Annotated in this window: 56 protein-coding genes (1 of these 56 cut by a window edge); 29 read left to right on the forward strand and 27 right to left on the reverse strand. The window is 64.1% G+C overall.

Going from position 1 to position 55122, the window contains the following annotated elements:
- A protein-coding gene (locus CAF92_RS02805) for a TonB-dependent siderophore receptor (RefSeq protein WP_178081759.1) crosses the window boundary here: on the forward strand, positions 1-451 show its end. It extends 1682 nt beyond the left edge of the window; only the last 451 of its 2133 coding nucleotides appear in the window; its start codon lies off the left edge, out of view; it ends in the stop codon at positions 449-451.
- A gap of 47 nt (positions 452-498) precedes the next feature.
- Here the strand turns inward: CAF92_RS02805 and CAF92_RS02810 are convergent, their stop codons facing one another.
- Both CAF92_RS02810 and CAF92_RS02815 read right to left on the reverse strand, forming a co-directional pair.
- Complete coding sequence (locus CAF92_RS02810; RefSeq protein ID WP_085599074.1) at positions 499-1791, reverse strand: sorbosone dehydrogenase family protein; 1293 nt, start codon at positions 1789-1791, stop codon at positions 499-501.
- Positions 1788-2216, reverse strand: coding sequence for a DUF2231 domain-containing protein (locus CAF92_RS02815; protein WP_085599076.1), 429 nt, complete (start codon positions 2214-2216; stop codon positions 1788-1790). Before CAF92_RS02815 ends, CAF92_RS02810 begins: the two co-directional genes overlap by 4 nt.
- Before the next feature lie 164 nt (positions 2217-2380).
- Between CAF92_RS02815 and CAF92_RS02820 the strand changes: the two genes are divergently transcribed.
- Complete coding sequence (locus CAF92_RS02820) at positions 2381-2680, forward strand: hypothetical protein (protein WP_085599078.1); 300 nt, start codon at positions 2381-2383, stop codon at positions 2678-2680.
- Positions 2681-2739: 59 nt separating this feature from the next.
- Here the strand turns inward: CAF92_RS02820 and CAF92_RS02825 are convergent, their stop codons facing one another.
- Together CAF92_RS02825 and CAF92_RS02830 are read right to left on the reverse strand one after the other, a co-directional pair.
- Positions 2740-3552, reverse strand: a complete 813-nt coding sequence (locus CAF92_RS02825) for a class I SAM-dependent methyltransferase (protein WP_046615451.1) — start codon at positions 3550-3552, stop codon at positions 2740-2742.
- Positions 3553-3840: 288 nt separating this feature from the next.
- Positions 3841-6030, reverse strand: a complete 2190-nt coding sequence (locus tag CAF92_RS02830; protein WP_085599080.1) for an OsmC domain/YcaO domain-containing protein — start codon at positions 6028-6030, stop codon at positions 3841-3843.
- A gap of 384 nt (positions 6031-6414) precedes the next feature.
- Here CAF92_RS02830 and CAF92_RS02835 point away from each other — a divergent pair, with 384 nt between their 5' ends.
- From CAF92_RS02835 to CAF92_RS02850, 4 genes are all read left to right on the forward strand, one after another.
- Positions 6415-6870 (forward strand): (2Fe-2S)-binding protein, encoded by a 456-nt coding sequence (locus CAF92_RS02835; protein ID WP_046615453.1) that lies wholly within the window; start codon positions 6415-6417, stop codon positions 6868-6870.
- Positions 6870-9119, forward strand: coding sequence for a molybdopterin cofactor-binding domain-containing protein (locus tag CAF92_RS02840; protein WP_046615454.1), 2250 nt, complete (start codon positions 6870-6872; stop codon positions 9117-9119). Before CAF92_RS02835 ends, CAF92_RS02840 begins: the two co-directional genes overlap by 1 nt.
- 17 nt (positions 9120-9136) lie before the next feature.
- Positions 9137-10480: a cytochrome c gene (locus tag CAF92_RS02845; protein WP_085599082.1), complete on the forward strand. Its 1344-nt coding sequence runs from the start codon at positions 9137-9139 to the stop codon at positions 10478-10480.
- 146 nt (positions 10481-10626) lie between these two features.
- The gene (locus CAF92_RS02850) at positions 10627-11646 is read left to right on the forward strand and encodes an XdhC family protein (RefSeq protein WP_085599084.1); all 1020 of its coding nucleotides are present in this window, start codon (positions 10627-10629) and stop codon (positions 11644-11646) included.
- Between the two features lie 21 nt (positions 11647-11667).
- Here CAF92_RS02850 and CAF92_RS02855 read toward each other — a convergent pair whose 3' ends face one another.
- From CAF92_RS02855 to CAF92_RS02870, 4 genes are all read right to left on the reverse strand, one after another.
- Positions 11668-12456: an ABC transporter substrate-binding protein gene (locus CAF92_RS02855; protein WP_085599086.1), complete on the reverse strand. Its 789-nt coding sequence runs from the start codon at positions 12454-12456 to the stop codon at positions 11668-11670.
- Between the two features lie 167 nt (positions 12457-12623).
- Entirely contained in the window at positions 12624-13265 is a 642-nt protein-coding gene (locus CAF92_RS02860; RefSeq protein WP_025338811.1) for a LysE family translocator, read from the reverse strand.
- Between the two features lie 50 nt (positions 13266-13315).
- Positions 13316-13516, reverse strand: coding sequence for a DUF1289 domain-containing protein (locus tag CAF92_RS02865; protein ID WP_012271937.1), 201 nt, complete (start codon positions 13514-13516; stop codon positions 13316-13318).
- Between the two features lie 8 nt (positions 13517-13524).
- Positions 13525-13842: a hypothetical protein gene (locus CAF92_RS02870; RefSeq protein ID WP_085599088.1), complete on the reverse strand. Its 318-nt coding sequence runs from the start codon at positions 13840-13842 to the stop codon at positions 13525-13527.
- 317 nt (positions 13843-14159) lie between these two features.
- Between CAF92_RS02870 and CAF92_RS02875 the strand changes: the two genes are divergently transcribed.
- A complete protein-coding gene (locus CAF92_RS02875) occupies positions 14160-15908 on the forward strand; it encodes a BCCT family transporter (RefSeq protein ID WP_046615459.1) in 1749 nt (582 codons plus the stop codon).
- 66 nt (positions 15909-15974) lie between these two features.
- Here CAF92_RS02875 and CAF92_RS02880 read toward each other — a convergent pair whose 3' ends face one another.
- Positions 15975-16454, reverse strand: coding sequence for a VOC family protein (locus tag CAF92_RS02880; protein ID WP_015270715.1), 480 nt, complete (start codon positions 16452-16454; stop codon positions 15975-15977).
- A 205-nt stretch (positions 16455-16659) separates the two neighbouring features.
- On the opposite strand from CAF92_RS02880, the gene CAF92_RS02885 reads away from it, so the two are divergent.
- Positions 16660-17310, forward strand: a complete 651-nt coding sequence (locus CAF92_RS02885) for a TIGR04211 family SH3 domain-containing protein (RefSeq protein ID WP_046615460.1) — start codon at positions 16660-16662, stop codon at positions 17308-17310.
- Positions 17311-17436: 126 nt separating this feature from the next.
- On the opposite strand, the gene CAF92_RS02890 is transcribed toward CAF92_RS02885, so the two are convergent.
- Positions 17437-17709, reverse strand: coding sequence for a hypothetical protein (locus CAF92_RS02890; RefSeq protein ID WP_085599090.1), 273 nt, complete (start codon positions 17707-17709; stop codon positions 17437-17439).
- Between the two features lie 106 nt (positions 17710-17815).
- Positions 17816-18724: a LysR family transcriptional regulator gene (locus tag CAF92_RS02895; RefSeq protein ID WP_085599092.1), complete on the reverse strand. Its 909-nt coding sequence runs from the start codon at positions 18722-18724 to the stop codon at positions 17816-17818.
- Between the two features lie 124 nt (positions 18725-18848).
- On the opposite strand from CAF92_RS02895, the gene CAF92_RS02900 reads away from it, so the two are divergent.
- Together CAF92_RS02900 and CAF92_RS02905 are read left to right on the forward strand one after the other, a co-directional pair.
- On the forward strand, positions 18849-19583 hold the full coding sequence (locus CAF92_RS02900) for an SDR family NAD(P)-dependent oxidoreductase (RefSeq protein WP_085599095.1): 735 nt from the start codon (positions 18849-18851) through the stop codon (positions 19581-19583).
- A 16-nt stretch (positions 19584-19599) separates the two neighbouring features.
- Entirely contained in the window at positions 19600-19806 is a 207-nt protein-coding gene (locus CAF92_RS02905; protein ID WP_061551649.1) for a 4-oxalocrotonate tautomerase family protein, read from the forward strand.
- Between the two features lie 23 nt (positions 19807-19829).
- Here CAF92_RS02905 and CAF92_RS02910 read toward each other — a convergent pair whose 3' ends face one another.
- Positions 19830-20711, reverse strand: coding sequence for a LysR family transcriptional regulator (locus CAF92_RS02910; protein WP_085599097.1), 882 nt, complete (start codon positions 20709-20711; stop codon positions 19830-19832).
- 107 nt (positions 20712-20818) lie between these two features.
- On the opposite strand from CAF92_RS02910, the gene argC reads away from it, so the two are divergent.
- Together argC and CAF92_RS02920 are read left to right on the forward strand one after the other, a co-directional pair.
- The gene (argC, locus tag CAF92_RS02915; protein WP_085599099.1) at positions 20819-21760 is read left to right on the forward strand and encodes an N-acetyl-gamma-glutamyl-phosphate reductase; all 942 of its coding nucleotides are present in this window, start codon (positions 20819-20821) and stop codon (positions 21758-21760) included.
- Positions 21761-21839: 79 nt separating this feature from the next.
- Positions 21840-22526, forward strand: coding sequence for a GNAT family N-acetyltransferase (locus tag CAF92_RS02920; RefSeq protein ID WP_085599101.1), 687 nt, complete (start codon positions 21840-21842; stop codon positions 22524-22526).
- A gap of 96 nt (positions 22527-22622) precedes the next feature.
- Here CAF92_RS02920 and CAF92_RS02925 read toward each other — a convergent pair whose 3' ends face one another.
- The 5 genes from CAF92_RS02925 to CAF92_RS02945 form a co-directional block, all read right to left on the reverse strand.
- Positions 22623-23378, reverse strand: a complete 756-nt coding sequence (locus CAF92_RS02925) for an ABC transporter permease (RefSeq protein WP_085599103.1) — start codon at positions 23376-23378, stop codon at positions 22623-22625.
- Positions 23378-24583, reverse strand: coding sequence for an ABC transporter substrate-binding protein (locus CAF92_RS02930; RefSeq protein ID WP_085599105.1), 1206 nt, complete (start codon positions 24581-24583; stop codon positions 23378-23380). Before CAF92_RS02930 ends, CAF92_RS02925 begins: the two co-directional genes overlap by 1 nt.
- Positions 24570-25391 (reverse strand): ABC transporter ATP-binding protein, encoded by an 822-nt coding sequence (locus CAF92_RS02935; RefSeq protein WP_085599107.1) that lies wholly within the window; start codon positions 25389-25391, stop codon positions 24570-24572. The genes CAF92_RS02930 and CAF92_RS02935 overlap by 14 nt, the downstream gene beginning before the upstream one ends.
- Positions 25388-26452: an acyl-CoA dehydrogenase family protein gene (locus CAF92_RS02940; protein ID WP_085599109.1), complete on the reverse strand. Its 1065-nt coding sequence runs from the start codon at positions 26450-26452 to the stop codon at positions 25388-25390. The genes CAF92_RS02935 and CAF92_RS02940 overlap by 4 nt, the downstream gene beginning before the upstream one ends.
- A gap of 99 nt (positions 26453-26551) precedes the next feature.
- The gene (locus tag CAF92_RS02945) at positions 26552-27112 is read right to left on the reverse strand and encodes a carboxymuconolactone decarboxylase family protein (RefSeq protein WP_085599111.1); all 561 of its coding nucleotides are present in this window, start codon (positions 27110-27112) and stop codon (positions 26552-26554) included.
- Positions 27113-27215: 103 nt separating this feature from the next.
- On the opposite strand from CAF92_RS02945, the gene CAF92_RS02950 reads away from it, so the two are divergent.
- Entirely contained in the window at positions 27216-28127 is a 912-nt protein-coding gene (locus CAF92_RS02950; RefSeq protein WP_085599113.1) for an AraC family transcriptional regulator, read from the forward strand.
- A 128-nt stretch (positions 28128-28255) separates the two neighbouring features.
- Here CAF92_RS02950 and CAF92_RS02955 read toward each other — a convergent pair whose 3' ends face one another.
- Complete coding sequence (locus CAF92_RS02955; protein WP_085599115.1) at positions 28256-28795, reverse strand: Rrf2 family transcriptional regulator; 540 nt, start codon at positions 28793-28795, stop codon at positions 28256-28258.
- Positions 28796-29053: 258 nt separating this feature from the next.
- Between CAF92_RS02955 and CAF92_RS02960 the strand changes: the two genes are divergently transcribed.
- Complete coding sequence (locus tag CAF92_RS02960; RefSeq protein ID WP_085599117.1) at positions 29054-30256, forward strand: NAD(P)/FAD-dependent oxidoreductase; 1203 nt, start codon at positions 29054-29056, stop codon at positions 30254-30256.
- Positions 30257-30409: 153 nt separating this feature from the next.
- Here CAF92_RS02960 and CAF92_RS02965 read toward each other — a convergent pair whose 3' ends face one another.
- Complete coding sequence (locus CAF92_RS02965; protein WP_085599119.1) at positions 30410-31816, reverse strand: cytosine permease; 1407 nt, start codon at positions 31814-31816, stop codon at positions 30410-30412.
- 317 nt (positions 31817-32133) lie between these two features.
- Between CAF92_RS02965 and CAF92_RS02970 the strand changes: the two genes are divergently transcribed.
- From CAF92_RS02970 to CAF92_RS03015, 10 genes are all read left to right on the forward strand, one after another.
- A complete protein-coding gene (locus CAF92_RS02970) occupies positions 32134-32619 on the forward strand; it encodes a flavin reductase family protein (protein ID WP_003259250.1) in 486 nt (161 codons plus the stop codon).
- 75 nt (positions 32620-32694) lie between these two features.
- A complete protein-coding gene (locus CAF92_RS02975; protein ID WP_046615473.1) occupies positions 32695-33735 on the forward strand; it encodes an LLM class flavin-dependent oxidoreductase in 1041 nt (346 codons plus the stop codon).
- 322 nt (positions 33736-34057) lie between these two features.
- A complete protein-coding gene (locus CAF92_RS02980) occupies positions 34058-34654 on the forward strand; it encodes an amino acid synthesis family protein (RefSeq protein ID WP_003258678.1) in 597 nt (198 codons plus the stop codon).
- A gap of 68 nt (positions 34655-34722) precedes the next feature.
- A complete protein-coding gene (locus CAF92_RS02985; protein ID WP_085599121.1) occupies positions 34723-35556 on the forward strand; it encodes an alpha/beta fold hydrolase in 834 nt (277 codons plus the stop codon).
- Positions 35553-37034 carry an aldehyde dehydrogenase gene (locus tag CAF92_RS02990; protein WP_085599123.1) on the forward strand — a complete coding sequence of 494 codons (1482 nt, stop codon included), beginning with the start codon at positions 35553-35555 and terminating at the stop codon, positions 37032-37034. The genes CAF92_RS02985 and CAF92_RS02990 overlap by 4 nt, the downstream gene beginning before the upstream one ends.
- Positions 37035-37047: 13 nt before the next feature.
- Positions 37048-37533: a flavin reductase family protein gene (locus CAF92_RS02995; protein WP_003258675.1), complete on the forward strand. Its 486-nt coding sequence runs from the start codon at positions 37048-37050 to the stop codon at positions 37531-37533.
- A gap of 187 nt (positions 37534-37720) precedes the next feature.
- The gene (locus CAF92_RS03000; RefSeq protein WP_085599125.1) at positions 37721-38110 is read left to right on the forward strand and encodes a carboxymuconolactone decarboxylase family protein; all 390 of its coding nucleotides are present in this window, start codon (positions 37721-37723) and stop codon (positions 38108-38110) included.
- A 90-nt stretch (positions 38111-38200) separates the two neighbouring features.
- Positions 38201-38947, forward strand: coding sequence for a GntR family transcriptional regulator (locus tag CAF92_RS03005; protein WP_013973031.1), 747 nt, complete (start codon positions 38201-38203; stop codon positions 38945-38947).
- 21 nt (positions 38948-38968) lie between these two features.
- Positions 38969-39532 carry an NUDIX hydrolase gene (locus tag CAF92_RS03010; protein WP_024087306.1) on the forward strand — a complete coding sequence of 188 codons (564 nt, stop codon included), beginning with the start codon at positions 38969-38971 and terminating at the stop codon, positions 39530-39532.
- Positions 39533-39715: 183 nt separating this feature from the next.
- Positions 39716-41497: an ATP-binding protein gene (locus CAF92_RS03015; RefSeq protein ID WP_085599127.1), complete on the forward strand. Its 1782-nt coding sequence runs from the start codon at positions 39716-39718 to the stop codon at positions 41495-41497.
- Positions 41498-41577: 80 nt separating this feature from the next.
- Here the strand turns inward: CAF92_RS03015 and CAF92_RS03020 are convergent, their stop codons facing one another.
- Complete coding sequence (locus CAF92_RS03020) at positions 41578-42192, reverse strand: LysE family translocator (RefSeq protein ID WP_085599129.1); 615 nt, start codon at positions 42190-42192, stop codon at positions 41578-41580.
- Positions 42193-42303: 111 nt separating this feature from the next.
- On the opposite strand from CAF92_RS03020, the gene CAF92_RS03025 reads away from it, so the two are divergent.
- Positions 42304-42756 (forward strand): Lrp/AsnC family transcriptional regulator, encoded by a 453-nt coding sequence (locus CAF92_RS03025; protein ID WP_015270735.1) that lies wholly within the window; start codon positions 42304-42306, stop codon positions 42754-42756.
- A 414-nt stretch (positions 42757-43170) separates the two neighbouring features.
- Entirely contained in the window at positions 43171-44583 is a 1413-nt protein-coding gene (locus CAF92_RS03030) for a cytosine permease (protein WP_085599131.1), read from the forward strand.
- A gap of 122 nt (positions 44584-44705) precedes the next feature.
- Here the strand turns inward: CAF92_RS03030 and CAF92_RS03035 are convergent, their stop codons facing one another.
- The 5 genes from CAF92_RS03035 to glnT all read right to left on the reverse strand — a co-directional run bounded on the left by CAF92_RS03035 (position 44706) and on the right by glnT (position 50525).
- Positions 44706-46010, reverse strand: coding sequence for an ammonium transporter (locus tag CAF92_RS03035; protein ID WP_085599133.1), 1305 nt, complete (start codon positions 46008-46010; stop codon positions 44706-44708).
- Positions 46011-46175: 165 nt separating this feature from the next.
- Positions 46176-47501 (reverse strand): FMN-binding glutamate synthase family protein, encoded by a 1326-nt coding sequence (locus CAF92_RS03040; protein WP_085599135.1) that lies wholly within the window; start codon positions 47499-47501, stop codon positions 46176-46178.
- Between the two features lie 15 nt (positions 47502-47516).
- Complete coding sequence (locus CAF92_RS03045; protein ID WP_085599137.1) at positions 47517-48191, reverse strand: protein glxC; 675 nt, start codon at positions 48189-48191, stop codon at positions 47517-47519.
- Between the two features lie 27 nt (positions 48192-48218).
- A complete protein-coding gene (locus CAF92_RS03050) occupies positions 48219-49124 on the reverse strand; it encodes a glutamine amidotransferase family protein (protein ID WP_085599139.1) in 906 nt (301 codons plus the stop codon).
- A 66-nt stretch (positions 49125-49190) separates the two neighbouring features.
- Entirely contained in the window at positions 49191-50525 is a 1335-nt protein-coding gene (gene glnT / locus CAF92_RS03055; RefSeq protein ID WP_085599141.1) for a type III glutamate--ammonia ligase, read from the reverse strand.
- 314 nt (positions 50526-50839) lie between these two features.
- Here glnT and CAF92_RS03060 point away from each other — a divergent pair, with 314 nt between their 5' ends.
- A complete protein-coding gene (locus CAF92_RS03060; RefSeq protein WP_046615250.1) occupies positions 50840-51433 on the forward strand; it encodes a helix-turn-helix domain-containing protein in 594 nt (197 codons plus the stop codon).
- A gap of 65 nt (positions 51434-51498) precedes the next feature.
- Here the strand turns inward: CAF92_RS03060 and CAF92_RS03065 are convergent, their stop codons facing one another.
- The gene (locus CAF92_RS03065) at positions 51499-52203 is read right to left on the reverse strand and encodes an NUDIX domain-containing protein (protein ID WP_046615249.1); all 705 of its coding nucleotides are present in this window, start codon (positions 52201-52203) and stop codon (positions 51499-51501) included.
- Positions 52204-52341: 138 nt separating this feature from the next.
- Here CAF92_RS03065 and CAF92_RS03070 point away from each other — a divergent pair, with 138 nt between their 5' ends.
- Both CAF92_RS03070 and pncB read left to right on the forward strand, forming a co-directional pair.
- On the forward strand, positions 52342-52992 hold the full coding sequence (locus CAF92_RS03070; RefSeq protein ID WP_046615248.1) for an isochorismatase family protein: 651 nt from the start codon (positions 52342-52344) through the stop codon (positions 52990-52992).
- Positions 52989-54188, forward strand: a complete 1200-nt coding sequence (pncB, locus tag CAF92_RS03075) for a nicotinate phosphoribosyltransferase (RefSeq protein WP_085599143.1) — start codon at positions 52989-52991, stop codon at positions 54186-54188. The genes CAF92_RS03070 and pncB overlap by 4 nt, the downstream gene beginning before the upstream one ends.
- 11 nt (positions 54189-54199) lie before the next feature.
- Here the strand turns inward: pncB and CAF92_RS03080 are convergent, their stop codons facing one another.
- Positions 54200-55087 (reverse strand): LysR family transcriptional regulator, encoded by an 888-nt coding sequence (locus CAF92_RS03080; protein ID WP_046615246.1) that lies wholly within the window; start codon positions 55085-55087, stop codon positions 54200-54202.
- Positions 55088-55122 lie beyond the last annotated feature (35 nt).

The following is a 55122-nucleotide window of genomic DNA, read 5'->3' on the forward strand; positions in this document are numbered from 1 at the left end:
CGAGCAGCGTACCGACGGCTTCGAAGCCACCGTGAGCGGGCAGCTCACGGACAAGTGGCAGATCTACGCTGGCTACGCCTACCTGGATGCCGAGATCACCAAGTCCAACAGCAAGACCAACGGCGTTGCCAACGAAGGCCAGACCCCTACCCTGACGCCGCGTAACAGCGCCAACGTCTGGCTGGTGCGTACCCTGACCCCGCAATGGCGCGTGGCCGCCGGCGCCAACTACGTCGACGAGCGCTACACCGCACTCGACAACGTGGTGGTGATGCCGGGCTACACCACCTTCGACGCCGCGCTGCTGTACAGCGTGCCGCAATGGGATGCCGCGCTGCGCCTGAAGAACGTGTTCGACCGTGACTACTATGCCTCCGCGCATGGTTCAGTGGACCTGATCACTCCGGGCGCACCGCGTACGCTGGAAGCCAGCTTCAACTACCGCTTCTGAAGCCCTGCGCGCCCCCTCGGCAGGAGCGCGCAAGCCAGGTGGATCACTCAGCGATCACGCGTCACCCGCCACACTGTGTTGGCCAGGTCGTCGGCGATGATCAATGCACCACGGGGATCCACCGTCACCCCCACCGGCCGCCCTCGGGTCTTGCCATCCTCGCCACGGAAGCCTGTAGCGAAGTCGATTGGTTGCCCGGCCGGCTTGCCATTGCTGAAGGGTACGAAGACCACCTTGTAGCCCACCGGGTCGGGACGGTTCCAGCTGCCATGCTCGCCCACGAAGACACCATCAGCGAAACGCTCGCCCATGGCCGGTATCGAGAAAGCGACACCCAATGCAGCCACATGCGAGCCCAGGCTGTAGTCCGGTTTGATTGCCGTCGCCACCTTGTCCGGGTTCTGCGGCCGCACCCGTTCATCCACGTTCTGCCCCCAGTAGCTGTAGGGCCAGCCATAGAAGCCTCCATCACGTACCGAGGTGAGATAGTCCGGCACCAGGTCTGGGCCCAGTTCGTCGCGCTCGTTGACCACCGTCCATAACTGCCCGGTCTGCGGCTGGATTGTCAGCGCGGTAGGGTTGCGCAAGCCCGTGGCATAGGGGCGGTGCGCACCGGTTTCGGCATCGACCTGCCAGACCATTGCCCGATCGATTTCCACTTCCATGCCACGCTCGGTGATATTGCTGTTCGAGCCGATACCCACGTACAGGTAACGCCCGTCCGGGCTGATCGTCAGTGACTTGGTCCAGTGATGGTTGATCTCGGCCGGCAAATCGGTGACCTTCGTGGGTACGCCGCCTGCCTGGGTCTGGCCCTCCTCGTAGTCGAAGCGCACCAGCGCATCCTGGTTGGCCACATACAACTTACCGTTGGCAAAGGCCAGCCCATAAGGCGCATTGAGGTTTTCCGCAAATACGGTCTGCACCTCGTAGGTGCCATCCCCGTCGGCATCGCGCAGAAGGGTCAGGCGGTTACCACCCTTGACCTGGGTGTTGCCCTTGGCCTTGATCTGGCTGGCGATCACATCCTTGGGTTTGAGCTTGGCCGCGCTGCCACCCCTGCCCTCGGCTACCAGAATGTCACCATTGGGCAACACCAGGCTCTGCCGCGGAATACGCAGGTCAGTGGCAATGGCCGTGACGCTGAATCCCTCGGGCACGGTCGGTTTCTGCTCGCCCCAGGCAACCGGCTGGGCGATCTTCATGCTCGGCAGCAAACCGCGCTGGGGTTCGGGCAGTTTCGGGTCCGGGCCATGGGCCTGGGTCGGCTCTCCATCACCACCGCAGGCACTCAACAGCAGCGCCACGCTCAACAGGCTCAATGCATGCAATGCCTTCATGCAGCACCTCCCGAGCGCAGGTTGCTCAAGCCGGTCCAGGCGGCGACTACCGCGAGCACGGTCACGATCACCGACAATACCAGCCCTGACGGCATCACCGCCCAGGCGTCCTTGGAATGCTCGAAGGCATTTATCAGCCCAAGCACCCAGGCCGCCAACAGCAGCATGAAGTACAGTGCAGGGCGCCCGCCCTTGCGCTCGGCGCGGATCAGGTTGGCCAGCGCAAACAGCAGTGCCAGCCCGCAGAACACCAGGCCACCGGCGATCAACCAGGCGGCGAAGTTGCTCCATTGGATCTGGTAGCTTTTGAAGTAGGCGATATCGCTCAGCAGCGCGCCAAGAAACAACGGCACACTGCCCGCAAGCAACAGGGCATGCAACGGGCTGGGCGTACAGCGGTAGAGGGTATGGTCAGAAGCGGTCACGGTGCCTCCTTTTCATTCAGTGACCCAAGGCTGATGGGCTTGTGCCATCAGGTGAGCGCAGGGTGCGCTTAGCAAATGAGCCCCTTGACGGCGCGATAGTTCACCGCTTCGCTGGTATGAAATATCCTGCAAGGCATTCGTCGCCCAGTGCAGAAGGTGATCACATGTGCAGAAAACCGATTCGTCCGGACATGTCCTGGGCTCTGCCTACCCTGCTCGCTCTGTGCCTGGCGCTCACCGCTGGCTGCTCCAGCAAAACCGGCAAGGCCCGATACGCTACGTCAGCCATCGGTTCCAATTGCTTCGCCAAGGCCGTGCCCACGGCTGGCGAGGGCGGCCTGGCCTGGGGCAATACCCTGAGCGTTGCCCGGCAGAAGTCAATGAACAACTGCATGCGTTATGCCAGCCGCTCGGGAGGTACGCCCAGGACATGCCAGGTGGTGATGGCCAAGTGCAAGAACTGAAAGAACCTGAACAGCCTTGTCACCGCCGCCACCTGCACAGGCCTTCCAGGGAGCGCCTGCTAACCCCGGATGATCACCACCTCCAGATATTCACTGGGCACCACCAATGACCTAGGTCCGCCCACATTGCGTTCATCCAGCAGCTGAGTCAGATCCCGTTCCAGCGCACCGGCCGCCTCCCGTTCCAGCGAGGCAAACGCCTTGTGCACCGGCCCGTACCAGGTGCGGAACACCTCGATGAAATGCGCTGCCGAGCGATAGCGGAAGTTGAAGTGCTGGCGGCTGACCTTCAATTCGCCCAGCGCCCCTTCGAACATCTCGCGCAGCTGTTCTTCATCACCCCAGCGTGAAGGCGGCAGAGCACCGGCTGGTGGCGGTACATGCCGCCCGAGGGTCTTGAACATCTGGCCGACGAACCCTTGCGGGGTCCAGTTGGCCAGGCCGATCCGGCCACCGGGCCGGCACACCCGGCTCAATTCACGCGCGGCCTGGGCCTGGTCGGGGGCGAACATCACGCCGAAAGTGGACAGCACCGCATCGAAAGTGCCATCGGCAAACGGCAGCGCTTCGGCATCGGCGGTCTGGAACAGCACATTGAGGTGCTCGGCCCGCGCGCGTTCTTCACCGCGCTTGAGCAGCTCGGGCACATAGTCGGTGGAGGTGACACGGCAGCCGCGCCGGGCAGCAGCAAGGGTGGCATTGCCGTTGCCGGCGGCGACATCCAGCACCTGCTCGTCCCAGCGCAGGTCACAGGCTTCGGCCAGGCGCTCGCCAACCAGTTGCAGGGTGGTGCCGATTACCGCGTAGTCGCCACTGGCCCACGCGGCTTGCTGGCGGGCTTTGAGGGCATTGGTATCCAAAGGAGTGCTCATGGTCTGCGCCTTCTTGTTGTGCGCGGCCGAGGTCCTTCTGGCGGTCAACGCGCCATGGATCGAGGGGATGGGAGCAAAACGCTACGCGCCTGGCAGGCGAAGCGGCAAGACAGATTGGGGATAGCGACAAGAACAAAGCGCTATATGAAGGCTACCGGCCCAATCGCCGGCAAGCCAGCTCCCACTTCGACAGCACTGGCCTCAAGGGCTGTGCTATCCCTGTGGGAGCTGGCTTGCCGGCGATGAGGCCAGAACGGACAGTACAAGATTGCGGTTGGAGCGCTGCGGCTATCCGGCGAACTTGGCCCGCGCTGCATGCAGCTTCTTGTAGCTTTCGATCAGGCGCAGGTGGCGATCGAGGCCTTCGAGCTTCATGCTGGTCGGGGTCAGGCCATGGAAGCGCACGCTGCCGTTCACCGAGCCCAACACCGCGTCCATGCGCGGGTTGCCGAACATGCGCCGGAAATTGGCTTCGTAATCGTCCATTTCCAGTTCGTCGTCCAGCAGCACTTCCAGCACCACGTTCAGCGCCTGGTAGAACAGGCCGCGCTCGACGGTGTTGTCGTTGAACTGCAGGAACGCCTCGACCAGCTCCTTGGCGTCCTCGAAGCGCTGTACCGCCAGGCAGATGAGCAGCTTCAGCTCCAGAATGGTCAGCTGGCCCCACACCGTGTTCTCGTCGAACTCCACGCCGATCAGCGTGGTGATGGTGGTGTAGTCATCTACATCGCAGTTGTCCAAGCGCTTGAGCAGCAGCTTGAGGGAACGGTTGTCCAGGCTGTGCAGGTTGAGGATGTCGGCGCGGAACGACAGGGCGCGGTTGGTGTTGTCCCAGATCAGGTCCTCGACCGGGTAGATCTCCGAATAACCCGGTACCAGGATGCGGCAGGCGGTGGCGCCAAGGTTGTCGTACACGGCCATGTACACTTCCTTGCCCAGGTCCTCGAGGATGCCGAACAGGGTCGCGGCTTCCTGCACGTTGGAATCCTCGCCGTGGCCGGAGAAGTCCCACTCGACGAACTCGAAGTCGGCCTTGGCGCTGAAGAAGCGCCACGACACCACGCCACTGGAATCGATGAAGTGCTCGACGAAGTTGTTCGGTTCGGTCAGCGCGTGGCTTTCGAAGGTCGGTTGCGGCAGGTCGTTCAAACCTTCGAAGCTGCGGCCCTGAAGCAGTTCGGTGAGGCTGCGCTCCAGCGCCACTTCCAGGCTCGGGTGGGCGCCGAAAGAAGCGAACACGCCGCCGGTGCGCGGGTTCATCAAGGTCACGCACATTACCGGGAACTCGCCACCCAGCGACGCATCCTTGACCAGCACCGGGAAGCCCTGCTCTTCCAGGCCCTGGATGCCGGCGACGATGGCCGGGTACTTGGCCAGCACCTCCTGCGGCACATCTGGCAGGCACAGCTCGCCTTCGAGGATTTCGCGCTTCACGGCGCGCTCGAAGATTTCCGACAGGCACTGCACCTGCGCCTCGGCCAGGGTGTTGCCGGCACTCATGCCGTTGCTGAGGAACAGGTTCTCGATCAGGTTGGACGGGAAGTACACCACCTGCTGGTCGGACTGGCGCACGAATGGCAACGAGCAGATGCCGCGCGCGGTGTTGCCCGAGTTGGTGTCGTACAGGTGCGAGCCACGCAGCTCGCCGTCCGGGTTGTAGATTGCCAGGCAGTGCTCATCGAGGATCTCGGCCGGCAGCGCATCGCGCGGGCCGGGTTTGAACCACTGCTCGTTCGGGTAGTGCACGAACGACGCGTTGGCCAGGTCCTCGCCCCAGAACTGATCGTTGTAGAAGAAGTTGCAGTTCAGCCGCTCGATGAACTCGCCCAGCGCCGAGGCCAGCGCGGCCTCCTTGGTCGCGCCCTTGCCGTTGGTGAAGCACATCGGCGACTGGGCGTCGCGCACATGCAGCGACCACACGTTGGGCACGATGTTGCGCCACGAGGCGATCTCGATCTTCATCCCCAGCCCGGCGAGGATGCCCGACATGTTGGCGATGGTCTGCTCCAGCGGCAGGTCCTTGCCGGGGATATAGGTGCTGGTGTCCGCCACCGGCATCAGCAGGCCCTGGGCATCGGCATCGAGGTTGTCGACCACTTCGATCACGAACTCGGGGCCGGTCTGCACCACCTTCTTCACCGTGCAGCGGTCGATGGAGCGCAGGATGCCTTGGCGGTCCTTCTCGGAAATGTCCTCGGGCAACTCGACCTGGATCTTGAAGACCTGGTTGTAGCGGTTTTCCGGGTCGACGATGTTGTTCTGCGACAGGCGGATGTTTTCGGTAGGGATGTCGCGGGTCTGGCAGTACAGCTTGACGAAGTAAGCCGCGCACAAGGCCGAAGACGCCAGGAAATAGTCGAACGGCCCCGGGGCCGAGCCATCACCCTTGTAGCGAATCGGTTGGTCGGCGATCACCGTGAAGTCGTCGAACTTGGCTTCGAGACGGAGATTGTCGAGAAAATTGACCTTGATTTCCATGCGGGGATTACCGTGATTTAAGCGTGCAAAACGAAATTGGCCGGCATTATCCGGGTTTTCGCTGCGGAAGTCCTCTTCACCTCCAAATGCGCTTTCTTGTAGGAGCGGCCTTGTGTCGCGATGGGCCGCAAAGCGGCCCCTTACAATACTGCATGCTGCCCTGGGGCCGCTGCGCGCCCCATCGCGACACAAGGCCGCTCCTACAGGCGATAGCGCACATCGCTGCTTGCGCATTTCACCGAATTGCTTGCCTGATCCTCTGAACCTGCGCCCGCCAACAGACCAGCGGTCACCCCGCTGTGCTAGCGTTTCTGCACTGGGGAGCACCGTATTCCCCGATCAGAAGAATCCAAGCGACAGCAACCGTTGACGGGCAGGTGAACCATGGAACTACGCATCAACCAGAAGACCTACCAGGTCGAGGCAGACGCCGATACGCCCCTGCTGTGGGTGATCCGCGACGACCTGGGGCTGACCGGCACCAAGTATGGCTGCGGCCTGGCCCAGTGCGGCGCCTGTTCGGTGCTGGTGGACGGCAACGTGGTGCGCGCCTGCGTCACCCCGGTGGCCGGCGTGGTCGGGCGCGAAGTGACCACCATCGAGGCGATCGAGGCCGATGCCGTCGGCAAACGCGTGGTCGCAGCCTGGGTCGAGCACCAGGTGGCCCAGTGCGGCTACTGCCAGTCCGGCCAGGTAATGGCGGCCACGGCGCTGCTCAAGCACACGCCCAAGCCCAGTGACGCCCAGATCGAGGCCGCCATGGTCAACCTGTGCCGCTGCGGCACCTACAACGCCATCCATGCCGCCATGCATGAGCTGGCCCAAGGGGAGAAGGCCTGATGAACACACCAGTCGATACCCCCGCCGAACTGCTCAGGCTGCAACTGGGCGAAACGGTCAACCTGTCACGTCGGCGCTTTCTTGCCGGCACGGCTGTCGGTGCCCTGGTGCTGGGTTTCGGCCTGCCCATGGGGTCGGCCCGCGTGCAGGCAGCCGCCGCCGCAACCCCGGAGCGCGGCACGCAGGTGCCGGCGTTTCTGGAGATCCGACCGGACGGCAAAGTGCGCCTGCTCAGCCCGTTCATGGAAGGTGGCCAAGGCCCCTTCACCGCCATGGCGCAGATCGTGGGTGAAGAGCTGGACGTCGACCCGGCCAATTTTGTGGTCGACAGCGCGCCGCCCGGCGAAGCCTATGTAGTGATGGAGAACGGCATGCGCATCACCGGCGGCAGCATGTCGGTGCGCATGAGCTACCCGACCATGCGCCGCCTGGGCGCCCTCGCCCGGGCCATGCTGCTGCAGGCGGGCGCCGAGCAGCTGGGCGTGCCGGTCGAAGAACTCTCCACCACGCCGGGCCATGTGGTACATACCACGACTGGCCGCTCCATTCCCTACGGTGAACTGGCCGGGCGCGCCATGGACCTGCCAGTACCGGACCCAGCCAGCGTCAAGCTGCGCGACCCCAGCCAGTTTCGCTGGATCGGCAAACCGGTACGTCGCCTGGATGCCTACGACAAGTCCACCGGCAAGGCCGTATACAGCATCGACATCAAGGTCGACGGCATGCTCCACGCCGCCGTGCAGCACGCACCACGCCTGGGCATGACCGTCGGCAGCCTGCGCAACGAAGACCAGGTCAAGGCCATGAAAGGCGTGCATTCGGTGCATCAGCTGCCGGGTGCCGTGGCGGTGGTTGCCGAACGCTGGTGGCACGCCAAGCGCGCGGTCGAAGCCATCCAGGTGGACTGGAAGGAGCCCGCGGCCGACAGCCCGGTACGGCCGATGCCGGCCGATTTCTCCAGCGATGGTTGGCGCGAGCACCTGGCCACGGTCACGGGCCCGGCGCGCGACGACGAAAACCAGGGCGACGTGGCCGGCATGCTGGCCAGTGCCAAGACCCGGGTCGAAGCAACCTACCACAACCAGTACCTCAACCACGCACAGCTGGAGCCGCCGTCGGCACTGGCGCGCTTCAACCCGGACGGCAGCCTGGAAGTGTGGCTGCCCAACCAGGCGCCGGACATGTTCCGTGACGACATTGCCAAACGCACCGGCCTGGCCCCGGCGCAGATCACCCTGCATTCGCCGTTGCTGGGCGGTTTCTTTGGCCGCCACTTCCTGTACGACTCGGCCAATCCCTATCCACAGGCCATTGCCTTGGCCAAGGCGGTCGGCCGGCCGGTGAAACTCATCTGGAGCCGCGAAGAGGAATTCCTCCGCGATGTGTTGCGCCCGGTCGCCGTGGTCAAGTTCCGCGCCGGGCTGGATGCCGATGGCCTGCCGGTGGCCCTCGAAGCAGTGAGCGCCACCGAAGGCCCGACCGAAGCCATCGCTGGCAAGCAAGGCGAAAAACTCGACCCTACCGCGCTCGAAGGGCTGTCGGGCAAGTCCTACGCCATCGCCAACAAGCGCATCGCGCAGATCTATGTAAAAGGCCCGGCCATGCTCGGCTACTGGCGCTCGGTGGGCAACTCGCTGAACGACTTCTTCTATGAATCGTTCCTCGACGAGCTGGCCGACAAAGGCGGCAAGGACCCGTTCGAACTGCGCCTGCACCTGCTGCGCGACAACCAGCGCCTGACCAACCTGTTGCAGGCCGTCGCAGAGCTTTCCGGCGGCTGGAAGCGTGGGCCGTTCACCGCCGAGGATGGCAGCAAACGGGCGCGTGGCGTGGCCATGGCCTCGCCGTTCGGCTCGGAGGCAGCGGTCATTGCCGAGGTGTCGATCGAGAATGGCCAGGTCAAGGTGCACGACATCTGGCAGGCCATCGACCCGGGCAGCATCGTCAACCCGGCGATCATCGAGCATCAGGTCAACGGCGCCGTCGCCCTGGGCCTGTCGCAGACACTGCTGGAAGAAGCGGTGTACGTGGATGGCAAGCCGCGCGCGCGCAACTACGACCTGTACCCGATCCTGCCGCCGTCGCGCATGGCCAGGGTACACGTGCGCATTGTCGAAAGCGGGGCGAAGATGGGCGGCATCGGCGAGCCACCGTTGCCCGCAGTGGCACCGGCGGTGGCCAACGCAGTCGCGCAGCTCACCGGCCAGCGCGTGCGCAGCCTGCCATTGAGCCGCCATACCTTCAGCTGAGCAGACAAGGACGCCCCATGACCCATCGTTTCGCAAGAACTGCTGGCTGGCTGGCGCTGCCGTGCCTGGTCGCGGCAGGCCTGCTGGCCTGGTACGTCACCCGCGAGCCCGCCTCGCCATTTGCCGATGTGCAGGCCACCACTGCCGACCCGGCGCTGGTCAGCCGTGGCGAGTACGTGGCCCGCCTCAGCGACTGCGTGGCCTGCCACAGCCTGCCGGACGGCAAACCGTTCGCTGGCGGGCTGGAAATGGCCACCCCGCTGGGGGCGATTCACGCCACCAATATCACCCCCGACCGCAGCACCGGCATCGGTGGCTACAGCCTGGCCGACTTCGACCGTGCCGTGCGCCAAGGCGTCGCGCCCGGTGGCCGGCGGCTGTACCCGGCCATGCCCTACCCGTCCTACGCCAAGCTCAGCGATGACGATGTAAAGGCGCTGTATGCCTTCTTCATGCACGGCGTGCAACCCGTGCAGCAAGCCAACCTTGCCAGCGACATTCCCTGGCCGCTGAACTGGCGCTGGCCCATTGCGATGTGGAACGGCCTGTTCGCCGCCACCGCTCCGTACGCCGATCAGGCCGGGCAGGATGCGCAGTGGAACCGCGGCGCCTACATCGTCCAGGGCCCTGGCCACTGTGGCAGCTGCCATACGCCGCGCGGCCTGGCCTTCAACGAAAAGGCCCTGGATGACAGCGGCAAGCCATTCCTCGCTGGTGCCCTGCTCGATGGCTGGTATGCACCGAGCCTGCGTGCCGACCCCAACACCGGGCTGGGTCGCTGGAGCGAGGCCGAGATCGCGCAGTTCCTCAAGGCCGGCCGCAATCGGCATGCGGTGGTATTCGGCTCGATGACCGAGGCATTCAACAACTCCACGCAATTCATGAGTGACGACGACCTGGCCGCCATCGCCCGCTACCTGAAGTCGCTGCCCGGCGACCCGCAACGCGACGGTGCGCCGTGGCAGTACCAGGCCGAAACGACGGCCGCGCTGCTCGACAGCCCTGGGGGGCATACCTATGTAACCCGCTGTGCGTCGTGCCACGGCCTGGATGGCAAGGGCCAGGCCGAATGGATGCCACCTTTGGCTGGCGCTACTTCGGCACTGGCCAAGGAAGACGCCTCGGCGATCAATATCACCCTCAATGGTTCGCAGCGGGTGGTGACGGCCGGGTTGCCCGATGCGTATCGCATGCCAGCCTTCCGTGAGCAATTGAGTGACCAGGAAATTGCCGATGTGCTGGGTTTCGTGCGCAGTGCCTGGGGGAACCATGGTGGCGCGGTGAATGCGCAGGCGGTGGGCAAGTTGCGTGGGCATACCGACCCGGCCAGCAGTAGCCCGATCATTTTGCACATGCGCTGAAATGGGTAGTGCCTGTACCGGCCTCTTCGCGGGCATGCCCGCTCCCACAGGTATGGCGCCGCCCTTCAGGACTGTGGGGTCCCTGTGGGAGCGGGCAAGCCCGCGAAGAAGCCGGCCCAGCCAACATCAGGTTTAATGGAGTACCCATGGAAAGCATCGACCTGCTGGTCCTGCGCACCACCCGAGACTGGCTCGCCGCCGGCCACCGCACCTTGCTGGCTACAGTCGCCCGCACCTGGGGCTCCTCCCCACGCCCGGTCGGCTCGATGATGGCCCTGCGCAGCGACGGCCGTGTGGTCGGCAGTGTCTCTGGCGGCTGCATCGAGGACGACCTCATTCACCGCTACACCAATGCCTATGGCGGCCCCGGCATGCCCGGCGGCCTGCCCCAGGTGGTGCGCTATGGCGTCAGTGCCGACGAGGCACACCGCTTCGGCCTGCCCTGTGGCGGCACCCTCGAACTGGTGCTGGAATTCGCCCCGTCGCTGCCACACCTGGAGCAACTGCTCGCCGACCTCGACGGCGGCAATCTGGTACGCCGTGGGCTTGACCTGCGCAGCGGGGAGACCAACCTTATCGCCACCACCACGCCCGAACTGTTCAGTTTCGATGGCCGGCACATGCTCAGCACCCTGGGCCCCGGCTATCGCCTGCTGCTGATCGGTGCCGGCGCGCTGGCCGAATACCTGGCGACCATGGCCCTGTTCAATGGCTTCAGCGTTTCACTGTGCGACCCGCGCCCCGAGTACACGGCAGGCTGGAACGTTGCCGGCGTCAACCACCTGGCTGGCATGCCGGACGACGTGGTCCGCGCCTTCACCCCGGACCTGCGCAGCGCAATCGTTGCCGTCAGCCACGACCCCAAGCTGGACGACCTGGCCCTGCTCGAAGCCCTGCACAGCCCGGCGTTCTATATCGGTGCCATCGGCTCACGGCGCAACAGCCAGCTGCGCCGGGAGCGGCTGATCGAACACTTTGGCGAAAGCGAAGCGTCGTTGCAGCGCCTGCACGGTCCTATCGGCATCTATATCGGTAGCAAGACCCCGGCCGAGATTGCCGTCAGCGTCATGGCCGAGATCCTCGCTGCGAAGAACGATGTCACCCTGCCCGGCGCAGTCAGTGTGACCCGGGCCAAGGAAGCCGAACAGCTGGCCCGGTCCCTGTAGGAGCGCATACCAGGCTGCTATTTATTGCCAACGCTCCAGGTTTTGCTGCAGCAGTTGCTCCGGCAACGCACCGGCAACGATCTTTTCCATCTCCTTCGCCAGTGCCTCACGCAGCTGCGGCTGGTTGCAGGGCGAATCATGCGACAGCGCCAGGTACAACCCTTCGCTGGATATCGGTGGTTCCAGCACCTGCAAAGTGTCGGCAATCCCCAATGTGCGCGCCAGCGCCAAGCCGGGATACTGCTCGTACACCACGTAATCGCTGCGCTTGTGCATCAACTTCTCGAATGCCTGCCTGGCACCAGGTACCGCTTCGAGGGTGAGGTTGGTCCTGGCGTAATCGTCGAACTGCTGGCCGTGGCTGTTGTTGACCAGCGTGCCGCCTTTGCGGCCCTTCAGGTCGGCCCATTGCCGGTAGGCAAAGGCATTGTCCTGGCGCACCCAGATAACGCTGGGTGTATGCAGAAATGCCGGGGTGATGAAGTCCATCTGTTGCTGGCGGACCTTGGTCAGGAAATACCCGGCCATCAGGTCGATCCGGCCCGTGCGTACCTCTTCCTGGGCGCGCGACCACGGCCCGCCGTAGACCACCTCGATTTCCAACCCCAATTGCTCGCCCAGATACTTGAGCAGGTCGGCATTGGCACCGATCAGTTGCTGGGGGTTTTGCGGATCGCGCCACAGGTAGGGGGGGTATTCCGGGTTACCGGTGGCAGTCAGCCGCCGGCATTCCTCGTGCGCTACCGCCACCAGCGGCAGCAGCAGGCACGGCAATAACAGCAAAGCGTGGCGAAAGCAGCGCTCGATCATCGACAACCCTCGGCACATGTGACCTCCGCAGACCTGGAGCGGTGGCCAAAGGCTGCCACATCCTGTGGTCGACTGCAGCACCCCTCTGTGCGTGCTGTAGACAGTCTGGACCATGCATGACCATCAGGTTGGCCATTTATCGGCCAGCGGGGAGCGCCCCTCGTACTTCAGGCCCCCTGCCGGCGCATCGCCAGGATCGCCGCACCAAAACCGATAAAGGTGGTGCCCACCACCCGGCTCACCCAGCGCGACAACGACGGCCGGGTCAGCACGCCCTTGGCCCGCGCCGCCAATGCGGCATACAGGCTCAGCGAAACCAGCGACAACGCAACGAATATTCCGGTCAGGATCAGGAACTGCGGCAGCAACGCCGCACCTTGGTCGATGAACTGCGGGAACAGTGCGGTGAAGAACATGGTCGCCTTGGGGTTGGTCACTGCCGTGAGGAAGGCCGACTTGTAGAGCTTCAGCGGCGTGGGCCGGACCTTGGCCACACCCTCTGCGGCGCCCTGCGCCAGCATCGGGCTCTTTTTCAGCAATTGCCGCGCCCCCAGGTAGAACAGGTAGCCCGCCCCCAGGATCTTCACGGCGTTGAACAGCATTTCGGAACTGGCCAACAGCGCGCCAAGCCCCAGCATGGCAGCTGCCGAAAGGCAGAACAGGCCCGAGCCATTGCCCAGCGACGACCAGATCGCGCTGCGCTGGCCATGGGCCAGGCTGTTGTTGATGGCCATGAGGGTGGCAGGGCCGGGGCTGGCGATCGCGATGGCAGCGACCAGGGTAAAGGCAAACAGCGAGTGAGAATCCATTTTCAGGCTCGTCAGACAATCAGGAAAGGCCGCGCGCAGGGTGCGCAGGTTCAGTCGGCATTCTGCCGCTTGGCCGCCTTCTTGGCGATAGCCTTCATCCGCGTTGCCGCCCGCTGCACGGTGGCCATCTTCTCGGGGCGCTTCATGCCCCGCCATTTGCGGATTTCGTCACGGGTGCGACCGCAGCTCACGCACAACTCGCTGTTGAGCTGGCACAGCGAGACGCAGGGGTTGTCGATGTCTTTGGCCATGCCGCCACTCAGCCAGGCATTTCTGCCTGCGCGCGCTCAGCGGCGCGGTGGAACACCTGGCACACTTCTTCGGCCTTGACCTTGCTGACCGACCTGGCAGCCAGCAGCTCGTCGACCACGCGCACGCCCTGTTCCAGGGCGGTGGCCAGTTGCTCGGGGTCGGAGGCGTCAGCGATGTCACCCAGATAAGGAGCGATGAGATACACGTAACGGTCCTGTAGCTTGAGCGCTTCCAGCGCGTCGAGGGCTTTCTGGAACCGATCGGCAGCGGCAGGGCTCATGCTCAATTTATCGAAATGAATCAGGCTCACACGGTCAGTGGCCATTTGGACGAATCTCCGTTTCCTGGTACGGCCAGGCCCACAAGCAGCAACGCTTCTACGGTGCTCGGATGTGCAGGCCCGGGGAATGCCCATCAGGTTACCAGAACGCGAAGCAGAAAGGGCCATCGCCCCCAGAACTAAAAGTAGTTGGCAGGTCGCGTAATGGACGCCCCGGGGCGTAATCGGGACAGGAGCCGCCGTTTCGCGCGCAGGATAATCCAGCCAGCAATCTCCCCGCCGAGGCAGTCATCGAACTCGGTAGCCCACACAAAACTACAAGCCTGCACCAGCAGGTAAGCCAGAAAGGGGCCTCATCATTCATGGCAAAGGAACACATCACCGAAACGCTCGACCTTGGCGTGACGGACCCCTCGAAAACCGCAGAAGCACGCCAGGACCGGCGTTTCGAGGGCAAGCTCGACTGGATCGTCTTTGGTTTCACCAGCCTCCTGGCTATCGCTTTCGTCCTCTGGGGCTTCCTCAACCAGGCCAGCCTCGCCACCAGCGCCTCCAGCGCGCAATCCTGGGTCATTCTCAACTTCGGCTGGTTCTTCGTGCTTACCTCCACGCTGTTCGTGGTGTTCGTGTTGTGGCTGGCCGCCAGCCGTTACGGCCGGGTCCCGCTGGGCCGTGATGGCGAACAGCCGGAATTCCGTACGGTGTCGTGGGTGGCGATGATGTTCAGCGCCGGCATGGGCATCGGCCTGATGTTCTTCGGCGTTGCCGAACCGCTTTCGCACTATGTGTCGCCACCGCCAGGGACGGCCACCGGGCAGTCCAGTGAAGCGATGCAGGTGGCCATGGCCACCACGCTGTTCCACTGGACGCTGCACCCCTGGGCCATGTACGCCATCGTCGGCCTGGTGATTGCCTATGGCACCTTCCGTCGCGGCCGCTCGCAGCTGATTTCCGCCGCCTTCCGGCCGTTGATCGGCAAGCATGCCAACGGCCCGCTCGGCCGCCTGATAGACATGATGGCGATCTTCGCCACGCTGTTCGGCTCGGCAGCCTCGCTGGGCCTGGGCGCGCTGCAGATCGCCGGTGGCCTGGAATACAACGGCTGGATCGAAAGCCCCGGCAAGCTGTTCTACATATCGATAATCACCCTGCTGACCATTGCCTTCGTCACCTCGGCGGTGTCGGGCATCGGCAAGGGCATCCAGTGGCTGTCCAACACCAACATGGTACTGGCGCTGGTGCTGGCGTTGTTCGTGTTCATCGTCGGCCCGACCCTGCTGATGCTCAACCTGCTGCCAACCTCGATCGGCATCTACGTCAAGATGCTGCCGGAAATGATGGCCCGCACCAACGCCAGCGGCGGCGAGCAGATGAACAGCTGGCTGGCCGGCTGGACCGTGTTCTACTGGGCCTGGTGGATTTCCTGGACGCCGTTCGTGGGCATGTTCATCGCCCGCATCAGCCGCGGCCGCACCATCCGCCAGTTCGTTACCGGGGTGCTGCTGGTACCGAGCCTGGTCAGCCTGGTGTGGTTCACCATCTTTGGCGGCGCGAGTATCGACGCCCTGCGTGAAGGCGCCTTCCAGCTGGCCAACGGTGCGGTCAACAGCAATCACGCGCTGTACCAGTTGCTGGAAAGCTACCCGCTGGCCTCGGTGACATCGGTGCTGGTGATGGTGCTGGTGGGCATCTTCTTCGTCTCCGGTGCCGATGCGGCCTCGCTGGTGATGGGCACGCTGTCGGAGCATGGCACCACCACGCCATCGCGACGTACAGTGATCTTCTGGGGCGCACTGACCGGTACTGTTGCGGCAATCATGCTGGCGATTGGCGACCCGCGCGACCCCGGCGAGGCGCTGACCGGCCTGCAGAACCTGACCATCGTCGTGGCCCTGCCGTTCGTGGTGGTGATGGTGCTGCTGTGCCTGGCGCTGTACCGCGACCTGCGCAAGGACCCGATGATGCTGCGCCACCTGCGCGGCAACGAACTGATCGAGAAGGCCGTGCTGTATGGCGCGGTGAAGCATGGCGAAGAGTTCTACATCGTGGTGCAGGAGAAGAAGACTTCGACCAAGCCGGCGTCGGCAGAGGCCGAAGTGACCGGCAACTGACCTGGCAAGTTTGTGGAATCGGGGGCTGCTGCGCAGCCCCCGATCAAGATGCCTTCACTGCCGTGGTCAGCCCTTCAACGCCGCCTCTATCCTGGCCACATCGATCTTGCCCATCTGCATCATGGCGTCGAACGCCCGCTTGGCCGCCGCCCGGTCGGGGTGGCCGATGGCTTCGATGAGGATGCGCGGGGTGATCTGCCACGAAATCCCCCATTTATCCTTGCACCAGCCGCAGACGCTGGCCTCCCCGCCGTTGCCGACAATGGCATCCCACAAGCGGTCGGTCTCGGCCTGGTCCTCGGTGCTGACCTGGAATGAAAACGCCTCGCAATGCGTGAAGGCCTTGCCTCCGTTGAGGCCCACGCAGGGAATACCCATGACGCTGAACTCCACGGTAATCACGTCACCCTGTTTCCCGGATGGATAATCAGCAGGTGCCTGATGCACCGCTATCACTGTCGTGTCAGGGAAGACGCTGGCGTAAAAGTTCGCGGCCTCCTCGGCGTCGTTGTCGTACCAGAGGCAGATTGTGTTCTTGGCTGTCATGGTCTTGTTCCATGAAAGGGTGTGAGCCTTTGAGTCTAGTCTCACAGTCGCCGGTTGAAGCCTTGCAACATCCTGCAGACATTTCCGACATTAGGTAGTGAACCTGCTTACAAAAAAACGGTCTTTCGCTGACGGTCAACCCACCGACCGGTTCATCGGCCCAGTCACCGGGCCTACTTTTGTCCTGTTTCAGCGAAGACCCAACATGCCCGATTCCCGCCCGAATGCTTCCGCCCTCACTGCCCTGCGCGGCGGCCTGATCGCCACCTTGGTGGCCCTTGCCGCACCGGTGCACGCCGAAGAGCCTGCCAGCGATGCACGCTGGGTCAGCGACAGCCTGAGCACCTACGTGCGCAGCGGCCCCACCGATGGCCACCGCATTGTCGGCACGCTCAAGTCCGGGCAGAAGCTGACCCTGATCGGCAGCCAAGGCAACTACAGCCAGGTGCGCGGGCAGAACGGCGATGTGGTGTGGATCCTCAGCAACGATCTGCAGTCGGTGCCAGGCCAGAGCGAGCGCCTGCCGCAGCTCGATGCCCAGGTCGCGGACCTGACCGGGCAGTTGAAGAACATCGACGACAGCTGGAAAAACCGCGTACAGGGCATGCAGGAAACCCTGGACTCACGCAAGAAACTGATCGACGAACTGGAGGCGCGCAACAAGGCGCTGAATGAACAGCTCGACCAGAGCCAGTCGCAGCTGCGCGATACCCAGGCCCGCCTGGGGGACGAGAACAAGCAGGTGATGATGCGCTACATGGTGTATGGCGGCAGCATCGCCGGCGCGGGCTTGCTGGCGGGGCTGATCCTGCCGGCGCTGACCCGTGGGCGCCGGAAGAACGATCGCTGGTTCTGACTGGGCCCTCCTGCACTGGCCTCTTCGCGGGCTTGCCCGCTCCCACAGGATTTCCAACAGGCTCAAGGCCTGTGCAATACCTGTGGGAGCGGGCGAGCCCGCGAAGAGGCCAGTGCAGGACTGCAGCTACTTCCCGCGCGCCTTGTTGTAGATGGTCTTGGCCCGGTCAGCGGAGGCCTGGCACTTCTTCATGTCATTCGCAGCCTGCCCCTCCTTGGCCTGCTTCAACAACTCGTGATAGTCGTGCGCCATGCCACCGTGCAGTGCCTGGCCATCAGTCTTCTGAATTTCTTCAAGCTCCTTGATCTTGGCCGCACAGTTGCTCGCCGGGTCTGCGTGTGCGGCAAAACTGAGGACCGAGGCAATCACCAGCAAAGGTATGCATTTCGTGGATTTCATGGAGCGTTCTCCTGGAAAACCTGAAGGGTCGTCGAGATGACATTGGCTCGACGCAGCAAACAGCATAGTCGGCCATACGCCCCGGCGCCTCGCTTCAGCCCGGGGGCTACGCCCCCTCGGCAAACAGGAAATCGATGAACACCCGCACCCGCAGCGGCATGTGCCGGGCCTGGGGGTAGATCAGCATGAACGGCCGCGAGGTGCCGCCAAACTCGGCGAGCACTTCCACCAGTTCGCCACTGGCCAGTGCGTCCTGCACGGTAAAGCGGTAAGCCTGCATCAGCCCGCCGCCATGGCGCACCAGCGTGGCGGTGGCGAGGAAGTCGCCCAGGCAGGTGAACCCACCCTGGGTTTCGATCTCCACCTGCTGGCCATCCTGGCGGAAGCTCCACGGCGGGCGTCGGCCACTGCTGGGCAATTCGAACTGGATGCACTCATGTTGCAGCAAATCGTGCGGTGTCCGTGGCGTGCCGGCACGGGCCAGGTAGCCCGGCGTGGCCACCACCACCAGTTCGGCATCTTCCAGGCGACGCGCCACCAGCCGCGAATCGGCCGGCTCGCGACCACGAATGGCCAGGTCGAACGGCTCCTCGGCAAAGTCGACATTGCGGTTGCTGACATGCACATCCACCTGCACCTTCGGGTAGCGCTGGCGAAACCTCGGCAGCAGCGGCAACAGCCGGTGATGAGCATAGGGCGTGGGTGCACTGATACGCAGGCGGCCGCTCGGCTCGACCTGCCCGCCCGTGACCTGGCGCTCGGCCTCGACCAGTTGCCCCAGTGCTTGCCGGCATTGCTGGTAATAGGCCTGGCCGGCTGCGGACAGGCGCATCTGCCGGGTGGTGCGGACGAACAGGCGCACGCCCAGACGCTCTTCCAGGCGCGCCACGCTGCGGCTGACTGCCGCCGGCGTAAGACCGGCCTCCGTGGCCGCAGCAGTGAAGCTGCCGCTGTCGGCGGCCAGGCAGAAGAGCTCCAGGCTGCCCAGTTGCAGGTCATCGAAATGGCGGGTCATGACGGCTCGATTGATTACATGATGTATCGATTGAAATGCCGAGCTCCTCATTTTTCAAGTGCTGATTGCAACCTACAGTGGCTTCACACCGAGCCCCTGGCTCACTTCACTGGAGATCATGCACATGAACACGCCACGCACCGTCATCATTACCGGGGCCTCGAGCGGCCTGGGTTTCGCCCTGGCCGAGGCCTTCCTCGAACGCGGCGACAACGTGGTCGGCAACGCCCGTAGCCAGGCCCGCCTGGAGCAAGCCGCAGCCCGCCTCGGCAACCCTTCGCGCTTCATCGGCGTGGCTGGCGACATCGCCGAGCCAGACACGGCGCAGCAACTGTTCACCAGCGCCGAGCAAACCTTTGGCGGGGTCGACCTGCTGATCAACAACGCCGGCATCTTCATTGCCAAGCCGTTTGCCGAGTACAGCGAAGCGGATGTCGACGCTCTGGTCGGCACCAACCTCAAGGGGTTCTTCTACCCAGCCCAGGAAGCGGCGCGGGTCATGACCAGGCAAGGGCATGGGCAGATCATCGCCATCACCGCCTCCATCGCCTTGCAACCGGATACTCGCGTGCCAGCCCTGCTGCCGGTACTGGTCAAGGGCGGCCTGAACCAGGCGGTGAAAGGCCTGGCGCTGGAACTGGCAGCCAGCGGCGTGCAGGTGAATGCGGTGGCACCTGGGATCATCGACACACCACTGCATGGCGGCAACACACAAGGCATGGGCGTGCTGTCACCCAGTGGCCGCACCGGCTCGCCGCAGGATGTCGTGGATGCAGTGTTGTACCTGGCCGACTCACGCTTCGTCAGTGGCGTGATCCTGCCGGTGGATGGCGGTAGCACCGCTGGCACCTGGCACTGACAGAGGAGCGAGAACCATGCCCTATGTTCACATCCGCGTGACCGATGAAGGCGTGAGCGCTGAGCACAAGCGCCAGCTGATCGAACAGACGACCCGCATGCTGCAGCAGGTGCTGGGCAAGCCGCCGGCCAGTACCTTCGTGGTGATCGAAGAGGTGCCGACCGATAACTGGGGGGTTGGTGGAGAGACAGTGACCGCAGTGCGGGCCCGAGAGCGAGGGTGACCCCAGGGGCTGCTGTGCAGCCCCTACTGCCGCAACCGCTCCAGCGCCTGCAACACATACCCCGTGGCCAGCTCCACCTGCCCTTCCCGGCAGGCAATGCCCAGTTGCCGCCACAACCCCGGCCGCAGCGGCCGGCGGGCAATGCGCCGGTCCAGCTCGGCCGACTCCCCCTCCTGCGGCAGCAACGTCGCCCCATACCCGGCCCCGACCAGGCTCTTGATCGCATCGTTGTAGTTCAGCTCGATTCGCGGCTCGGGGTACAACCCTGCTGCCGCGAACCACTCGCCGGTCACCCGCGAAAGCTGGGTGCTGCTGTCGTTGAGGATCAACGCCCGCTGCGCCAGCCAGGCCGGCGTGACCCTGGCCGGTGGCTGCCAGTCGGCCGGCACGTAGGCCAGGATCGGGTCACGCCGCCAGGGCGTAACCGCAAGCCCTTTGCCGGCCACCTGCGGCAAGGCCACCAGGCCGATATCCAGCGTGCCCTCGCGCAAGCGCGCCAACGAGGCCTGGGAGGTCAGCACCTGTACCTGCACATCGATCCCCGGGTGCACCGTGCGCAGGTGCTCCAGCGCCTGGGGCAGCAGGTGGGCGATGGCGCCGGTGGAGGCACCCAGGCGCACCCGGCCCGTCAGGCCCTCGACCTGCCGGCGCACTTCATCCAGCGCCAGGTCGGCGTCGGCCAGCAGGCGGCGGGCACGGGCCAGCAGGGTTTCGCCAATGACCGTGGGCCGCACCTGGCCGCGGGTGCGGGTAAGCAACGAGGCGCCGATGCGCGCCTCCAGCTCGGCCACGTGCAGGCTGATGGTGGGCGGTGCCAGGTTGAGCTGGCGGGCGGCTTCGGCAAAGGAGCCCAGGTCTGAAATGACCACCAGGGTGCGGAGGCGATCGAGGCTGATTTCGCGCATGGGCCAACTCGTTCAGGAAAGATGAATATCTCGATCATCATATTCAAATTTTCTTTACCAGAGCCACAAGCGAGCATAGGCCATCCCTCCCCGATCGGATTTTGACCATGCACACCCCTGTTGTCTTCATCGACGGTGACCAAGGCACCACCGGCCTGCAGATCCATGCCCGCCTGCAAGGCCGCAGCGATCTGCGCCTGCTGACCCTGCCCGAAGCCGAGCGCAAGGACCCGCACCGCCGCCGCGAGGCAATCAACAATGCCGACATCGCCCTGCTGTGCCTGCCCGACGATGCTGCCCGCGAGGCCGTGGCGGCGATCCAAAACCCGCAGGTGCGGGTGATCGACGCAAGCTCCGCGCACCGTACCAGCCCAGGCTGGGTCTATGGCCTGCCGGAGCTTGACGAGCAGCAAGCCGAGCGCATCGCGCACAGCAAGCGCGTCAGCAACCCCGGCTGCTATCCCACCGGCGCCATCGCCCTGCTGCGCCCACTGGTCAAGGCCGGCCTGCTGCCAGCGGATTACCCGCTGAACATCCACGCCATCTCCGGCTATTCCGGCGGTGGCCGCGCCGCAGTCGAACGGCATGAACAGCCCGCCGCCGGCAAAACCCCGGCCCTGCAACTTTACGGCCTGGAGCTGGCACACAAGCACGTGCCGGAAATCCAGCAGCACGCCGGGCTGTCGGCGCGGCCGATGTTCATGCCCGGCTACGGTGCCTACCGTCAAGGCATCGTGCTGAGCATCCCGCTGCAGTTGCGCCTGCTGCCCGGCCAGGTCAGTGCCGAACAGCTGCAGGCCTGCCTGCAGCAGCACTACCAGGGTGCCCGCCATGTCCAGCTGATGCCCCTGCACCAGCACGGCGCAGCGCCGAACCTCGACCCCGAGGCGTTGAACGACAGCAACGACCTGCGCCTGGCGCTTTACGCCAACCCCGAGCATGGCCAGGTGCTGCTGACCGCAGTGTTCGACAACCTTGGCAAAGGTGCCTCCGGTGCGGCGGTGCAGAACCTCGACCTGATGCTCGGTGCATTGCAGGTACAAGGCTGATCGGCAAAACCGGTTAGACTGTGCAGCCCGCGCCCGCACGGCGCGGGCCGTCCATCCACCCGCCGGAGCCCGCACCCCGATGTTCATCCTGAGCCGCCTCGACAGCGTGCCGCCTGAATCTTTCCAGAACCAGATCCGCGAACTGGTGATCCACAATGTCGGCGAACTGAGCAGTGTCGCCATCAGCGCCGACAACCCGCTGTACCCGCTGTACCAGTATGGCGTCGGCATGGAGGTGCACCAGTACCTGCAAGCACTGGACGGCACCCGCGGCCTGGCCGTGGCGCTGACCCTGGCGCTGGATGCCGAGGCACCGGACCAACTGCTGGGGTTCGCCCTGTCACTGCCGGCCGAGGACGATGACCAGGCGTGCGCCCTGGCGTTCCTCGCCGTGCGCGCCAGCCATCGTCGCCAGGGCATCGCCCGCGCCTTGCTGGGCGACCTGCAGGCACGCCATGCCTGCGTCGAGCTGAATGCCTTTGCCAGCCAGGTACCGTGGTTCGAGGCGATGGGCATGCAGGTAGTGGCCGCCAATGGGCCGCAGGTACTGATGAGCAGTACCGGGCGGGCTAGCGGCGCGCTGATCGGGCGGCTGGATATTGCGCCGATCTACCAGACGGCGGAAGTGATGCAGATCCATACCTACCTGCTCAACCAGCAGGGTGAGGATGCGATGATCGAAGCGGAACAGATGCGGGATGAGCGGCTGGACGAACTGACCGCTCAAGCCCAAGAGTGTGTACGGCAGCGCAAGACCGTGCATTGATCCAAGAGCCTGTTCGCGGGCTCGCCCGCTCCCACAGGATTTCACAAAGCCAAACTGTGGGAGCGGGCAAGCCCGCGAAGAAGCCCCACCGGCCCTTCAGCCATGCACCCAACGCCGATGCAGCCCACGCGCCAGGGCATCCAGCACAAACCCCAGTACCCCGATCAGCAGCACCATCGCCATCAGCTCGGAATACGCCAGCCGGTCGCGGGTATCGAGAATGAAATACCCAAGCCCCGCACTCACCCCGAGCATTTCGCACGGCACCAGCACGATCCACAGGATGCCGATGGCCAGGCGCACGCCAGTCAGCACATGGCCGATCACGCCGGGCACAATCACCTTGCACAAGGTCTCCCGGCGCGTGGCACTCAAACTGCGGCTCAACTGCAACCAGCGTGGGTCCAGCTGCCTTACCCCGGCCGCCGTGTTCAACAGGATCGGCCACAACGCGGCAAACGCCAGCAGGAAGTAGATAGGCTGGTCCCCCACGCCCATCAGCATCACCACCACCGGCATCCACGACAGCGGCGAGATCATGCGCAGGAACTGGAACGCCGGCGTGGTCGCAGCCTCCAGGTGCCGGTAGCTGCCCACCAGCAAGCCCAGCGGCACGCCGATCAGCAGCGCCAGCAGCAGCCCTACCAGGATACGTTTGAGGCTGACCCAGATATGCCCGTACACCTCGCCCTGCCCCAGCAACTCGACCAGGCTGGCCAGGGTCGCTGCCGGCGAAAAGCGCGCCGACAGGCCATCGGCCTGGCCAAACAACGCGACACCGGCCCACCACAACAGCAACAAACCCAGCAACCCGGCCAGCCCCAGGCTGGCATGAACGAAATGCGTGCGCATCAGACCGCGAACTCCTCGCTACGCTCGAAGTTATCGGCGATGCCGAACACCGACGGCCCGCCAACGCTGGCGATGGCGTTGCGCACGAAGCGGTCGTCGACCAGGTCGCGGGCGGTCTGTGCCGGGTCCAGGCCGGCCAGGAACGCGCTGTCACCCTCGATCAGGGTGGTTTTCAGGCGCTTGACCAGCTCTTCGGTGTAGCTGGGGAACGGGTAAGGCTGGAAATCGATGCGCTTTTCATCCCACTGCTGGTGGCGAATGGCGCCACTGGCAATGTAACCGGCACGGTCCTCGGCGGCCGGTGCCAGCACTTTGCCGAGCACCGCAGGTTCATGCGGGGTGTACTTGTTGGGGCCGGCCTTGGACAACAATGCGGCGGCCTCGGCGCGGTGATCACGGGTCCATTGCTGCGCCTTGACGATGGCGTTGACCACCTTCTGCGACCACTCCGGGCGGTTGTTAAGGTCGTGCTCGTGCATGAACACCACGCAGCAGGCGTGGTTGCGCCACACATCGCCGGTAAAGCGTTGCACGCGGCCAACCTTGAGGTTCTCGGCCAGGGCGTTGAATGGCTCGGCGACGATATAGCCAGCGATGCGCTTGCTGGCCAGCGCTGGTGGCATGTCGGACGGCGGCAATACCAGCAGGTTGACTTCATTGCCAGCCAGCGGCGCATTGGCAGGCTTCGACACCGGGGTCAGGCCATTGTCGTTGAGCATCTGTTGCAGCACCACGTTGTGGATCGAGTACCAGAACGGGATGGCCACGGTCTTGCCACCGAGCTGTTTCATGTCGCTGATATCCGGGGCCACGGTCAGGCCTGAACCGCCCACGTGGTTCCAGGCCACCACCTTGGCCGGCACCTTGCTGCCGTAGCGGGCCCATACGGTCATCGGCGACAGCAAGTGGATGACGTTGACCTGGCCAGAGATGAACGCCTCGATCACCTGCGCCCAGCTGCGCAGCAGCACCGGGCGCTCGGCCTTGATGCCTTCGGCCTCGAACAGGCCGTTGTTGTGCGCCACCAGCAGCGGCGTGGCGTCAGTGATCGGCAGGTAGCCGATACGCACCGGCGCGTCCGGCTCGGTGGCGGCACGGGCTTGCAGGCTCGACAGCAGCGGCAGTGCACCGGCAGCCGTGAGCATGGCGCCGAGCTTGAGGAAATCGCGACGCGAAGAAGAGGAACAGCAGTCATCCATGCACATGGACAGCCTCCGAGGGCAACGGGGTTGGGGTAGGTTCGACTGTGCGGCTTGCCCGCCGAAGGGTTTTGAGGATTTCGATGCGCAAGGCGCCCAGTTCCTCGACCCGCTGCGTCCGTGGTTGCGGCAGGTCGATGTGCCACTGGCCGAGGGTGTGCGCTGGGTGGTTGCCCAGTAGCAGAACCCGGTCGGACAGCAGCAGGGCTTCGTCGATATCGTGGGTGATCAGCACCGCCGCCGTGTTGTGGGTGGCGATCAGTTGCAGCAGCAGTTGCTGCATGTCGGCCCGGGTCACTTCATCCAGCGCGCCGAACGGCTCGTCGAGCAACAGCACTTCGGGCTGACGGGCCAGGCAGCGGGCCAGCGCGGTGCGCTGGGCCATGCCGCCGGACAACTGCGCCGGGTACTGGCCGCGAGCATGGGCCAGGCCCACGGCGGCAATCGCATGGTCGATGCGTGCGCGCCGTTCGGCGGCGGCAAGTTTTGGCTGACGGGCGAAGTCCAGGCCGAAGGCGACGTTCTTCTCCAGGCTCAACCAGGGCAACAGGCTCGGGTCCTGGAAGGCCACCGCCAGGCGTGGGTGCGGGCCTTGCAGCGGCTGGCCGTGCAGGGTCACGCTGCCACCGCGGGGCTGCTGCAGGCCGGCCAGTACCCGCAACAGGCTGGACTTGCCGACCCCGCTCGGGCCGAGGATGGTCACCACTTCGCCGGGGGCCAGCTGCAGGTCGAACTGCGCCAGCACCGCCTGCCAGCCCCCCTCGCGCGGGTAGCCCAGGCTGATGTCGCGGGCTTCGAGCAACACTTGGCTCATGCCGCGCCCGCCTGGCGTTGCAGTTCGGCGCGCAGTTGCACCAGGCTGGGCGTGACGATCGGCACGAAGGCCGACTCGCGCCAGCGGCGGGCAAAGCCTTCGCCATACTCGCTGAGGTAGGCCTTGCCACCACTGGCCTGCAACTCCAGTTGCACGGCGTCGGCCGCGCTTTCGGCCAGGGTGATGCGCAGCTTGAACAAGGCTGCTGGCTGCTGCTGGAAGCGCCCATCGAGCAGGCCCTGCTTGAGCTCGCTCACGGTATTTTCCAGGCGCTCGCCGAGCACCTGGCGTGCTTCGTCGAGGAACGAGGCACGGCCATGCAGGTGTGCCTGCACTTCCGCCAACGCCCGCCGCGCAAGGCCAATGGCCATGCCGCACTGCAGCGCCAGGAACGCCGGGCGTACCCGGGGCAGGAACTCGCGGGCATTTTCGTGCAGCAACCAGCCACGCTGCAATTGCACCTGGTGGAAGGCCAGTGCAGCGGTGTTGCTCGACTGCAGGCCCATCAGTTGCAGGTCGTCGGAACGCTCCAGGCCCTGTGCGTCGGACGGAATGGCCAGCACGAACGGTGCGCCACCGGCTTCGTCTTCGATAGCCGCAGCCACCACGAAGCCGCTTTTGCGCAGGTTGGTCACCCAGTGCAGGCGCCCTTCCAACTGCCAGCCATCGGCTTGCGGGCGCCCGCGCACCTGCAGTGCTTCGATGCCGGACAGGAACTTCATGGCATTGGACAGCCCGGTGGCACCAGCCAGTTCGCCAGTCAGCAGGCGCGGTAACAGCTGCTCGCGCAGGGGCTGGTTGGGGCTGTGCAACAGGTATTCGATGAAGGCGCGCTGGCCCCAGCAGACGAACGCCGCTGCCAGCGAGCGGCTGGCGATTGCGGCGATGGCCTCGACCGCGTCGGTTACCTGCCCACCCGTGCCGCCCAAGGCCGGGTCGACACCGACACGCAGCAGTTGCGATTCGGCGATTTGCGCCAGCACCAGCTGCGGCTCGCACTGGCCCCGGTCAATGGCCTCGGCATTGGCATCCAGCCAGTGTCGAAATGCACAATCTTGCATGGTCTTGCTCCTTTGAAAACGCCGGGGCCGCTTGGCGGCCCATTCGCGGCACAAGGCCGCTCCTACAACGATCGCGCTACGACCGGTATCGCACGCGGATCATGCAGAAGGTTGCCAGCGGTACTTGCCGAGCTCGTCATTGAGCGGCGTCTGGGCGAACACATTAGCAAAGTTGCACAGGGTTGCGAGGCTCACACCCAGAATCACCTCAAGGGCATTGCCCTCGCTGAAACCGGCTGCGCGGAAGGCCTGGTAAGTGGGTTCGCTGACATTGCCACGGGTGGCGATCACTTCGCGGGCGAACGCAGCCAGGGTTTCATAACGGGCATCGGGCAGCTCGCCACGGGCACGCAGGGCATCGACCACCTCCTGCGGCAGCTTGGCCTTGTTCAGGGCCACAGCCGTGTGGCCGGCCACGCAGAAGTCACAGCCATGCTGGGTGGCTGCAATCAACTGCACCACTTCACGCTCGGCCAGGCTCAGTTCGGATTTGCCGTTGAGTGCCGAAACGGTCACGTAGGTTTCCAGCGCCGCCGGGGCATTGGCCAGCACGCCCAGCAGGTTGGGGATGAAGCCGGAATTCTTCTGGGCGTTCTCGAGGAACGGACGAGCCGCTTCCGGGGCGCTCTGCAGCGTGTGTAAAGTAATGCGCGAGGACATGGAGTGGTCTCCTTTTGATGGGTGTCGCTACAGTCTGTTGGTTATAAGAACTACCCTCCATATTCATCAGTCGCCTTTCTTTGCTCTTGAGTCTTTGCATTAGATGATTTCGTCCAGCCATCTTGTCGATTGGTTATTAGAGGGCCTGGAGCTCGATGCCAGCCTGTTCCATGTTGGCCGCTATTGCGGCGGCTGGCACGCCAGCACCGAAGGCATGGGCCGGGCCAGCTTCCACCTGGTGGTGCAAGGGCATTGCTGGCTGCACATCGATGGCCAGCCCGAGGCGCTGCGTCTGGAGGCCGGCGATGCGGTGTTCCTGCTGCGCGATCTCGGCTATCGCCTGGCCAGCGACCAGGACCCGGCCAGTGCTTGCGCCCAGCCGCGCCAACACATGCAGGCCATGGACGCCGACGCGGTCGATGGCGTGGGGTTGGTATGTGGTTTCTTCCATTTCAGGCCGGGCTTGTCGGCGCTGATCGTCGAGGGCTTGGCTGACTGGATATTGCTGCGCGCCGATGAACCGGCCGGGCATGCGGCGCGGGCGTTGTTCGAGCTGATCCTGGAGGAATGCCGGCGCGCCGCCGGGCCGTCACAGACGCTGCTGGAGCGGCTGACGCACTTGTTGTTCCTGTATGTGCTGCGCCAGCAGGTGCATGCCGGGCAATCGCTGGGCGGGCTGGTCGCCCTCGCCCGGCAACCGGCGTTTGCCGGGTTGCTGGAGCAGTTGATCGAGCAACCAGGGCAAGCATGGACACTGGAAAGCATGGCCGCCTGCACCGGGTTGTCGCGGTCGGCATTTTTCAAGCGTTTCAATGAGCTTGCGGGGCAGTCGCCGGGGCAAGTACTGCTGGCGTTGCGCATGCGCCATGCCAGCCAGTTGCTGCGGGCGGGGCATACCGTGGAGCAGGTAGGGGCGCAGGCGGGGTATCAATCGGTGGCGGCGTTTACCCGGGCGTTTGCCAAGGCGATGGGGGTACAGCCGGGGGCGTATCGGCGGCAGCATGAGGGGCGCTGAACGCGTTATTTCTGTACGGGCCTCTTCGCGGGCTCGCCCGCTCCCACAGATACCCCACAGATTTCAGCAATTGTGCGATTCCTGTGGGAGCGGGCAAGCCCGCGAAGAGGCCGGCACTGGCAGCAGATTCAGACCTGACTGACCGGAATATCCCCTGCCCCTTTGCCCTCCCGCCGCTCACCCATCCAGGCATTGACCTTCTGCCCGAATTCGGCCGGCGCCTTGCGCCCGAACCGCCGCGCCAGATCAAGGATGGTCTGCTGTGCCAGGGCCTCTTCCATGCGCTTCTGCGCACCCAGCATCACCGCGTGGATCGCGCAGGTGCCCTCGGTTGCCCAACCTGGGGGCGAACCCTCGAACAGGCTGCAACGCTCGCGAACTTCGCGGCAGTCGAAGATCTTCTTCGGCCCGTCGATGGCATTGACGATATCCAGCACGGTGATTTCATCCGACGGCCGCGCCAGCCTGAAGCCACCACGCACGCCTTCGGTGGCGGCCACCAGACCGGCACGGGCCAGCTTGGTGAATACCTTGGCCAGGTACTCCTGAGGTACACCCTGCAGCTCCGCCAGGTCGCGCACGCTGGACTCACGCGAGTCGCCCAGCTCGTCCACCAGGAACAGCAGGCAATGGATACCGTATTCGACGCCAGCACTGTAGAGCGACATATCTATCTCCGACCAATCTTGTCGCAAATGATACGCCTGTAGTACCTACGCCGCAAAGCTCGCAGCTGCCGCCGGTCGGCCTGCTTTTTTCATTCGTCCCAGTAAATACGGCCATTTCGGCCAGGAAACGGTGGTGCGCAATGTCGCCTGCGTGCAAAAAAAACTTGCACCCAATAACTACGACAAATACAGTCGTAGTTATTCGAGTGGCACACAACTCGCCCTCGAAGCCCTCTTCGAACCTTGCGGAGCACCCTCATGAAATCGAACATCCTCATCATCGGTGCCGGCTTTGCCGGTGTATGGAGCGCCCTGAGCGCCGCGCGCCTGCTCGACCAGGCCCAACGTGCCGACATCAGCATCAGTGTCCTCGCTCCGCAGCCTGAACTGCGCATTCGCCCGCGCTTCTACGAGGCCGATGTGCACGGCATGAAGGCCCCGCTGGGCGAGCTGTTCGAAGCCGTGGGCATTCACTTCATCCCAGGCAACGCCGACAGCATCGATACCGAAGGGCGCAGCGTCAGCTACACCGACACCCAGGGGCACCAGCAACAGATCGCCTACGACCGCCTGATCCTTGCCGCGGGCAGCCAGGTCGCGCGACCGGCAGTGCCTGGCTTGTCCGAACATGCATTCGATGTCGACCAGATGGAATCGGCCATGCGCCTGGAACAGCACCTGGTCGGCCTGGCCGCCCTGCCCGCTTCGCCTGCACGCAATACTGTGGTGGTCTGCGGTGGTGGCTTCACAGGTATTGAAACCGCCACGGAAATGCCTGCCCGCCTGCGTGCCATCCTCGGCGCCAGTGCGGCGCTGCGGGTGGTGGTGGTCGACCGTGGTGCGCAAATTGGTGCGGCGCTGGGCGCGGGTATCACGCCGTCGATCATCGCCGCCTGCGAGCAGGCCGGGGTCGAGTGGAAGGCCGGGGCTTCGGTGGTGGCTGTCGATGCCGGTGGCGTTACCCTGGACAACGGCGACCATATCGCCAGCAACACCGTGATCTGGACTGTTGGCGTGAAGGCCAGCCCGCTGACCGCACAGGTTGCCGGCGAACGCGACAACTTCGGCCGGCTGAAAGTGGACAGTCACCTGAAGGTGCTGGGCCAGGAGCATGTGTACGCCACGGGTGACACCGCCTGGGCCGCGGTGGACGAGCTGGGCAACCACGCCCTGATGACCTGCCAGCACGCCATCCCCATGGGGCGCCACTCCGGCAACAACGCCGCGGCCGACCTGCTCGGCCTGCAGCCGGTGGTGTACCGCCAGCCCAAGTACGTCACCTGCCTGGACCTGGGCGAATGGGGCGCGACATTCAGCGAGGGTTGGGAGCGCGAACTGAAGCTGCACGGCCAGGAAGGCAAGGACCTCAAACGCCAGATCAACTCGGTGTGGATCTACCCGCCGGCGGCTGACCGAGCCCTGGCACTGGCCGCTGCCGACCCACTGATCGCGATCGTCTGACCGCAGCAAGGCGTGAGCTGAAATAGCCGGGGCCGCGTTGCGGCCCATTCGCAGCACAAGGCTGCTCCTACAGGCAACGCGATTGCTTTGCAGGAGCAGCCTTGTGCTGCGAATGGGCTGCAACGCAGCCCCTTTTACAGCAACGCCAATCTATCAGTCACTGGCACTCACAACCCGCCCCGCCTTCCCGGCAGCCGTGCCCCGAGTCGCCAGGCAGTAGTACAGGGGCACCGTCACCAGCAAGCCGAACAGCCACGACAGGTCAGCCCCTTCGACGATATTGGAATACGGCCCCACATACAGCGACGTATTGGCAAACGGCAACTGCACCAAGATGCCGCAGGCATAGGCAATGATCGCGTGGTGGTTGAAGCGGCCATAGATGCCCCCGTCGGCGCTGAAGATCGAAGCGATGTCGTACTGGCCCTTCTTGATCAGGTAGAAGTCGATCAGGTTGATCGATGCCCACGGCACCAGCACCAGCAGCAGCGCCAGGATCAAGCCGATGAACTGGCCGATGAAGTCCGCCGAGGCATTCAGCGCGACCATGCCGCAGCCCACCAGAATCACCGTAGCCAGCACCACCCGTACCTTGATGCTCGGCGTCCAATCGGCGATGAAGGTCTGGATTGCAGTCACGATCGACAGCACGGCGCCATACAGGTTGAGGGCGTTGTGGCTGATGATGTTGAGCAGGAACAGCACCATCAGGATCGGGCCCAACCAGCCGGTGGCCTGCTTGACCGCGTCCATCGCATCGGTACCTTCCGGCACGCACAGCACTGCCACCGCACCAAAGCTGAAGCACAGGATGGTCCCCAGGGTAGCGCCGAAGTAGGTGGCCCAGAACGGCTTGGCAATGCCCACTTCACGCGGCAGGTAGCGCGAGTAGTCGGAGGTATACGGCGAGAAGCTTATCTGCCAGATGGTGCCCAGCGACACGGTGGCGATGAAGCCCGACAGGTTGAACGCGCCACGGCTGAAGAAGTCGGCCGGCAGTTCCTGGGCGAACATCATGATGAAGCCGGCCAGCAGCGCCGAACCCATCACCCAGGTACCGATACGGTTGAGGATGTGGATGAAACGATAGCCGATCACGCCAATGGCGGTGGCACTCAGCGCACCGATCACGATCGCACCCGGCATCGGCACGCTCGGGGTGATGCCGTGGATGGTCTTGCCCGCCAGGACGATGTTGGAAATGAAGAAACCGACATAGATCAGCGCGGTGAAGAACACGATCAGCAAGGCGCCGTAGCGGCCGAACTGGCCACGGCTCTGCACCATCTGTGGAATGCCCAGCTGCGGTCCCTGCGCAGAAGCAAGGGCAATGACCACGCCCCCGACAAGATGGCCCAGCACGATGGCGACCAGCCCCCATAACAGGTTCAGGTGGAACACCTGGATCACCATGGCGCCGGTGACGATGGGCAGTGGCGCGATGTTGGTACTGAACCAGAGGGTGAACAGGTCGCGCGCCTTCCCGTGGCGCTCGGCAGGTGGAACGTAATCGACCGTGTGATTCTCGACAAACTGGTGTTGCGACGACGGTTGGGACATAGGATTCAGCTCGAAAGGTCGTTTTTATCTTTGTAAGGAAACCGCATCTAGGCGGCCTCTAAGCTGAAGACCATATTATGGTATTCCAAACTTTTGACAACACTGATCCGTAGGAAAAAACACCCACTGATCCGCTCGCACTACCTCTGCGGCAAACCGCCTTACCGCTCAAACCCACGGCATACAAGGGCTTGAGCCGTTCATCGCGCAATACCCTCGCTTGAAAATTCCGCTTGCAAAATAGGTATTACGGTATACCATCAGACACATCAACGATAAAAACCGCGGACCAACGCAGCCCTACAGAGGTACACCAGATGATCGACGCAACCGTCTACAAGCATGTCCTGGGCTCCTTCCCGTCCGGCGTTACCGTCATCACCACCCTGGACGACGATGGCTCGGTCGTCGGCCTGACCGCCAGCGCCTTTTCCTCCCTGTCGATGGACCCGCCGCTGGTGCTGTTCTGCCCCAACTACACCTCCGACTCCTACCCTGTGCTGATCAGGCAGAAGCGCTTTGCCATTCATCTGTTGTCCGGTGAACAGCAGGCAGAAGCCTATGCGTTCGCCAAGAAGGGCAAGGACAAGGCCAGTGGCATCGAGTGGTCCCTGAGCGAACTGGGCAACCCGATCCTGGCCGGTGCCACCGCGGTCATCGAATGCGAATTGTGGCGCGAATACGAAGGTGGCGACCACGCCATCATGGTCGGCAAGGTACACAACCTGATCGTCCCTGAAGAGGCGCCACGGCCGATGGTGTACTGCCGCGGCAAGATGGCCAGCCTGCCGGCCTTTGCCTGAAACCTGTACTGAATCGAGACCGCTGGTGCCAACCCTGCCAGGCGCCAGCCCCTTTCAAGCGTTGAGGAAAGCCCCATGAAATTTTCGTTGTTCGTGCACATGGAACGTTGGGATGAACAGGTCAGCCACCGCCAGCTGTTCGAAGACCTGACCGAACTGACCCTGATGGCCGAGAACGGCGGTTTCAGCACCGTGTGGATCGGCGAACACCACGCCATGGAGTACACCATTTCGCCAAGCCCGATGCCGTTGCTGGCGTACCTGGCTGCGCGCACCGACAAGATCCGCCTGGGCGCCGGCACCATCATCGCGCCGTTCTGGAACCCGATCCGCGTGGCGGGCGAATGCGCCCTGCTCGACGTGATCAGCAAGGGCCGCATGGAAGTGGGCCTGGCGCGTGGCGCCTACCAGTTCGAGTTCGACCGCATGGCAGGTGGCATGCCGGCTACCGACGGCGGCAAGGCACTGCGCGAAATGGTGCCGGTTGTGCGCAAGCTGTGGGAAGGCGACTACGCCCATGACGGCGAAGTGTACAAGTTCCCCACGTCCACCAGCGTACCGAAGCCGTTCAACGCCACCCCACCGATGTGGATCGCTGCCCGCGACCCGGACTCGCACAACTTCGCCGTGGCCAATGGCTGCAACGTCATGGTCACCCCGCTGATGAAGGGTGACGAGGAAGTGCTGGACCTGAAGAACAAATTCCAGGCCGCACTGGACAACAACCCTGGCGTGCCACGCCCGCAACTGATGGTGCTGCGCCACACCCACGTGCACAGCCCGGCCGAGCCGGAAGGCTGGAAAGTCGGCGCCCAGGCCATCTCGCGCTTCTACCGCACCTTCGATGCCTGGTTCGGCAACAAGACCACCCCGGTCAACGGTTTCCTGGAGCCGAGCCCGGAATCGAAGTTCGCCGAAGTGCCGGCGTTCGAGCTGGAGAACATCCGCAAGAACACCATGATCGGCACGCCGGAAGAGATCATCGCGCGTATCAAGTACTACCAGGAACTCGGCGTCGACGAGTTCAGCTTCTGGTGCGACAACAGCCTGCCCCACGCCGAGAAGAAGAAATCGCTGGAGCTCTTCATCAAGGAAGTGGTGCCGGCGTTCGCCTGAATTCCCATTGCCTGAAACATTGCGGGACGCGCCCGCTCCCGTGGGCCCCGTGGCCCGCGTGAGCGGGCTTTTTTTTGAAGCCTGCACCGGCCTCTTCGCGGGCTTGCCCGCTCCCACAGGGACAGCACAGGCCATGAATGCCGTGCGATCCCTGTGGGAGCGGGCAAGCCCGCGAAGAGGCCAGTACAGAAACCGCAGGAATCAAGGCATCAGGCCACCTTTCGTCCCCTCGCAAGAGAAATTTCCAGCCGCCTCTTGCACAACAAATATTATGGTATACCATCAGACAACAAGAGCTGATAACCCTCACCAGGAGCCACCCATGAGTTTCGAAATCCGCAAGATCGTCACCTACTCCGAAGAGACCCGCATCGAAGGCGGCAAGGCCACCGACAAGCCGGTGACCATGGTCGGCCTGGCCGTCGTGATCAAGAACCCATGGGCTGGTCGCGGTTTTGTTGAAGATCTGAAGCCGGAAATCCGTGCCAACTGCTCGGACCTGGGTGCCCTGATGGTCGAGCGCCTGACGGCTGCCATCGGCGGCGCCGACAAGATCGAAGCTTACGGCAAGGCCGCAGTCGTCGGCGCCGACGGCGAAATCGAACACGCCTCGGCGGTGATCCACACCCTGCGCTTTGGCAACCACTACCGCGAAGCGGTACAGGCCAAGAGCTACCTGAGCTTCACCAACAAGCGCGGCGGCCCGGGCACCTCGATCCAGATCCCGATGATGCAGAAGGACGACGAAGGCCTGCGTTCGCACTACATCACCCTGGAAATGCAGATCGAAGATGCCCCGCGTGCCGATGAAATCGTCGTGGTCCTGGGCGCCTCCGACGGCGGCCGCCTGCACCCGCGCATCGGTAACCGCTATATCGACCTGGAAGAACTGGCCGCCGAAAAAGCCAACGCTCAATAACAACAACCAAGACGGGCCGGGGCGTGGCGTGCTTACCCGCCGCGCCCGACCTTCAAGGAGCGCCCTCCATGATTCAGCCTGTCGCTGAACGCACACCCGCCGGCACCAGCTACCTGTCCGTCGGCCAGGGCCAACCCGTGGTACTGATCCACGGCGTGGGCCTGAACAAGGAAATGTGGGGTGGTCAGTTCGTTGGCCTGGCCAACGACTACCGCGTCATCGCCTACGACATGCTCGGCCACGGCCAGAGCGCGCTGCCAGCAGCCGACATCGGCCTGGAAGGCTATGCTGCCCAGCTCGTCGAACTGCTCGATCACCTGCAGATCGCGCAAGCCACCGTGATCGGCTTCTCCATGGGTGGCCTGGTCGCCCGGGCGTTCGCCCTCGGCTACCCGCAGCGCCTGGCCGCACTGGTAGTGCTCAACAGCGTGTTCAACCGCACCCCCGAGCAGAGTGCCGGCGTTATCGCCCGCGCCGCCCAGGCTGCGCAGCTGGGCCCTGACGCCAACGTCGACGCCGCGCTCGACCGCTGGTTCAGCCGAGAATACAAGGCTGCTAACCCGGCGCAGGTCGCTGCCATTCGCCAGGTGCTGGCGAGCAACGACCCGCAGGGCTACCACACCACTTACTCGCTGTTCGCCACCCAGGACATGTACCGCGCCGCCGACCTGGCCAGTATCCAGGTGCCGACGCTGATCGCCACCGGCGAACTCGACTCGGGATCCACCCCGGCCATGACCCGCCAGCTCGCCGCCAGCATTCCTGGCGCGCATAGCGTGGTCCTCGCCGAGCAACGGCATATGATGCCGGTGGAAGCACCGCGTGAAGTCAACAAGATGCTGCTGGACTTCCTCGCGCAAGCCCGCACCCTCACCGAATCCGCCAAGGGGATTGTTGCATGACCCTCGTTCGTTTCCAGATGTGCATCGACGGCCAATGGCGCGATGCCCAGAGCGGCAAGACCTTCGACAGCCTCAACCCGGCCACCGCCCAGGCCTGGGCGCAACTGCCCGACGCCGACGAGGCCGATGTGGAGCTGGCCGTGCAGGCCGCCCAGCGTGCCTTCGAGAGCAAGGAGTGGCGCAGCATCACCGCCACCGCGCGCGGCAAGCTGCTGCGTCGCCTGGGTGACCTGATTGCCGAAAACAAGGAACACCTGGCCCAACTGGAAAGCCGTGACAACGGCAAGCTGATCCGCGAAACCCGCGGCCAGGTCGGCTACCTGCCAGAGTTCTTCCACTACACCGCAGGCCTTGCCGACAAGCTTGAAGGCGGCACCCTGCCGCTGGACAAGCCCGACCTGTTCGCCTACACCGTGCACGAGCCGATCGGCGTGGTGGCCGGGATCATCCCGTGGAACAGCCCGCTGTACCTCACTGCGATCAAGCTGGCCCCGGCCCTGGCCGCCGGCAATACCATCGTGCTCAAGCCGTCCGAGCACGCCTCGGCGACCATCCTCGAGCTGGCCCGCCTGGCCCTCGAAGCCGGCTTCCCGCCAGGCGTGGTCAACGTGGTCACCGGCTACGGCCCCAGCACCGGCGCGGCGCTGACCCGCCACCCGCTGGTGCGCAAGATTGCCTTTACCGGCGGCGCCGCCACCGCCCGCCACGTGGTGCGCAGCAGCGCCGAGAACTTCGCCAAGCTGTCGCTGGAGCTCGGCGGCAAGTCGCCGAACATCATCTTCGCCGACGCCGACCTGGACAGCGCCATCAACGGCGCCGTGGCCGGCATTTATGCCGCCTCCGGGCAAAGCTGCGTGGCAGGCTCGCGCCTGCTGGTGCAGGACGAGATCTTCGACGAATTCGTCGAACGCCTGATCGCCCGCGCCAAGCGCATCCGCATCGGCAACCCGCAGGACGACGCCAGCGAAATGGGCCCCATGGCCACCGCGCAGCAGCTGGCCGTGGTCGAAGGCCTGGTTGCCGCTGCCAAGGCCGAAGGCGCCAAGCTGCACATGGGCGGCAAACGTGCCGAGGTCGAGGGTGACGGCTGGTTCTACGAGCCGACCCTGTTCGAGTGTGACAGCAACTCGATGACCATCATGCAGGAAGAGGTGTTCGGCCCGGTTGCTGCGGTAATCCGCTTCAAGACCGAGGAAGAGGCCCTGGCCATCGCCAACGACTCGCAGTTCGGCCTGGCCGCCGGCATCTGGACCCGCGACCTGGGCCGTGCCCACCGCCTGGCCCGCGACGTGCGTTCGGGGATCATCTGGGTCAACACCTACCGTGCCGTGTCGGCCATGGCGCCGATCGGCGGGTTCAAGAACAGCGGCTACGGCCGTGAGAGCGGCATCGATTCGGTGCTGGCCTATACCGAGCTGAAGACGGTGTGGATCAACCTGTCCACCGCGCCGATGCCCGACCCGTTTGTGATGCGCTAAGAGGTAGCACAAGATGATCGAACCAGGCATCTACAAAGACGTGATGGGCTCCTTCCCATCCGGCGTCACGGTGGTCACCACCCTCGACGCCGACGGCGGCATCGTCGGCATCACTGCCAGCGCGTTCAGCGCGCTGTCGATCGACCCGGCGCTGGTGCTGTTCTGCCCCAACTACGCCTCCGACACCTACCCCATCCTGCGTGACAGCAAGCAGTTCGCGATTCACCTGCTGTCTGCCGACCAGACCGCCGAGGCCTATGCCTTCGCCGGCAAGGGCAAGGACAAGGCCAAAGGCATCGACTGGCACCTGAGCGAGCTGGGCAACCCGCTGCTGGCCAAGGCCACGGCGATCATCGAATGCGAACTGTGGCGCGAGTACGACGGCGGTGACCACGCGATCATCGTCGGCGCGGTGAAGAACCTGGTGCTTCCGGCCGAGCCGGTGACGCCAATGGTCTACCACAAGGGCAAGCTGGGCGCCCTGCCCCCCTTGGGTTGATAAACCGCGTTGGCTTCTTCGCGGGCTCGCCCGCTCCCACAGGTACTGCGCAGGCTTCAGCACCTGTGCAATCGCTGTGGGAGCGGGCAAGCCCGCGAAGAAGCCAACACCGATGACCCTGTTTTTAGGGGCCGCGTTATCGTCTCACCCTCGGTTGCGTCCCCTGTTTTATTCCGGAGTACTGCACATGAGCAATGAAAAGTACGAAAAAGGCCTGCAGATCCGCACCCAGGTGCTGGGCGAGGACTACGTCAACCGCTCGATCCAGAACGCCGACGAGTTCACCAGGCCATTGCAGGAGCTGGTCACCGAATACTGCTGGGGCCACGTCTGGGGCCGCGAAGGCTTGTCGCTCAAAGAGCGCAGCATGATAAACTTGGCCATGATTTCCGCGCTCAACCGGCCCCACGAGCTCAAGCTGCACATTCGCGGCGCCTTGCGTAATGGCCTGAGCCGTGAACAGATTCGCGAGATCCTGCTCCAGGTCGGCATTTATTGCGGCGTGCCCGCGGCGGTGGACAGTTTCCGCCTGGCCCGCGAAGCGTTCGCTGAAGCCGATGCGGAGTCAACCCGTTAACACCGGGCTGTTCGAACCCACGCAAGGAGCACCCAAGGTTCGTGGTGCTGTTGCGGTTGCGGCCGGGCAGCCTCTTTAAGAGCGCACTTGATGAAACGCCAGCCACTCGACGACAGCTTCAAGGTCAACCGCAACCCCGTTACCCTGCGCGAAATCGTGCTCGACAAGCTGCGCGCCGCGATCATGAACTTCCACCTGCTGCCAGGCGACCGCCTGGTCGAGCGCGACCTCTGCGACCGCCTCGGCGTCAGCCGCACCTCGGTGCGTGAAGCCCTGCGCCACCTGGAATCCGAAGGCCTGGTGGAATTCGCCGACGCCAAGGGCCCGCGCGTGGCCATCATCACCCTGGAAGACGCCCGCGACATCTACGAGCTGCGCTGCGTGCTCGAAGGCCTGATCGTGCAACTGTTCACCCTCAACGCCAAGGCCAAGGACATCCGCGCCCTGGAACGGGCGCTGGAGGTCAACCGCGAAGCCCTCGAAGAAGGCGAACTGCAACAGGTGCTGGACTCGGTACAAGGTTTCTACGATGTGCTGCTGGAAGGCTCAGGCAACCAGGTGGCGGCCCAGCAGCTACGCCAGTTGCAGGCGCGCATCAGCTACCTGCGTGCCACCTCGGTGTCGCAGGAGAACCGCCGCGGCGCCAGCAACCGCGAAATGGAAAAGATCGTCGAGGCGATCAAGAGCGGCGACCCGCTGGTAGCCCATCAGGCCTCGGTCGACCACGTCCGCGCCGCCGCCAAGGTGGCCCTGGACTACCTGCGCCAGAAGCAGGATGACAACGTCAAGGTGCGCGAGATGGTCGAGCCCCTGGCCTTGAAGGACCCACGCATTTAAGCCACCCACAGGCCAGCGATCATGCCCAACGCCCCGCGCTACTGCCCGCACTGCACCACGGAACTGGCCCGGGGCGTTCCCACAGGCGACACCCACGAACGCCTGCACTGCACAGGCTGCGGCTACATCCACTACATCAACCCGAAGATCATCGCCGGCTGCATCATCGAGCGTGATGGCAAGTACCTGCTGTGCCAGCGCGCCATCCCCCCGCGCCCCGGCACCTGGACCTTGCCGGCCGGGTTCATGGAGGCCGGCGAAACCACCGAGCAGGCAGCCCTGCGCGAGGTCTGGGAAGAAAGCGGCGTACGCGCCGAGATCGTCTCGCCGTACTCGATCTTCAGCGTGCCGAAGATCAGCGAGGTCTACATCATCTTCCGCGCCATCGCCACCGAGGAAACCGGGCAGTACGGGACGGAAACGCTGGCGTACAGGTTTTTCGAGCCGGACGAGATCCCGTGGGACGAAATCTACTACCCGGCAATTCGGCAGATTCTCGAGCGTTATATCCTCGAGCGGCAGGCCGGGGTTTATGGCATCTACATGGGCAATGACGACACTGGCAAGGTGCACTTCATTCGCTAGCCTGGGCCGGCCTCTTCGCGGGTAAACCCGCCCCCGCAGGTACAGTACACACCTTGAGCAACATGCTATTCCTTTAGGAGCGGGTTTACCCGCGAAGAGGCCGGTACAGCCACCAAAAATTCTCGCCAAACGTCTATTCTGGATGCACCCTTAAGGCCTTACGCAAAAGGACCAGCAGAGCACATGGCAAAATGGCTAGACGGCGGCGGGCTGATGGCCGAGCGCATCCGCAACCACGATTGGGCTGCCACCCCGCTGGGCCCGCTGGAGCATTGGCCCGACCCGCTGAAAACCAGCCTGGCTCTGTGCCTGGCCTCACGCTTCCCGCAAGCCGTGCTCTGGGGCCCTGACCTGCTCACCCTGCACAACGACGCTTTCTCGCAGATCCTCGGGCAAAAGCCCTCAGCCCTGGGTATCCCCTTCCGCGCCGTGTGGCAGGAGGCCTGGGCCGAAATCGGCCACTTGGCCAACCGTGCTCTGGCTGGCGAGGCGGTGTACATAGAAGACTTCCCGCTCGTCATCGACCGCAACGGTGGCCCCGAAAAGGCCTATTTCACCTTCTGCTACAGCCCCATCCGCGACCACGACGGCAAGGTGCTGGGCATGCTGGATACAGTTACCGAAACCACCACCAGCGTGCTTGCCAACCAGCGCCTGAACTTTCTCGACAACCTGGGCCGCGCCGTGGCCGACTCTACCGACCCGGACCAGATCCTTGCCACTACCACGCGCATGCTGGTCGAGCACCTGCAACTGTCGAGTTGCGCCTATGCGGTGATGGAACCAGACGAAGACGGTTTCACCATCTGTGGTGACTCCGTGGCACCCGGCTCGCCGCATCTGTTGGGCCGCTATCGGTTGCAGGATTTCGGCACGCTGGCGCTCGGACGCCTGCGCAGTGGCCTGCCGTTGGTCATCCAGGACAACCTGAGCGAGTTGCCCCCGCAGGAAGCTGCCACCTTCCAGGCCAGCGGCATTACTGCGACCATTTGCATGCCCCTGATCAAAGGCGGCCGGCTGACTGCGCTGATGGCCATCCACGACAAGGCGCCACGGGAGTGGACCCACTACGAACAGGCGCTGATCAGCGAAGTCACAGAGCGCTCCTGGGCGCACATCCAGCGGGTACAGGCCCACGCCGAAGTCCGCGAAGCCATGGCGGCACTGGAGGCGCTGAATGCCACCCTCGAACAGCGCGTGGAAGAACGCACCAGCCAGCTGCTGCACACAGAAGCCGTGCTGCGCCAGGCCCAGAAGCTCGAAGCCATCGGCCAACTCACAGGCGGCGTGGCCCATGATTTCAACAACCTGCTGACCATCATTCGCTCGTCGCTGCATTTTCTGCAGCGCCCCAACCTCGACGCACAGCGCCGCGAGCGCTACCTCAAGACCATGTCCGACACCGTCGACCGCGGTACCAGGCTGACCGGCCAGTTGCTGGCCTTCGCCCGTCGCCAGGCCTTGAGCCCGCAAGTGTTCGAGGCCGGGCCAAGGCTGGAGGCCATGGCCGACATGCTCGACACGGCCACTGGTGCGCGGATCCAGGTCGAGCTGGAGTTGCCGCAGGCACCTTGCCATATCCGCGCCGACCTCAACCAGCTGGAAACCGCAGTGATCAACCTGATGCTCAACGGCCGCGATGCCATGGCCGGCGAAGGCACCTTGCAGCTGCGCCTGCAGGCCGACCAGCGCCTGCCCGCCCTGCGCGGCCAAGCGCCACAGCCGGGCCCGTTCGCCGCGATCTCGGTGAGCGACAGCGGTGTCGGCATTGCCACCGAACTGCTGGAGCGCATCTTCGACCCGTTCTTCACCACCAAGGCGCCGGGCGAAGGCACCGGGCTCGGGCTGTCGCAGGTGTTCGGTTTTGCCAGGCAGTCCGGGGGCGATGTGCAGGTGAACAGCGTCCTGGGCCAGGGCACCACGTTTACCCTGTACCTGCCCCAGGAGCCACCGCCTGAGGCGTGACGGTCAACGGGTTCACTGCCAGGCCTGAGCCATGCGGGGTTCTTGTGGGAGCTGGCTTGCCGGCGATGAGGCCAGTGAATTCAACCTATTTGACCGGCTATCAAACCCAGGGCCACCGTGATCATCGCCACCCCCGACACCCGGCCAACCAGCTTCGCCGCCCCCGGCCGGGTGCTCAGCACGGCTTTGGCGCCATAACCGACCAGCGAGTAGATCACCAGCGAGCTGCACAGGTGGACCAGGCCCAGCAGCAAGATCTGCAACGGCACCGGCCAGCTCGACTGCGGGTCTGTGAACTGCGGCAACAGGGCCAGGAACAGCAGGAACACTTTCGGGTTCAGGCCACTGACGCAAAACCCTTTCAACGCCCAGCGGGAACCCGACTCCCCCGCACCATCCTGCCCGGCCGCCGGCAATGCGGGGCTCAGCAGCAGGTTGCCACCGAGCCACAGCAGGTAGCTGCACCCCGCCAGCGTCAGCAAGGTGAGCGCCAGCGGGTGGCCGGCCAGCAGGCTACCGACCCCGGCCGCCACCACCAGGGTCGCGAGGAAATGCCCGGACAGCATTCCCGCCACCGCAGGCATCACCCAGCGCCCGCGCATGCCGGCCGAAATGGCGTAGGCCCAGTCCGCGCCCGGGGTAATCACGAACAACATCGACACGGCCCAGAACGCCGTCAGAACACTGAGAGCCACTTGAATCTTCCTTTTCCACTGCTTTGGGATGTCGAAAGATTACGGATTCCGCCGAGGGATTTTCTTTCGTATATTCCCCAACAGCCCTCAATTGCTGGAAGATTCTTCTTGATGGACAGGACTGATCGAAAAATTCTTGCCGAACTGCAAAAGGACGGACGGCTATCTGTGACCGAGTTGGCCGACCGTGTGGGGCTGAGCCTGTCGCCCTGCCATCGGCGCTTGAAGGCGCTGGAGGAATCCGGGGCGATTCTTGGCTATCACGCCCGCTTGGCGCCGAGCGCCCTGGGGCTGAACTTTGCCGCGCTGGTGTTCGTGACCTTGCGCGAAGTCACTCGTCAGCCGGTAGCGGACTTTGAAGCGGCGCTGGCCGAGATCCCGCAGATCGTCGAGGCGCAGCGGCTGTTTGGCGACCCGGATTACCTGCTGCATGTGGTGGCCAAGGATTTGCCGGCGTTCCAGAAATTGTATGACGAGCAGCTGACCAGCATTCCCAATGTGAAGCGCTTGAGTTCGACGCTGGTGATGAAAGAGGTGATTCAGGATCGGTTGTTGCCGATGTAGCGTTGTTGCCTGTGCCGGCCATTTCGCGGGTGAACCCGCTCCCACCTCGGCCGCATTGATTTCAAGTCATGCGCAGTACCCGTGGGAGCGGGTTCACCCGCGAAAGGGCCGGCACTGGCAACCTTTTTATCTGCCCTGAAAACGTGCACGGCGCCCCACCAAAGCACACCACCTCTCGCCTCCACAAGGTCCGAACCCCGCTAGCCCAAGCCCTCCCGCTCCCTGGCACCCTCCTTGCTACCGTCCTCCGCTTGACCTTTTGTCAGCCTTAGGTTTTTTAAGGTTTATGGGCACATATTTACTAATTTCTCGTTATCCCCGCGCCCCGCATCATCGCTCCAACAAGAACGCGTCGCCCTTCGCCGGCACGCCCCCGGGCAGCTCCCGATGCCCTACCTTGCCTTGGAGTCAGTCATGACCAATGCAGCCAATTCGGCACCCCTCATAGAAAAACACACGATCGGCTACGTGCCCCCGCAAGACCGCCATGGAAAGGTAAGGGATCTGTTCACACTGTGGTTCGGCGGCAACATCGCGCCGCTGCCCATCGTCACCGGTGCACTGGGTGTGCAACTGTTCCACCTGAACCTGGTGTGGGGCATCGTCGCCATCCTGGTCGGCCACCTGGTTGGTGGTGTACTGATGGCGCTGCACTCGGCCCAGGGCCCGCAGATGGGCATCCCGCAGATGATCCAGAGCCGCGCCCAGTTCGGCTCGCTCGGCGCGCTGCTGGTGGTGGTGATCGCCGGGGTCATGTACATCGGCTTCTTCGCCTCCAACATCGTCCTCGCCGGCAAGTCGCTGCACGGCGTGGTCGATGCCGTGCCGGTACCGGTGGGCATCGTCATCGGTGCACTGGGCTCGGGCATCATCGGCATCATCGGCTACCGCTTCATCCACGTGCTCAACCGCATCGGCACCTGGGTGCTGGGTATCGGCATCGTGGTCGGTTTCGGCTACATCTTCAGCCACGTGCAAAGCGACGACTTTCTCACCCGCGGCGGCTTCAACCTGGCCGGCTGGCTGGCCACCGTGTCGCTGGCGGCGCTGTGGCAGATCGCCTTTGCGCCCTACGTGTCGGACTACTCGCGCTACCTGCCGGCGGATGTGAAGGTCAGCTCGACGTTCTGGACTACCTACCTGGGCTCGGCCCTGGGTTCGAGCCTGTCGTTCATCTTCGGCGCCGTGGCGGTGCTGGCGATCCCGGCCGGCATGGACACCATGGACGCGGTCAAGCTGGCCACCGGCACCCTCGGCCCGATCATGCTGGTGCTGTTCCTGCTCAGCGTGATCAGCCACAACGCCCTCAACCTGTATGGCGCCGTGCTGTCGATCATCACCCTGGTGCAAACCTTCGCCCACCGCTGGATCCCCACCGCCAAGAGCCGCGCCGTGCTGTCGCTGGTAGTGCTGACGGCCTGCTGCGTGGTGGCGGTGTTCGCCTCGGCGGACTTCATCGGCCACTTCGTCGACATGGTGCTGGTGCTGCTGGTGGTGCTGGTGCCGTGGACAGCGATCAACCTGATCGACTTCTATGCCATCCACAAGGGTGACTACGATATCCAGTCGATCTTCCAGGTCGATGGCGGCATCTACGGGCGCTACAACCCGCAGGCGCTGATTGCCTATGCCGTGGGCATCGTGGTGCAGATCCCGTTCATGAACACGCCGCTGTATGTCGGGCCGATTTCCGAGCATATCAACGGAGCGGACCTGTCGTGGCTGGTGGGGTTGGCCGTTACTTCGCCGCTGTACTGGTGGCTGGCCAGCCGTGACAGCGCCTACCGTCGCCGTCAGATGAGCGCCAAGGTGGCCATGGGGCATTGATTCAAACTGTACCGGCCACTTCGCGGGTGAACCCGCTCCCACAGTGATATCGTCTTCGGATATGTGCTTTCCCTGTGTGAGCGGGTTTACCCGCGAACAGGCCGGTACAGGCAACACATCAGTCAGAGGTTGTAGGCCCGCTCATTGTGCTCCGCAAGGTCCAGCCCCTGTTCTTCCTCTTCCCGGCTGGCCCGCAGCCCGATGGTCAGCTCGATCGCCCCCAGAATCGCCCAACTCACTACAAAGCAATACACGAAGGTGAACGCCACCCCCTTAAATTGCACCAATGCCTGCCCGACGGGTGACGCACCCTCCACATAACCGCCCAACGAAGGCGCGGCAAAGACCCCGGTAAGGATTGCGCCGACCATTCCGCCCACGCCATGCAGGCCGAACACATCCAGGCTGTCGTCGTAGCCCAGCGCCTGCTTCAACCGGGTCACGGCAAAGAAACAGATGGCCCCGGTCAACAGCCCGATCACCAGCGCACCCAGCGGCCCGACAAATGCACAGGCCGGGGTAATCCCGACCAACCCTGCCAAAGCCCCTGAAGCTGCACCCAAGGCCGTCGGCCGACCATGCGCCACCTTCTCGGTCAGCAACCAGCCGACAATCCCCGCACAGGCCGCCACCATGGTCGCCAGCATCACCACCCCCGCCGCCTGGTTGGCCGCCAGCCCCGAGCCGACGTTGAAGCCGAACCAGCCCACCCACAGCAGCCCGGCGCCCACCAGGGTGAAACCGAGGTTGTGCGGCGGCATGGCCACCTCCGGGTAACCCTTGCGCTTGCCCAGCATCAAGGCCGCAGCCAGCGCTGCCACACCGGAGTTGATATGCACGGCGGTACCACCGGCAAAGTCCAGCACGCCCCAGTCGACCAACAATGCCCCCGGCCCGCCCCAGACCATATGCGCGATCGGCGCATACACCAGCACGAACCAGGCGGCCATGAACAGCAATGAAGCACTGAACTTCATGCGCTCGGCAAAACCACCGGCAATCAGCGCCGGGGTGATGATGGCGAAGGTCAGCTGGAACACCGCGAACACGCCTTCGGGGATGCTACCGACCAGGCTGTCATGGCCGATGTCCAGCATCAGCGCCTTGTCCAGCCCGCCGATGAAACTGTTGACGGTCAACTGCCCCTCGACCATGCCGGTGGTGTCTACCACCAGGCTATAGCCGAACAGCACCCAGAGAATGCCGATCACCCCGGCAACGGCGAACAGCTGGGTGAACACCGAGAGGAGGTTCTTGGCCCGCACCATGCCACCGTAGAACAGTGCCAGGCCCGGGATGCACATCATCAGCACGAACATCGCGGCGCAGATCATCCAGGCGGTGTTGCCGGTGTCCAGGGTGGGGTCGGCGGCGTGGGCCCGGGTGGTCAGGGCCAACAACATTACAGCGAGGGTGAGGTGCTTCATGGAGTCACTCCTGTGTGAATGGTGGGGGTGCCCTTGGGCTGCCTTGCAGCCCATCGCGACACAAGGCCGCTCCTGCAGGGGCCGCGCAGGCACAGAGACGCGGTCCCCTGCAGGAGCGGCCTTGTGCCGCGAATGGGCCGCAAAGCGGCCCCAATTACCGATAACTCAGTACCGCGCCTGCCCCGGCACCCAGGCAGTCCCCGCCAAAGGCACTCGCGCCATCGCCGCAGCCTCCACGGTCAACGCCACCAGGTCCTCCGGGTCGAGGTTGTGCAAGTGCGACTTGCCACACGCCCGCGCCATGGTCTGCGCCTCCAGCACCAGCACCCGCAGGTAGTTGGCCAGACGGCGCCCGGCCTCCTCCGGGTTCAGGCGCCCGGCCAGTTCCGGGTCCTGGGTGGTAATGCCGGCCGGGTCGCGGCCGTTTTGCCAGTCGTCATAGAAACCGGCCGCCGAGCCGATCTTCTTCAGTTCGGCATCCAGCCGCGGGTGGTTGTCACCCAGCGCGATCAACGCCGCAGTGCCAATGGCCACCGCATCAGCCCCGAGGGCCATGGCCTTGGCCACGTCGGCACCGTTGCGAATACCACCGGAGACGATCAGCTGCACCTTGCGGTGCATGCCCATTTCCTGCAGCGCCTGCACTGCCTGTGGAATGGCCGGCAAGATGGGGATGCCAACGTGCTCGATGAACACTTCCTGAGTCGCGGCGGTACCGCCCTGCATGCCGTCGAGCACGATCACATCGGCACCGGCCTTCACCGCCAGCTTTACGTCGTAGTACGGGCGGCTGGCGCCGATCTTCACGTAGATGGGTTTTTCCCAGTCGGTGATCTCGCGGATCTCGGCAATCTTGATCGCCAGGTCATCCGGGCCGGTCCAGTCCGGGTGGCGGCAGGCGCTGCGTTGGTCGACGCCGATCGGCAAGGTGCGCATGCCGGCCACGCGCTCGGTCACCTTCATGCCCAGCAGCATGCCGCCACCGCCCGGCTTGGCACCCTGGCCGAGGACGATCTCGATGGCATCGGCCTTGCGCAGGTCATCGGGGTTCATGCCGTAGCGCGACGGCAGGTACTGGTACACTAGGTGTTGCGACTGGCCGCGCTCTTCCGGCGTCATGCCGCCGTCGCCCGTGGTGGTGCTGGTGCCGGCGATGGTCGCACCACGGCCAAGCGCCTCTTTGGCGTTGGCCGACAGCGCGCCGAAGCTCATGCCGGCGATGGTCACCGGTATCTTCAGGTGGATCGGCTTCTTGGCGAAGCGGGTGCCCAGCAACACATCGGTGCCGCACTTCTCGCGGTAGCCTTCCAGCGGGTAGCGCGACACGCTGGCACCGAGCAGCAGCAGGTCGTCGAAGTGCGGCACGCGGCGCTTGGTGCCACCACCGCGGATGTCGTAGATGCCGGTTTCGGCAGCACGCTGGATTTCCTGGATGGTCAGGCGATCGAAGGTGGCCGACTCACGCAGTACCGGGGGGAATTGCTCGCTCATGGGAATGCTCCTGAATCAGTACGCGCTGGCGTTGTCGACTTTGAAGTTGTACAGCTGGCGAGCCGAGCCGTAGCGTTTGAAATCGGCAGCCTTGTGGTCCAGGCCGGCCTTGTTCAGCAGTTCCTGCAGCTCTTGCAGGTGCTCGGCGCGCATCTCTTTCTCGATGCAATCCGAGCCCAGCGACTGCACCGCACCCTTGACGTAGATGCGCACCTCGTACAGCGAATCGCCCAGCGCATCGCCGGCATCGCCACACACCACCAAACGCCCCGCCTGGCCCATGAAGCAGCTCATGTGGCCGATGCTGCCGCCGACGACGATATCCACACCCTTCATTGAAATACCGCAACGCGCGCCGGCGTCGCCCTCGATCACCAGCAGCCCGCCGTGGGCGGTGGCGCCGGCGGCCTGGGAGGCGCTGCCCTTGACCCGCACCGAGCCGGACATCATGTTCTCGGCCACGCCGACACCGACGTTGCCATGCACGGTGACGCTGGCCTTCTGGTTCATGCCGGCGCAGTAGTAGCCGGCGTGGCCTTCGATATCCACGGCCACTGCGGCGTTGATGCCCACGGCCAGGTTGTGCTTGCCGTCGGGGTGGGTCACCCGCCATTCGTGGTCCTGCACCTCACCGTGCAAGGACTGGTTGAGGACTCGCACCGAGGTGCTGGAAAGGTCGATCGTCTTCATGTGGTTCTCCAGTGGTTCGGTGGCAGGTCAGGCGCCTTCGCGTTCCCAGACGTACAGGGTGGCCGGGGTCGGTTCCCAGACCTTGGCGTTCTCGATGCCCGGCAGGCTGGCCAGCGCCTGGTACTCCGAGGCCATGGCCACGTAGTCATCGGTCTCGGCCAGCACGGCAGGCTTGCAGGCGATCGGGTCGCGGATCACGGCAAAGCCATTGCGGGTGCCGATGGCGAAGGTGAAGAAGCCGTCCAGGTCCTCCAGCGCGCCATCCAGGGCCTGGGCCAGGCTGTCGCCCTGCTGCAGGCGCCAGGTCAGGTAGCCGGCGGCCACTTCGGTGTCGTTGTCGGTCTCGAAGCAGATGCCTTCGCGCTTGAGCTCCTGGCGCAGGCGGAAGTGGTTGGACAGCGAACCGTTGTGCACCAGGCACAGGTCGGCGCCGGTGGAGAACGGGTGGCTGCCCTCCATGGTCACGGCGCTTTCGGTGGCCATGCGGGTATGGCCGATGATGTGGCTGCCTTTCATTCCGGCCAGGCCGAAGCGGCTGGAGATTTCCGCCGGCAGGCCCATGCCCTTGAGGATCTCGATGCTCTGCCCGGCGCTCATGATGCGCACGTCAGGGGCCAGTTCGCTCAGGGCATGGCGGGCCGACGCCTCGCCGGTGTGCACCTTGAGCACGGCGGCGCTGGCGTTCTGGAACCAGTCCAGCGAGCAGCCCAGGCGCCCTTCCAGCTGGCCCATCAGGGCCGCCCAGGGGTAGTTGATGTCAGTGGCCTGCAGGGTGAGCTTGACCCAGCCATCGGCCACTTCGTCGCCGTAGATGGCAAAACCGGCGCTGTCCGGGCCACGGTCGGTCATGGCTTCGAGCATGGGTTCGAAGAGCTTGCCGAGCTGGGCTTCCAGCTCGGGCTTTTTCAGGTACAGACCTACGATTCCACACATGGTGATGCTCCTTACTAGGCAGTGGGCAACCGTTTTCGTGCTGGCCGCCCAAGGGATTGGGGGCGGTCAGAAGAACTCGGTGTAACGCTGGATTTCCCAGTCGGAGACATGGCGGCAGTACTCCACCCACTCCATGCGCTTGAGCTTGATGAACTCGTCGACGATCTCGCCGCCCAGCACTTCGCGGAACAGCGGATCGGCCTCCAGGGCGTCGGCGGCTTCCTTCAACGACTGCGGCAAGGTCTTGATACCGCGTGCGGCAATCTCTTCCAGGCTCAGGTTGTAGAGGTTCTCGTTGCACATCTCGCTCGGCTCCAGCTGACGGTCGATGCCATCGAGGCCGGCGGCGATGATCGCGGCGGTGACCAGGTACGGGTTGCAGCCAGCGTCCGGCAGGCGGAACTCCAGGCGGCCATAGGGGATACGCACCATCGCCGAGCGGTTGTTGGCGCCGTAGGCGACAAACGCCGGGGCCCAGGTGGCGCCGGATAGCGAGCGGCCGACCACCAGGCGCTTGTACGAGTTGACCGTGGGCGCAGCGAAGGCGCACAGCGCCGGGCCATGGGCCAGCAGGCCCGCGGCAAAGTGGTAGGCCAGCTTCGACAGGCCCATGCCGCTGCTGTCGGACGGGTCATGGAACAGGTTCTTGTTGGTGCTGCTGGCCAGCGACAGGTGGAAGTGCATGCCATTGCCGGCGCGCTTGGGGTCGGGCTTGGGCATGAACGAGCAGATCATCCCCAGGTCGTTGGCGATCTCGCCGGCGGCCATGCGGAAGAAGGTGAAGCGGTCGGCCGACTCCATGGCGTCGCTGTAGGTGTAGTTGATCTCGAACTGGCCGTTGGCGTCCTCGTGGTCGATCTGGTAGATGTCGAAGCCCACCGGCTGCAACGCCTCGGTCAGCCGCTCGAGGAACAGCCGCGAGCGCGACAGGCCTTTGTAGTCGTAGCAGGGCTTGTCGAGGTTGTCGGAAGCGTCCACCAGTTGCAGCTTGCCCTCCTCGTCGCGGCGGAACAGGCTGAACTCGGGCTCAAGGCCGGTGTTCAGGGTCCAGCCTTTGTCAGCCAGGCGCTGCACCTGCTGCTGCAACACGTAGCGGCTGTCGTAGGGCCAGGGTTGGCCGTTCACGTGGCCTACGCACACCACCCGGCCGTACCCCGGCTGCCAGGGTACCGGGATCAAGGTCGAAAGGTCGCCGCGGGCCATGAAATCGGGGCCGTGCGGTTCCATGCCCATGCCGCAGATGGCGAACCCGGCAAAGCCGGCGCCCTCCTCGGCCACCATCTTCAGGCCCGAGACCGGCACCGATTTGGTCTTCGCCGAGCCATGGATATCGACGAACTGCGCCAGCACGTACTTGATGCCGTGCTGATCGAGGGTGCGCTGGGTTTCTGCTGGCAACATGGGTTGGACACTCCTGAGCAAGGGGCAATGATTCCGCAAGAGAAACTTACTTTCCTCACAGGAATGCAATGCGCTTGCCAACTTCATTCAGGGTGCAACCTTGTGTTGCCTGTTCGGGCCTCTTCGCGGGCTTGTGGCAGCGGGTTTACCCGCGAAGAGGCCGGCACCGACAACCCAAAACCAAGCAGATTTCCACGCTCCGTTTATGGGAAACTTGTTTTCACCCGAGGAAAGATGCGTCCACCGCAGCTGCCATTTCGCACTTTCCTAGTGCGAAAACATTATTCTTGAACTGAAACCGTGCAGGACATTCGATGCCAACCGAAACCGAACCGCGCCTTCGTCTGGAGCAGTACCTGGGCTTGCAGATCAAGCGCCAGCGCCAGGCCCAGTCCCTCAAGCTCGCCGATGTGGCGCGCATCGCCGGCATCAGCCAAGGCATGCTGAGCAAGATCGAGAACGCCCAGGTGTCCACCAGCCTCGACACCCTCAGCCGCCTGTGCGACGTGCTGGGCATGCCGATGGCCAAGCTGTTCAGCCAATATGACCAGCCCGACGGTAATGCCTTGTTGGTGAAAGCCGGTGAAGGGCTGGAGGTGGTGCGCCGCGGTACCGAGAAAGGCCACACCTACCATTTGCTCAACCACGCCAGGGGGCCGAAGAAGAACTTCGAGGCGTACATGGTGACCATGGATGACGCCAGCGAAGAGTTTCCAACCTTCGCCCACCCCGGCACCGAGTTCCTCCACCTGCTCGAGGGTGAACTGGTGTACCGCCACGGCAACCAGCTCTATCACATGCAGGCGGGCGACAGCCTGACTTTCGACGGCGAGACCCCGCACGGCCCCGAGAAGCTGGTGCAGGTACCCATCCGTCTGTTGTCGATCATGAACTACGGCGACGAGTGACACGGTGCAGCAAGGCACCCGCGGATCAACAGAATGCCAACCGCTGCACGCACCGCTACAGGCGACTAAGCGCCCTCAGGCAGCAGACTGCGATCAAACATGAACGCCCGCTCCCCCTGTGGTGTGTATCGATACAACTGCTGCGGCCTACCCAGCCTCGGCTGGTTCTTCTCACCGGTATCACTCACCCACCCCAGCTCGCGCAAGCGCTCCAGGCGTTTGCGCAGCGAGGTGTTGTTCACCGCCTGCCCCAGGCAAGCCTGCACCGCACCTAGCGCATCCAGCACAGTGAACTTCTCCGCCAGCAGGTACAGCGGCAGGCTGCTGTACACCGTCTTCGCCGCCAGCCGCTCACGGGCGCGCTCCACCAGCAGGTTATGATCAAAGGGCAACAGCACCTTGCGCGCCAATACGCTGTCCAAGTCGAAAAACGCCAGTTGCTCGCCTTCGACGACCTGCCTCGGATCAAGCAATGCCAGGTAATAGGTGCTGAGTGACCATCCACGCGGGTCGCGGAAAGCATTGCCCTCGGTGCCCACCTGTTCCATGTAGCAAGGTACTACCTGGGTTTTCTCGCGCAGCGCGCGTTCGGCGGCAGCTTCCAGGCTGGTGTCGGGGGTGCGGCCATTGACGATCACCCCGGGCAGGGCCCACTGGCCGGCATGCGGTTCACGCTCACGACGGTGCAACAGCACCTGCAGATGCTGAGCTTCGGGGGCCATGCGCAGCGCCACGATATCGACGCTGGCCAGAACTTCTACTGCATTCACCGGGCGACTCCTTGTTCAAGCGCCCCATAATCCACCAGGGCATCTAAGTAAGGCAAGCAAAAAGCCTATGTCAAATGTCACTTGACACACTTAATACACCAGGTGAATTATATAGCCATTCCAGCGAGGAGAACCGCCATGAAGATCGCCAGTTTCGATGTCGACGCCCAGAACGGCTTCACCAGCAATGTGCCGCAAGAACTGCCCGTCCCCGAGGGTGACGAAATCGCGGCTGATCTGAATACCATGGCCTTGCGTGCCGACCTGCGCCTGGGCAGCAAGGACGCCCACCCGGCCAACGCCGCCTGGGTAGTCGCCGACCCCGCGCACATGCTGCAGCCCTTGCAGCTGGCCAACGCTGACCTGACCTGGGTCAGCCACTGTGTCCCCGGCACGCCCGGCTTCGAGTTGCTGCCCGGCCTGCCTGCCCCCATCGACTACGACTATTTCGTGTGGAAAGGCGTCGAGCCCGACCTGCACCCCTACGGCGCCTGCTATCACGACCTGGCCGAGCGCCGCTCCACCGGGGTGATCGAGTACCTCAAGGTACAGCAGGTGGGCGCGGTGATCGTCGGTGGCCTGGCCCTGGACTATTGCGTCAGGACCACCGCTCGCCAATTGCGCCAGGCTGGCTTTCGGGTGCTGTTGTACCTGCCGGCCTGCCGCGCCCTCACCCAGGCGGGCGCCATCGAGGCATGTGGCGCCCTGGCTGCCGAGGGCGTGATCCTCTGCGGCGACGAAGCCGCGCTCGACCACCAGCTCTCTCTGATCAAGGAAGACCGCCCATGAGCGACAGCGTTTTCGGTCCACGCATCATCCAGAACCTGCTGGACACCGACTTCTACAAGATCACCATGATGCAGGCGGTGCTGCACAACTATCCCAACGCCGAGGTGGAATGGGAATTCCGCTGCCGTAACGGCGAGAACCTCGCACCTTACCTGGCGGAAATCCGCTACCAGGTCGAGCAACTGGCCGATGTCAGCGTCACGCATGACCAGCTCGCCTACCTGGAGAAGATCCCGTTTATCAAACCGGACTTCATCCGCTTTCTCAGCCTGTTCCGCTTCAACCTGCGCTATGTACAGGTAGGCCTGGATGATGCCGGCCAACTGGCGATTCGCGTGCGCGGGCCGTGGTTGCACGTGATTCTCTACGAGATCCCGCTACTGGCGATCATCAGCGAGGTACGCAACCGCTATCGGTATCGCGAGGTGGTGATCGAGCAAGTCCGCGAGCGCCTGTATCAGAACCTCGACTGGCTGAAGGCCGCAGCCAGCGCCGATGAACTGGCCGGTTTCCAACTGGCCGACTTCGGCACCCGGCGGCGCTTCTCCTACCGGGTGCAGGACGAGGTGGTGCACATTCTGAAGCGTGACTTCCCGGGCCGCTTTGTCGGTACCAGCAACGTGCACCTGGCCCGCGAATACCAGCTCAAGCCGATCGGCACCATGGCCCACGAGTGGTTCATGGCCCACCAGCAACTTGGCCCGCGCCTGGTCGACAGCCAGGCTGCCGCGCTGGAATGCTGGGTGCGGGAATACCGGGGGCTGCTGGGCATTGCCCTGACCGACTGCATCACCATGGACGCGTTCCTGGGCGACTTCGACCTGTACTTCGCCAAGCTGTTCGATGGCTTGCGGCACGATTCGGGCGACCCGCTGGCCTGGGCGGAAAAGGCCATTGCCCACTATGAGCGGCTGGGGATCGACCCGAAGAGCAAGACCCTGATCTTTTCCGACGGGCTGGACCTTCCCAAGGCGCTGGGGTTGTACCGGGCGTTGCATGAGCGGATCAATGTGAGCTTTGGCATTGGGACCAGGCTGACCTGCGATATCCCGGGGGTGGAGCCAATGAACATCGTGATCAAGATGACAGCGTGCAATGGGGCCCCGGTGGCCAAGATTTCCGACAGCCCGGGCAAGACACAGTGCCGGGATGAGAACTTCGTGGCCTATCTGAAGCATGTCTTTCGGGTGGATTGAGGCCTGCACAGTCACCCCACCTCTTGCAGACCAACACACAACTCCAGAAACCGCGCCGCAGCCCGCGAGGGGGTGGCGGCATGCGGCACCAGAATGGAAAACCGCCGCACCAGCGCCTGCGGCACGACCTGCAACCGCTGCAACGCCCCATCCTCATGCCGGATCGACATCGCCGATACAAAACCGATCCCCATCCCGGCCCGCACCGCTTCCTTCACCCCTTCCACCCCGGCAATTTCCAGCGCCACGCGCATCGCCACGCCGCTGCGGGCAAATGCCCGCTCGACGATCTGCCGCACACCCGAGCCGCTCTCGCGCAACACCAACGGGTAGGCCCCCAGTGATTCCAGTGTCTGCCGGTCACTGCCAGCCAGCGGATGAGCACGCGGCACGATGGCCACGATCTCGTCTTCCCGCCACGCCGTCACCGCCGTGCCCAATGGCAGTTCCTGCCCAGGCGGCCCTTCGATCAGGGCGATATCGACGCTATCCAGCGCAGCGACGATTTCCGCCGTGTTGCCGTTGGAAGTACTCACCAGCACCTCCGGATAGCGGGCATGGAAATCGGCAATCAGGTAAGGCAGCAGGTAGCTTGCCGGCGTGGTACTGGCGCCGATGCGCAAGGTGCCGCGCTCCAGCCCGCGCATGGCCTCGCGCAATGCCTGGGCCTGACGGAAGGTTTCGCGCAAGCGCTCGGCATGGGCCAGCAATTGCTCGCCGGCTGCTGTCAGCCGCACACCACGGCCGGCGCGTTGATACAGAGGCTCGCCAAAGGCCTCCTGCAGCAACTTGAGCTGGCCAGATACCGCCGGCTGCGACAAGTGCAGGGCCTGGGCCGCATGGCTGATGTTGCCGTGCTCGGCGACGGTAGCAAACGTTATCAGTTGTTCTGGGGTCATGAATAAAAAATATCAGCTAAACGGATATTTGCCAT

The sequence above is a fragment of the Pseudomonas sp. B10(2017) genome (assembly GCF_002113295.1).
Classification (GTDB): domain Bacteria; phylum Pseudomonadota; class Gammaproteobacteria; order Pseudomonadales; family Pseudomonadaceae; genus Aquipseudomonas; species Aquipseudomonas pudica.

Bases quoted from the DNA above. Each gene is read 5' to 3' on its own strand.
- CAF92_RS02810 (WP_085599074.1), bottom strand. From the start codon at position 1,791: ATGAAGGCATTGCATGCATTGAGCCTGTTGAGCGTGGCGCTGCTGTTG.
- CAF92_RS02820 (WP_085599078.1), top strand. From the start codon at position 2,381: ATGTGCAGAAAACCGATTCGTCCGGACATGTCCTGGGCTCTGCCTACC.
- CAF92_RS02825 (WP_046615451.1), bottom strand. From the start codon at position 3,552: ATGAGCACTCCTTTGGATACCAATGCCCTCAAAGCCCGCCAGCAAGCC.
- CAF92_RS02830 (WP_085599080.1), bottom strand. From the start codon at position 6,030: ATGGAAATCAAGGTCAATTTTCTCGACAATCTCCGTCTCGAAGCCAAG.
- CAF92_RS02835 (WP_046615453.1), top strand. From the start codon at position 6,415: ATGGAACTACGCATCAACCAGAAGACCTACCAGGTCGAGGCAGACGCC.
- CAF92_RS02840 (WP_046615454.1), top strand. From the start codon at position 6,870: ATGAACACACCAGTCGATACCCCCGCCGAACTGCTCAGGCTGCAACTG.
- CAF92_RS02845 (WP_085599082.1), top strand. From the start codon at position 9,137: ATGACCCATCGTTTCGCAAGAACTGCTGGCTGGCTGGCGCTGCCGTGC.
- CAF92_RS02850 (WP_085599084.1), top strand. From the start codon at position 10,627: ATGGAAAGCATCGACCTGCTGGTCCTGCGCACCACCCGAGACTGGCTC.
- CAF92_RS02855 (WP_085599086.1), bottom strand. From the start codon at position 12,456: ATGATCGAGCGCTGCTTTCGCCACGCTTTGCTGTTATTGCCGTGCCTG.
- CAF92_RS02860 (WP_025338811.1), bottom strand. From the start codon at position 13,265: ATGGATTCTCACTCGCTGTTTGCCTTTACCCTGGTCGCTGCCATCGCG.
- CAF92_RS02865 (WP_012271937.1), bottom strand. From the start codon at position 13,516: ATGGCCAAAGACATCGACAACCCCTGCGTCTCGCTGTGCCAGCTCAAC.
- CAF92_RS02870 (WP_085599088.1), bottom strand. From the start codon at position 13,842: ATGGCCACTGACCGTGTGAGCCTGATTCATTTCGATAAATTGAGCATG.
- CAF92_RS02875 (WP_046615459.1), top strand. From the start codon at position 14,160: ATGGCAAAGGAACACATCACCGAAACGCTCGACCTTGGCGTGACGGAC.
- CAF92_RS02880 (WP_015270715.1), bottom strand. From the start codon at position 16,454: ATGACAGCCAAGAACACAATCTGCCTCTGGTACGACAACGACGCCGAG.
- CAF92_RS02885 (WP_046615460.1), top strand. From the start codon at position 16,660: ATGCCCGATTCCCGCCCGAATGCTTCCGCCCTCACTGCCCTGCGCGGC.
- CAF92_RS02890 (WP_085599090.1), bottom strand. From the start codon at position 17,709: ATGAAATCCACGAAATGCATACCTTTGCTGGTGATTGCCTCGGTCCTC.
- CAF92_RS02895 (WP_085599092.1), bottom strand. From the start codon at position 18,724: ATGACCCGCCATTTCGATGACCTGCAACTGGGCAGCCTGGAGCTCTTC.
- CAF92_RS02900 (WP_085599095.1), top strand. From the start codon at position 18,849: ATGAACACGCCACGCACCGTCATCATTACCGGGGCCTCGAGCGGCCTG.
- CAF92_RS02905 (WP_061551649.1), top strand. From the start codon at position 19,600: ATGCCCTATGTTCACATCCGCGTGACCGATGAAGGCGTGAGCGCTGAG.
- CAF92_RS02910 (WP_085599097.1), bottom strand. From the start codon at position 20,711: ATGCGCGAAATCAGCCTCGATCGCCTCCGCACCCTGGTGGTCATTTCA.
- argC (WP_085599099.1), top strand. From the start codon at position 20,819: ATGCACACCCCTGTTGTCTTCATCGACGGTGACCAAGGCACCACCGGC.
- CAF92_RS02920 (WP_085599101.1), top strand. From the start codon at position 21,840: ATGTTCATCCTGAGCCGCCTCGACAGCGTGCCGCCTGAATCTTTCCAG.
- CAF92_RS02925 (WP_085599103.1), bottom strand. From the start codon at position 23,378: ATGCGCACGCATTTCGTTCATGCCAGCCTGGGGCTGGCCGGGTTGCTG.
- CAF92_RS02930 (WP_085599105.1), bottom strand. From the start codon at position 24,583: ATGTGCATGGATGACTGCTGTTCCTCTTCTTCGCGTCGCGATTTCCTC.
- CAF92_RS02935 (WP_085599107.1), bottom strand. From the start codon at position 25,391: ATGAGCCAAGTGTTGCTCGAAGCCCGCGACATCAGCCTGGGCTACCCG.
- CAF92_RS02940 (WP_085599109.1), bottom strand. From the start codon at position 26,452: ATGCAAGATTGTGCATTTCGACACTGGCTGGATGCCAATGCCGAGGCC.
- CAF92_RS02945 (WP_085599111.1), bottom strand. From the start codon at position 27,112: ATGTCCTCGCGCATTACTTTACACACGCTGCAGAGCGCCCCGGAAGCG.
- CAF92_RS02950 (WP_085599113.1), top strand. From the start codon at position 27,216: ATGATTTCGTCCAGCCATCTTGTCGATTGGTTATTAGAGGGCCTGGAG.
- CAF92_RS02955 (WP_085599115.1), bottom strand. From the start codon at position 28,795: ATGTCGCTCTACAGTGCTGGCGTCGAATACGGTATCCATTGCCTGCTG.
- CAF92_RS02960 (WP_085599117.1), top strand. From the start codon at position 29,054: ATGAAATCGAACATCCTCATCATCGGTGCCGGCTTTGCCGGTGTATGG.
- CAF92_RS02965 (WP_085599119.1), bottom strand. From the start codon at position 31,816: ATGTCCCAACCGTCGTCGCAACACCAGTTTGTCGAGAATCACACGGTC.
- CAF92_RS02970 (WP_003259250.1), top strand. From the start codon at position 32,134: ATGATCGACGCAACCGTCTACAAGCATGTCCTGGGCTCCTTCCCGTCC.
- CAF92_RS02975 (WP_046615473.1), top strand. From the start codon at position 32,695: ATGAAATTTTCGTTGTTCGTGCACATGGAACGTTGGGATGAACAGGTC.
- CAF92_RS02980 (WP_003258678.1), top strand. From the start codon at position 34,058: ATGAGTTTCGAAATCCGCAAGATCGTCACCTACTCCGAAGAGACCCGC.
- CAF92_RS02985 (WP_085599121.1), top strand. From the start codon at position 34,723: ATGATTCAGCCTGTCGCTGAACGCACACCCGCCGGCACCAGCTACCTG.
- CAF92_RS02990 (WP_085599123.1), top strand. From the start codon at position 35,553: ATGACCCTCGTTCGTTTCCAGATGTGCATCGACGGCCAATGGCGCGAT.
- CAF92_RS02995 (WP_003258675.1), top strand. From the start codon at position 37,048: ATGATCGAACCAGGCATCTACAAAGACGTGATGGGCTCCTTCCCATCC.
- CAF92_RS03000 (WP_085599125.1), top strand. From the start codon at position 37,721: ATGAGCAATGAAAAGTACGAAAAAGGCCTGCAGATCCGCACCCAGGTG.
- CAF92_RS03005 (WP_013973031.1), top strand. From the start codon at position 38,201: ATGAAACGCCAGCCACTCGACGACAGCTTCAAGGTCAACCGCAACCCC.
- CAF92_RS03010 (WP_024087306.1), top strand. From the start codon at position 38,969: ATGCCCAACGCCCCGCGCTACTGCCCGCACTGCACCACGGAACTGGCC.
- CAF92_RS03015 (WP_085599127.1), top strand. From the start codon at position 39,716: ATGGCAAAATGGCTAGACGGCGGCGGGCTGATGGCCGAGCGCATCCGC.
- CAF92_RS03025 (WP_015270735.1), top strand. From the start codon at position 42,304: ATGGACAGGACTGATCGAAAAATTCTTGCCGAACTGCAAAAGGACGGA.
- CAF92_RS03030 (WP_085599131.1), top strand. From the start codon at position 43,171: ATGACCAATGCAGCCAATTCGGCACCCCTCATAGAAAAACACACGATC.
- CAF92_RS03035 (WP_085599133.1), bottom strand. From the start codon at position 46,010: ATGAAGCACCTCACCCTCGCTGTAATGTTGTTGGCCCTGACCACCCGG.
- CAF92_RS03040 (WP_085599135.1), bottom strand. From the start codon at position 47,501: ATGAGCGAGCAATTCCCCCCGGTACTGCGTGAGTCGGCCACCTTCGAT.
- CAF92_RS03045 (WP_085599137.1), bottom strand. From the start codon at position 48,191: ATGAAGACGATCGACCTTTCCAGCACCTCGGTGCGAGTCCTCAACCAG.
- CAF92_RS03050 (WP_085599139.1), bottom strand. From the start codon at position 49,124: ATGTGTGGAATCGTAGGTCTGTACCTGAAAAAGCCCGAGCTGGAAGCC.
- glnT (WP_085599141.1), bottom strand. From the start codon at position 50,525: ATGTTGCCAGCAGAAACCCAGCGCACCCTCGATCAGCACGGCATCAAG.
- CAF92_RS03060 (WP_046615250.1), top strand. From the start codon at position 50,840: ATGCCAACCGAAACCGAACCGCGCCTTCGTCTGGAGCAGTACCTGGGC.
- CAF92_RS03070 (WP_046615248.1), top strand. From the start codon at position 52,342: ATGAAGATCGCCAGTTTCGATGTCGACGCCCAGAACGGCTTCACCAGC.
- pncB (WP_085599143.1), top strand. From the start codon at position 52,989: ATGAGCGACAGCGTTTTCGGTCCACGCATCATCCAGAACCTGCTGGAC.
- CAF92_RS03080 (WP_046615246.1), bottom strand. From the start codon at position 55,087: ATGACCCCAGAACAACTGATAACGTTTGCTACCGTCGCCGAGCACGGC.